This is a genomic window from Rhodanobacter thiooxydans LCS2 (assembly GCF_000264375.1).
GTDB lineage: Bacteria > Pseudomonadota > Gammaproteobacteria > Xanthomonadales > Rhodanobacteraceae > Rhodanobacter > Rhodanobacter thiooxydans.
This window is the reverse complement of record NZ_AJXW01000043.1, coordinates 108981-165594: the sequence shown is the minus strand read 5'-3', so window position 1 is coordinate 165594 and position 56614 is coordinate 108981. Positions and strand designations below refer to the sequence as shown.

Below are 56614 nucleotides of genomic sequence, written 5' to 3'. Positions count from 1 at the left end.
GGCGCCGCGGCCAGCTTTTCGGCCGGCTGTTGCTGACATGACTTCGTTGTCGGTGATCGTGCCGCTGGCGCCCGGCGAGACTGAATGGCCCGAGCTGCTGCGGCAGCTGGCGGGCTTGCCGGATGGCAGCGAGGTGATCGTGGTGTGCGCCGACGACGAGCCGCGACCGCCACCGACGACGTGGCCCGCATGTCTGCACTATCGGCAGTGCCGCAGCGAAGTCGGCCGTGCCCGCCAGCAGAATCTCGGCGCCGGCCTGGCCACGGGCGAGTGGTTGTGGTTCCTGCATGCCGACTCGCGTTTGCGTCCCGGCACCCTGCACCAACTACAGCGCTTCATCGCGCAGGGCGGCGAGGCGCTGGGATGGTTCACGCTCGCCTTTCGCGGCGACGGCCCGCGCTGGACGGCGCTGAACGCCGCCGGCGCCAACTGGCGCGCGCGCTGGCTGGGGTTGCCGTTCGGCGATCAGGGGCTGCTGTTGCCGCGACATAGTTTCGAGGCGCTGCATGGCTTCAACGAGCAGGCGCGTTGCGGCGAGGATCACCTGCTGGTATGGGCCGTGAGACATGCAGGGTTGCCATTGCGGCGCATTCCCGCCGTGCTGGAAACCAGCGCACGCAAGTATGCGCGACACGGCTGGCTGAGCACCACGCTCCGGCACTGGCGACTGACCGCGGCCCAGGCATGGTGCGCCACGCGGCGGACGAGGACATGACGACCGCGCTGGCCATCTTCGTCAAGACCCCGGGCCATTCACCGCTGAAGACGCGGCTGGCGGCGGCGATTGGCGAAGACGCTGCGCTCGATTTCCATCGGCTGGCCAGCGCTGCCGTGGCGGCGGTGGCCAAGGCGACCCGGCCGCTCATCACGCCTTACTGGGCAGTGGCCGAGGCCGACGACGCGGCGCATGCGGCGTGGCCGGACTTTCCCACGATCTGGCAGGGGGAGGGCGGCCTGGGTACGCGCATGCATCACGTTCTAGAAACCCTGCTGGGTCGGCACGACAGCGTGCTGCTGGTAGGTGCGGACGTGCCGCAGCTCACGTCGGGGCAACTGGCCCAGGCCGCACAGGCACTGGCCGAGCCCCCGGTGGCGTGCGTGCTCGGTCCCGCCACCGATGGCGGCTTCTGGCTGTTCGGCGCCAACACGCCGGTGCCGCTGGCGACCTGGCAGTCGGTGCGCTATTCGCGGGGCGACACCTGCCTGGCGCTGCGCAAAGCACTGCCAGCGACGGAAAACATCGTCGAGCTGCCCGTACTCACCGATGTCGACAACGCCGACGATTTGCCGCGGGTGCTGGATGCGCTTGGCCGGCTGCCGGAGGCCTTGCCGGCGCAGCGTGCGCTGGCGAAATGGATGCAGCGGCAACTTGCAGGATCTCCAACGGCCTGAATCGTTTTGCCACCCGGGTGACTCCATGACATGCGGCCTTGTACTTCGCCGCTTCGTCTTCGCGTGACGCTACCCCGGATGCCCGATGGAAACCCTGCTTGTACTGACCGTGCTGTTCCTCGCCGCCACCAACGGCGCCAATGACAACTTCAAGGGCGTGGCCGTGGTGTACGGCAGTCGCCGCGCCGGTTACTGGACCAGCCTGGGCTGGGCGAGCATCACCACCCTGGCCGGATCGTTGTCCTCGGTGTTCCTCGCGCGTGCGCTGCTGAAGGCGTTCACCGGTGCCGGCCTGGTGCCGGCCGAGGTCGCAGCACAGCTTCCGTTTGCGCTGGCGGTCGCTGGCGGCGCCGGCATTACCGTCGCGCTGGCCGCCTGGCGTGGGCAGCCGATCTCGACCACCCACGCACTGGTCGGCGCGATGAGCGGTGTCGGCCTGATGGCCGTCGGCCCGGCGGTGAAGTTCGGCACGCTGGGATACAGCTTCCTGCTGCCGCTGCTGGCGACTCCCGTCATTGCGGTCCTGCCGGCCTACCTGCTGGCACCGTGGCTGCGCAGGCTGACCGCCCGAGCAGAGCGCGAGCCGGAGTGCGAGTGCACGGTGAGTGCGGTGCAGGTTTCGGCGGACGGGCTGATGCTGCGCACGGGCATGCCGGTGGCCATCGCCGGTACCGTGGCCGAGTGCGAAAGCGTCGGGGCCCGGCGCGTGTGGCGGCCTGATGCCCGTGGCGTGGTGGATGGCCTGCTGTATCTGTCCGGCGGCGCGGTCAGCTTCGCCAGGGGCCTGAACGACACGCCCAAGATCGCGGCACTCCTGTTGCCGATCGCTGCGCTGGACGATAGCGCCTCGGCGCTGGCGGTCGGTCTGGCGATGCTCGTGGGCGGTTTGCTGGGGGCGGCGCGTGTTGCCCGCACCATGAGCGACAGGATCACGCGGCTCGATGCCGGCGGGGCGCTGGCCGCCGGCCTGACCACCAGCCTGCTGGTCGGCACGGCCTCATTCAGTGGGTTGCCGGTGTCCACGACCCATGTGTCGGTCGGCGCCCTCGCCGGCAGCGGCATCAGCAACGGTGCAGGCGTGGATCGACCCGTGATGACCGCCATCGTCCTTTCGTGGGTGATCACCGTGCCCGTCGGCGCGATGTTCGGCGCGCTGCTGTACTGGTGGTTGGGCTGACCGGTTGCCGCGCCGATTTCCTGAATCCTTTTGTTCGCCGGCGGCCTCTCTGTTGCCGAGACCGTATGTCTCTATCCGCAACTTTTCCTGTCACCTGCATTGGAGAAACCCATGAAAGCTTCCGTGAAACTCGCCTCGCTCGCCGCGCTGACCGCTGCCATCGTTGCCCTTCCCGCAGCTGCCGCGGATATGAGCGGCACCCAAGGCAAGTGCGGGTCGTCGACGAGCATGACCAAGTGCGGCGCCAAGTGCGCGGCGGGCAAGTGCGCCGCCAAGAAGCACACGCATCGGAACATGAAGGCGAAGTGCGGCGCCAGCAAGTGCGCACCCAGGTGTGGAGCGAAGTGCGCTCCCAAGTGCGCTGCCCAGCACTGATGGCACCGGCGTCTGGCCGGCGGCCTCGGGCCCCCGTTGGCGGCACCGACGCCGATGCCGCCGGCCAGCGCTTGCTGGAAACCTACGCCGCCCTGGCGGCGCGCGGCGAGCATTTGCTGCACGGCCTGCTTGCGGGCAAACCCCCGCGACAATGGCAGCACTATCCCGAAAACGATGCGATCGATCGGGTCAGTGGCTACCAGTGGTTCTACCACTCGCACTCACCCGAAGATCGATCCGGCGCCAGCGAACACGGTCACTTCCATCTGTTTGCCTGCCGTCCGCTGTGGGCAGGGCGGCTCCGGTCGGGCGCGGAAAAGGCCTTCGCCGCGTTGACCGGCGATCCGCAGGTGTCAGTCACCACCCGGCATTTGCTGGGCATGGGGATGAGCGCCAAGGGCGTGCCAACCAGTCTGTTCACCGTCAACAGCTGGGTTACCGGCGACTTGATGCTGAGCGCCGCGGGTACCGAACGATTGCTGGCCCGGATGCGCCTGGACACCGGCCACGCCAGCATCGACGCCGTACTGGAAAGCGTGGTCGCGCTGTGCGCCGGCGAGATTCACGAAGTCATGGCGGCGCGCGATGCCACCTTGTCCAGCAGGCCGGTGCATGGCGTACTGGCGGATCGGAACCTGGAGCTCCTGTCGGAAATGGTCATCGCGTTGTGAGCCAGTGCCCCAGATTCGTCCTTTGCCATCGTGCTGCTCAAGACCCGGGCGCGTCGCTCCCGCAGGAAGCCGGCTGATATGGTGCTGGAACGGTCTCTGCACGACCTGGCTTCCGCATAACCACCGCGAATGGCCAAAAAAACCTGTCCCTGAAATGTCCTGGACCCATGTCGGACGAAGTGATTGTGGAGCGTTGTCGAGAAACAGCGAGCACCTGATCGAGCGCATCGAGGACGAATCGCAGAAAGACATCAACCCCGGTCTTTATCCGCGCATGGCGTTATTGCCCGGCGAGCGCATCGAGGTCAAGTCGGGGCAGGTGGTGGTGCTGGATGCCAGTGCACGATCGGGCGTCCGCGCGCAGCGGGATGCTCCGGTGGACGAAGCGATGCCCTGATCCAGGGACATCGCCTGGTCCGTTGCCCAGATTTTTGAGTGCGGCGGTGGTTGTGATGCGCGGATGATTGTCCGCGCCAATTGAGTAGAGGTAGCGCGTCGGCTGGGGAGAAGTTGAAGCGTCCTCGTTGATTCGAGCCAATCGGAAGCAGAGTTTTCCCATGAAGGAGCTCTGCATGAAGAAGTCGAAGTTCAGCGAGGAACAGATCATCCGGATCCTCAAGGAGGTCGAGGCCGGCGTGAAGGTCGCCGAGACGTGCCGCAGGTACGGCATCAGCGAGCCGACGTACTACGTCTGGAAGGACAAGTACGCCGGGATGGAGGTGTCGCAACTGCGGCACCTGAAGGACGTCGAGGGCGACTTGGGCCCGCTCAAGCGCATGTATGCCGACCTGGCGCTGGGGCACCATGCATTGAAGGACGCGCTGTCGCAAAAAGACTGAGCCATGTGCGGCGATTGGAGCTGAGTCTGACGATGCAAACCCATTACGGCCTGAGAGCCTGGCGTGCCGACCGCGCGCAGGGCCTGTCGTGCTCGGCAAGGCACTACGCGCTGCGTCGCCGCGACGACTCGGCGCTGATCGAGGCGATCGAGCTCCACCTGAAGGACAACCCCGGCTATGGCTTTGGCCTGCTGTTCGACGAAGCCCTGCAGCCAAAGGGATGTGGGAAGACCCGCAGTTGGCGGGTCTACGTGGCCATGAGCCTGAACCGGCCACGCCGGGCAAGCGGCGCCTGCTCGACCGCGTCCGCGAGCCATTGGCGATCCCCCCGAACAGGCGAACCACACGCGTAGCGCGTAGCATGTGTGCCTTGGACACGTGTGCCGGCACATGAACCTCAAGGCAGACCGCACTCTCCGTCGAGGCCTGATGGCCTTGGTGGCCTTTGCATTACTGTTCGTAGCCACGCCCGCGTGCAGCGGGGCGAGCAGTCCGGGCAGCCGGTTGCCGCTGACCACGCTCGCGGAGGTGCCCTTGCCCGGCAGAGCCACGCGCTGGGACTACGCCAGCCTCGACGAACGAAGCCATCTTCTTTTCCTGGCGCACCTGGGCGACAGCGCCGTCGTCGTGTTCGACACCGCCCAGCGCAAGGTGGTGGCGACCATTCCCGACGTCAGCTCCGTCCACGGCGTGCTGTACGTGCCAGAGCTGGGTCGGGTGTATGCCTCGGCGACCGGCGCCGATGAAGTGGTCGCGATCGACGCCAAAACCTTCAAGATCATCGCGCGCATGCCGGCGGGGGATTATCCGGACGGCATGGCCTATGCTCCGGACGTGCACAAGCTGTATGTCTCCGACGAACACGGCGGCACCGATACCGTGATCGACGTACGGTCGAACGTGCGGGTGGCCACGATCCCGCTGGGCGGCGAGGTTGGCAACACCCAGTACGATCCGGTCACCCGACACATCTTCGCGAACGCGCAGACCCGCAAGCAGCTGGTGGAAATCGATCCAGCTACCGACAGGGTGATCAGCCGGATCAACCTTCCCGGAGCCGCCGGCAATCACGGCCTCTACATTGATGGCGCCTCACGTCTGGCCTTTATCGCGTGTGAGGACAACAGCAAGTTGCTGGTGCTGGATCTGACCAGTCGAAAGGTGCGGGCCACCTTCGACGTTGCCGATGATCCGGATGTCCTGGCCTTCGATGCCTCGCTCGGCTGGCTCTACGTGGCCGGTGAATCCGGCGAGGTGTCGATCCTCAAAGTCACCGGGCAGGCCGTTCGACCGCTCGCTACCGCGATGCTCGGCCCGAATGCCCACGTCGTCGCCGTGGATGGCGTCACGCACCAGGCCTATTTCCCGTTGAAGCCCATGTGGGGCAAGTCCAGGCTGCGAATCACCCGACCACAGCTATAGGCTGGTTCACCCCGGAGTCGGCGACTGAAAGCGCGTGAAACCCATGCTCCAAATGAGGCACATCGTTGGTCGGTCAGCGACTATGCGGCAGCTAGTTGGCTGCTGGGAGGCGGTTTCTTAGTTGCTGCGGGGGCAGTCGTTGTAGATAGCGGCCCAGAGGCCGGGTTCCGGCAGCTGTGGCCACCTCACCCGACACCTCCGGCACTTCGCATAATGTATATTATGTAAAGTTTCGCCGACGCATTGTCGGTGCTGGCATGCGCCCGTGTTGGTCGTCGCCATTCATCCGGTGCTCGCGGGCGACGCCTACGGCTGCAGTCCGCGGGCCTGGAACGCATTGTCAGCACCGACACCATCGCGCACGTATCCAATGCCATTCCCCTGGGCACTGCGGTCGCGGCAACGGCGTCGGGACTGATGGTGCAGGATTCTGTATCGGAGGTCCCATGAACCTGCGTGCTGCTTGCTGCACTGTAGACCATCTCGCCCGGCTGACCGCCAGCGCGACGCAGACCTATGGGACGCAGCGCGTGCGCGCCTGTCGAGTCGCCAATCCGGACGACGTACGTTCCAGGTCGGAAGGCACTACACCCAGGCAACGATCTTTACGCGGCCATGCCGGAGACACTCCCGATCTACAGCCGCGCGCGCCATACACAACTGTGGCAGATCGTGCTTGCCCGCAACGGCGTCCCCGGCGGCTATGTTGCCCTGCCCTGACAAACGCCGATGCGTGGTGGCTGCTCAGGGCACGCGTGCTTCGTGCGAGGTGAGCACCGCGGCGAATCCACCGTGCGTGGTACGCATGTTCGTGGTCTGCCCCTGGTAGAGGCGGGCCGCGAACAGCAGTGTGCCGGCCTCTGAAGCGAAGCAGCGCACATCGGCCTTGAGCGTGATGTCGGCGTGCGGGATACGCACGCTGGGCGGTGCGAAAGCCTGTGCCACGTAAGCCGCAGTGGCCATGGCTTCCCATGTGCGCCGGGTCACCTTGTCACCACGATAGCTGCCGCGACTGCCGTAGCCGGATGCGGGCTTGAAGAAGTAGTGGTCACGCGCGGCCCACAGGGCATCGCGGTTTCCCGCAGTCAACTCGACCGTCGACGGGATGGCCTTTGCCAACAGATTGGCCGTGGATGCATCGATTCCGTAGCTCTCGAGCAACTGTGGGGCATCGAGTACTGCGAGGTTGCGCTTGTCGGCGTACACCGCGTGTGCCCGGGGGTGCGGTGTCAGGGCAATTAAGCCCGCCAGGTATGCCGCGGCCAGCGGCTGACAGGCAGGTTCACGCAGGGCGAAATCGGTAAGACGGTTGTAGATGGCGTCGACCGGTCCGTCGGCGTCACGCAGACCATTGCGGTCGTGAATGAGTTCTTCGGGCGCCCGGATCACCGTGTCGATGCCCCGGGACTGGAATGCCTGCCTGTACAACTCGAATTCGGGATAAAGGAACTGCTCGCGCGGCGTGACATCGACTATGGCCATGCGCCTTGGCATCCGGCCGAGTTGGCGCTGCGCGTCCTCGATCCATGCCGAAACGCCTGCCTCCCGCGCCGCGGCACCGGTCGCCCATGGCGCCCAGGCTGCTGGCGCGCAGGATTGCACGGCATCGAGCAGGAACGCGTTGAGCAGCAGCCCACCGGGATTGGTGTTGATCTCGATCAGCCGCGGCCCTTCGACCGTGAGATGAAAATCCAGCCCCAGCACGCCGCCTGCGGAACCCGGATCATGTCGCGCGATCTCCGGGGCATGGCGCAGCACGTGCTCTACGTAGCGCGGATGCCTGGCGACCCGAAATACCGCTGCCGCAACGGAACCCATGGCGTCCAACGCACCCCGGTCCACGAACAGGGCATAGGGTGAAAACAGGTGCGCATGCCGCACCGGATCGATGGCATCCAGCCCGGGAAGCGCCGCCTCCAGGGTGTGGCGCAATTGGTTGATGTCGACTACGGCGCAGCCGCAACGCCGGTTCAGCGCTTCCGGGTCCGTATCAGCGCAGTCGATGTCGCATGTGGGTATCTGCATGAGGCCGAAGATCTTGCTTTCCGGATGGAGACTCAAGTTCCAACCGGGCGTGCCTGCATCACTCGGCGCCGCTCGGCAGTTGGACTATACATCTAGGTTTTTCGATCCGTGCATTGAGCCATGCGCGGCGAGGCTTCGACTCCCTGACGGAGTGTCGCGCCAGCGCCTCGATCGGCCGCCAGACTCGTCGTGAGATTGGATCACACGAAACCAAACAAACCCGAGGATTCGCCTGCCGCGTTCAGCCGGCGCAGCAGGACAGTTGCCTCACGTCCTTGCTGAAGGTCTGCGCCGCGAGCTTGAGCCCTTCGACCATGGTCAGATACGGGAACAGCTGGTCGGCCAGTTCCTCGACGGTCATGCGCGCACGGATCGCCAGCGCCGCCGCCTGGATCAGCTCGCCCGCCTCCGGTGCCACCGCCTGCACGCCGATCAGCCGATGCGAAGCGGCTTCGACCACCAGCTTGATGAAGCCGCGGCTGTCGAAGTTGACCAGCGCCCGCGGAACGTTGTCCAGCGTGAGCACGCGGCTGTCGGTCTCGATTCCCTCCAGGTGGGCTGCGCCTTCGGACAGCCCGACCGTGGCGACCTGCGGGTCGGTGAACACCACGGCCGGCATCACCGACAGTTCCAGCATCGCGTTGCCGCCGGTCATGTTGATCGCCGCACGGGTGCCGGCGGCGGCCGCGACGTAGACGAACTGCGGCTGGTCGGTGCAGTCGCCGGCGGCGTAGATATCCGGCGCGCTGGTGCGCATGGCCGCGTCGATCCGGATGGCGCCTTGCGCATGGGTTGCCACGCCTGCGGCATCGAGACCGAGCCCGCGCGTATTCGGATAACGGCCGGTGGCGACCAGCAGGCGGTCGGCATGCAGTTCGCCTTCGCCGGTGGCGAGCACGAATTCGCCGTTCCGATAGGCGACGTGGCTGGCCTGGGTGTATTCCCGCACCTCGATCCCTTCGGCGCGGAACGCGGCGGTCACTGCTTCGCCGATGGCCGGGTCTTCGCGGAAGAACAAAGTGCTGCGCGCCAGCAGCGTCACCCGGCTGCCCAGCCGCGCGAAAGCCTGCGCCAGTTCCGCGGCGACCACCGAGGAGCCGATGATCGCCAGCCGCGGCGGTATCGAATCGCTCGCCAAGGCCTCGGTGGAGGTCCAGTAGGGCGTCTCCTCCAGGCCGGGGATCGGCGGCAAGGCGGGACTCGCGCCAGTAGCGACCAGACAGCGGTCGAAGGTCATCTCGCGTTCCTCGCCGCCGTGCATCCGCACGAGGAGGTTGTGGCCGCCGCTGAAACGCGCATCACCGCGCAGCACGGTGATGGATGGCTTGCCCTCCAGGATGTTCTCGTATTTGGCGTGGCGCAGTTCCTCGACGCGCGCCTGCTGCTGCGCGATCAGCCGTCCGCGCGTGATCGTCGGCGTGGCGGCGCTGATGCCACCGTCGAACGGGCTGCTTGCCCGCAGGTGGGCGATGTGCGCGGCACGGATCATGATCTTGGACGGCACGCAGCCGGTGTTCACACAAGTGCCGCCGATGGTGCCGCGCTCGATCAGCGTCACCCGCGCGCCTCGTTCGACAGCCTTCAGCGCCGCGGCCATCGCCGCCCCGCCGCTGCCGATCACCGCGACGTGCAGCTTGCCGTCGCCGTGGCCGGCCTGTTCGCGCCCGCGCTTGAGCGGTTCGCCGTGCGGTGGCGCGGCCGGAGCATCGACCGGGGCGGCACGATAACCGAGGCCGGCCACCGCGGCGACCAGGGCATCGGTGGACGTTCCCGTCGCCACCTTGAGCGAGGCGCTGGCCGCGGGGTAAGACACCTCGGCCGCGAGCACGCCCGGCACCTCTCGCAGTGCCTCCTCGACGTGGCTTGCGCACGATCCGCAGGTCATGCCGGAGATCCGCAGAACGAGACCGCTCATTCCGCCCTCCCCGCGCGCCGTGGCGCCTCGTTGACTTGGCGGCACGCTGCCGCATGACGGCAGTACGCCGTATGGGTGATGCTCTGGTTGTTCACCGCCTAGTGCTCCAGCCTGGACGGATAACCGGCATCGGCCGTTGCCTTGCGCAAGGCTTCCACCGTGGTCTTCGCGTCATCGAACGCCACGACCGTTTCGCGTTTGTCCGCGTTCACCTCTACTCGATCGACACCTTCGACCCGGGCAAGCGCCTTTTTCACGGTGATCGGACAGGCCGGACAGGTCATGCCGGGCACGAATAGAGTGACCGTCTTGACGGCCGCCCAGGCGGGCGTCGCCAGCGTGGCGGCCAGGGCGGCAACAGTGGCAAGTTTCTTCATGGCGGGTTTCCTCTCAGTAGAACAGCGGCAGGACGTAGGGATAGGCAAGCGCAATCAGCACCAGGGCGGCGACGATCCAGAAGATCAGCTTGTAGGTCGCGCGCACCTGCGGGATCGCGCAGACCTCGCCCGGCTTGCAGGCGCGCGTCGGGCGGAAGATGCGCCGCGCGGCCAACGCCAGCGCGATCAGCGCGGCGGCGATGAACAGCGGCCGATACGGCTCAAGCACCGTGAGGTTGCCGATCCAGGCACCCGAGAAGCCGAGCGCGACCAGCACCAGCGGTCCCAGACAACAGGTCGAGGCGAGAATCGCGGCGAGGCCGCCAGCGGCCAGCAGTCCACGGTCATTGCCGGGCTCGGTCATGAATGTTCTCCCGTGTCTTCGTCGGATGGCGTAACGTTAGTTCCGTAGTCGACTACGGAATCAAGCACCATGTCGCGCCATCCGGAAAACCTGAGCATCGGCGCCTTCGCCAGGGCGGCCGGGGTGAATGTGGAGACGATCCGCTTCTATCAACTCAAGGGTTTGCTTGCCACGCCAGAGCGGGCTTATGGCAGCATCCGCCGCTACGGCAGCGCGGACGTGGCCCGGGTGAAATTCGTGAAGTCGGCGCAGCGGCTTGGCTTCACCCTGGGCGCGATCGGGCAACTGCTGAAGCTGGAGGACGGCACGCATTGCAGCGAAGCGGCGGAGCTCGCCGTGCAGCGGCTGGATGACGTGCGCGCCAGGCTCGCCGACCTGAACCGCATGGCGCATGCGCTCTCCACGCTGGTCGGCGAGTGCCACGCGGGGAACGGTCGGGTTTCGTGCCCCCTGATCGCGTCCTTGCATGGATCATGAGCCGCCTGACCCCAGTTTGGCCGGCGTGTCGAGGCTGTGTTCGACGGTGAGGTTCATTTCTGCTGCGGCGGACTGTGGGTCATGCAGATCTGCCGGGGGGCCGGGTCGTAACACGGATTCTGCAGGACAGCTCCCCACAGCGCGGCGGCGCGGGTGTTGACGGCCACCACCATGCCTTCCCGTTGCGGAGATAAGCGGGCGTCGGCATCGCCTCCAGCAGCATCCGCACCGAGCCGAGGTGGGCTGTCTGCTCGGCGACGGTAGCGCAGGAAGGCGCGGCATCGATCTCCGGGATAGCCATCTCGCCGCCCCATTGGAAGCATCTTCGCCAGGCGAATCGCGGAAACGGCACGCCGGCCCCACAGCCGTCTCACGATGCTCCATTTTCAAAGCCATTACGCGCCGCGCGCCGCGCGCTGCACAGTCATGCCGTTCGCTCCGCTGTGTGCCGGGTCCGGCTGGATCGCTGGATCCGGACGGCAGCCCGGCGACTTGGCGCACTCGACCGATACTTCACTCCACCTGCTCGTTTCGCGTCGCACAGTGGGCTTGCCTACTCCCGGTAATGCGCCAGCTGGCGTGGCGCACCGAACCGAACCGCAGGCGCGCATGCGCAGCCCGCGACGGCATGCGGAGGATCGATCATGGCGGGCCCCCCTCGCACAAAGTCGTCTACGTCGCACTCGGGCAATCTGATGATTGCGGTAGCGAAGTTCGTGGCGGCGGCAATCTCCGGCAGCTCGACGATGCTCAGCGAGGGCGTGCATTCGCTGGTCGACTCGGTCAACGAGGTGCTGCTGCTGTACGGATTGCACCGCGCCGACCTGCCGCCGGATCGCAGCCATCCGTTCGGTTATGGCCGCGAACTCTACTTCTAGAGTTTCATCGTGGCCCTGCTGGTATTGGCGATGGGCGCGGGCGTGTCCTTCTATGAAGGAGTGATGCACATCCGCGAGCCGGAGGCGATCGAGCACCCATTGATCAACTACGCAGTGCTGGCGGTCTCGTTCCTGTTCGATGGCACGTCATGGGTGGTGGCGGTGCGCGAGTTCCGTGCCCACAAGGGGCGGCTCGGCTATTTCGAGGCCTTCCGGCTGAGCAAGGACCCTTCCACCTTTACCGTCATGCGGGAGGACAGCGCGGCACCGCTGGGTCTGCTGATCGCGCTGGCCGGCGTGCTGAGCGTGTTCGCCATACTGCTGATGCGGGAAACCAAGAGGCTGTTGATCGGCGAGCCCGCCCACCCGGGGGCAGCGAGACGATCTTCGCGATCGCCGCCGCCGACCGTGGCGTGTATCGCGCCAATGGCGTGCTGACGGTGCAGATGGGGCCGAACCAGGTGGTGGCCAGCCTCAGCGCCGAGTTCGAGGACGCGCTGGCCACGCCGCAGATCGAGGCCTGCGTCAATCGCATCGAGAAGCTGGCGAAGGCGATCCACCCGGAGATCCTGTCGCTGTTCGTCAAGCCGCAGACCGCCGCGACCTGGCGTGCGCGACGCCAGCTGATCGAGCTGGATGACGAGAGCCCGGCCTCGTGAGCGGCGGTCCGGGCGCGGTGTGCGGTTCACTACCCGAGGTCCAGCGAGGAAACCCAGCCCATGGATGCCTTCCTGCAGTTGTCCGGGCCATGGTGGCATTCGCCTGCGTGGCGCCGGGGTCTACCTTATCCTGCTGTGCGGGTTGCGCCTGACCGGCAAGCGCTCGTTCGGCGAGATGTCGGCATTCGAGGTCGTCATGATGGCCCTCGTCGGTGGCGCTTTACGCATTTCGATCACCGGCGGGGACACTTCGTTCTTCGGCGGCATCATCCCGCATGATCCTCGCGCTCTGACGGCGCGGGCGCCGATGCTCACGGCTTGCGGAAACGGCCGGGTTGTTCCACGTTTTCGTTTCGACCGCGCCTGTGGGTGGAGCTGCCCCGGTTCTCCTCCTCCCGCGGATCGCGCAATTGACCGGGGATCCGTGCTGGCGCATTTTTCGGACGACCCGACGATGGCCCCACGTCGCCCTTGTCCTGTCGATCCAGTCGCGCTTTCTCCTGCTCCGTGGGCTGCTTTCGGCTGCTCGCACTACCTGCAGCACTGGCCTGCGGAAGGTTCGTGTTGCCCTTTGCCGTTCTCCTCGCAACTACACAAGACCAATAGCCGAAGTACTGCGCCATGGCCGTCGCCGCATCGTGCAAAGGGTGTTGCGCGATGCGGGCGTGCGTACTTGTGGCAAGCGATACGCACCATCCCCGGGCACATCCATGCCGTATCTCCCGCACGAGCCGACCTTCATCATCGTGGTTTCTTGACGACTCAAATGACAATGAGTAGCATTTACTCACCACGAGGAAACCTGCCGATGAATCGCTTTTTGATGCTGATCGGGACGGGGTTGAGCCGAGATACGTGTAATTTTGATAAGTAGAAGTCAAATTCTCTTTTTAAATTATAGAGATAGCTTACTTCTCCTTGCGCTCCCTGCCTGTTCCTGTCCCGTCCTCATTTTTGCTTGGATAGACGGCGTTTGTGGGCCACAGTCAACTGGTTCTCTGCGGCCACTGCGCGGGCTTCCGCTGACTGAAGTGCCGCCTTCAAGCCGCAGACTTGTCCCCGCGCGCCAGCCAGCTCCAAGGCAAGCTGATCGCGCTCGCCCGTGATGGTGGCTACCGCCGCCAAGCGCGCTTCGCCCTCCGCCAATTCCCGGCGAAGACGCGCCATGTCCAGTCGCAATTCCGTGAGGCTGGTCTGCTGGTCTTCGCTACGTTGCCGCAGCTTGGCCAATTGCTGCTCTGCATGCCGCTGTCCTTCCCGCGCAGCATCGGTTTCTTGCAGCATGCGGGCTTGAGCGGCCTCCACGCGCTCGTTGGCTTTGTCCCGTTCCACTTGATACGCAGCGTCGCGGGCGGCAATGGTCGCCTGGAATTCGGCGGTCAACCGGTCGTGGGCCTGCCGTGCGGCGTCGAGCTGCTGAGCCATGTCGGTACGAACGGCCGCCACCTCGTGCTGCAACGCTTGAACCTGGCCAAGGGCATCGCGCTTGGCCTCGGTTTCCTGGGTGAGCTGCTGCCGCACCTCCATGCCTTGCTCGCGTAGCTGGCTGATTTCGTGTTGCAACTGGTGGATTGTGGCCTGGGCCGCATCCCGTTCGACAGCAGCGTCATCGTACGCACGCTTCTGTGTTTCCAGATCGGACTCCAGCGCCTGGCGGTGCTCGTTGAAGACGTGCTCCCCCTGTTCGACGGCCGCCGCCCAGAGCGATCGCATCGCATCGGCGATCGCCGGAGGTAGATCGGCGCCGAGAGCATCGGCCTTGGCCCGCTCATCCTTCCACAGCTTCAGTTCATCGTTGATCGTGGTACGGCTGCCCTGCTGGATAGCGGCATAGATCAGGTCGACGGTGAGTTCGTGAGGCCGTCTACCGTCCGCTACCAAGGCCACGGCAGCTTCACGGGTACGTTGACGGGTATCGCTGACACGGCTCATGGAAGCTCCAGTCGCTCGGTGGGTCAATTTCGTGGAATGCTTGGTATGTATATCACAGTATTACGTTATATGTGTAATGTTAAGTCCAAGAAATTTACGATAACTCCCATAATCGAATGTTTATTGGCTGTACGCTACGCTTCCCGTGGCGTCAGACATCGGAAGCATGACGGAGCCTGCAGCGAACCTTCTAGCGTTGCCCCAAGCCTTGCCGCCCAACCTGTCGGGATGCGCTGGCACCAATCGCGCCTCGGCCAGCGTGGCGCGGCAGATCGCCGCCAACGACGACGTGGCTGCGATCGGCCTGTGGCTGGCGGAATATCACGACTCGCCGCATACCTTCCGCAGCTATCGCAAAGAGGCCGAACGCTTGCTGCTTTGGGCCACGCAAATCCGTGGCAAGCCGGTGTCGAGTCTCACCCGCGAGGATGTGATCGCTTATGAGGCGTTTCTTGCTCAGCCCCCTGCGACCTGGTGCGACGCCGGTCTCGCCCGTCGCGGCGAGCATCGGCGACTGTTGGTCGGTCCGTTGGCCGAGCGCAGCCGTCGCCAGGCCTTGGGCATTCTTGCGGGACTGTTCAATTACCTCGTGCGTGCCGGCTATCTCGCGGGCAGTCCGTTCGTCCTGCAGCGACAACGGGCACGCCGAGGCACTCGACGCACGATCGAACGCTACTTGGACCGTGCCATCTGGGAAGAGGTGTTACGCGCCGTCGACGATTGGCCGCAGGACTCCATGCGGGAACGGCAACGCTACGAACGCGCTCGCTGGGTGCTTCGCTTCCTCTATGAAACCGCACTACGAGCCGCCGAAGCCGCGGCCGCCAACGAAAGCGATTTCCAACCTATCCGTGGGCGGTGGTGGTTGCACACCGTGGGGAAAGGTGGGGTCGAAGGCACCGTCCCCCTGAGCGACGGTCTCATGGACGACTTCGCACGCTATCGGCGCTTCCACGGCTTGCACGCGTTGCCTTCGGGCGACGGCAAAATCCCGGCCATTCTTGGCATCGCCGGACGATCGTCCCCGCTGACGCCCACGGCGGTCTACCAGATCGTCAAGGACACCTTCCGGCGCGTAGCCGAGACATTGCAACAGCAGGATGAGGTCAAGGCCACACGAGTGCGCCGCGCCTCGACGCATTGGCTGCGGCATACGGCCGCCACGCACCAGGCCGAGGACGGCACTCCGATCCACCACATCCAGAAGAACCTGCGTCATAGCTCCATCGGCACGACGTCGATCTATGTTCATGCAGAAGAAGATGCACGACATGCCAGTACTACGAAAACACGCATCGGGACCTCGGTGCCTCGCGGAGATGTGCCATGACTGACCCCGGTGATCGCTTTGGCATGCCGGTGAGCGCATTGAAGTTCTCTCTCTGACACGACTGCCAGCTGCAATCGACCGCGCCGTTAGCCGAACGGCATCACCCAAATCTTCCCTTCCCGGGCAATGATTCTATCGCGGTGACACAAATATCGTTGACTTCAACGTCAAGGGCAATTAGCGTATGCGCGCCCGGCGGATCGCCCGCGGGCATCTATTTGCTGCATCCGAGACCCATGGACATCTATCCGAGTACCAACGCAGTGATCGCGCCATCGGCGCCGGTTGCTGCCGAGGTTCAGCCCAACGTGTATACATCCCGCGCACCGGTCGCGGGCGGGCACTCCTGACGTCCCGCTCGCCCCCCGGTCTGCGGACTGGAGGCGAGCCATGCTCCTGCTTACCCTTCTACTGCCATCCTCGCGCGCACCGCGCGCTGCGCCGGCTCGTCCGCCGCTTCACCCGGCGGGCGTGCCCTCGCGTCCGCTGCTCATCCAACACTGGCAGCGTCTGCCCGGCGAGACGCGTCTGCGCGCCCGCTGGCTGACCTCGCGCTGACATTCCCTTACCCCACACTGGCGCCCGCGGCCGTCGCTGCTGGCGCTCTTGCCGAAGATCGATCGCATGACGCGTTTGCCTACATCCAACTTGTTCGTACTTCTGCTCCTGGGCCTCGGCGCCCTGGCCACGCGCGCGCATGCCGACAGCGGAAGCGCGCCACCGCTGTTCGTGCCGCAGTTGCTAGATGCTCAGATCAGCTACGTAGCGCAGAAGCTCGACCGCATGCATTCTGCCTATACCGGCCCGCTCAGCCTGCCGACTGGCGGTGACCAAGCGCTATCGCGCACGTTCGGTGCCTATCTGGGCATGCGGCTGCCGGCGCATCTGGCCTTCTATCTGGATGGCGAGCTGTTCACCGGTGGCGGCATCAACAAGGGCACCGGCCTGGCCGGTTACGTCAACGGGGATGTGGTGCGCGCAGGTCCCGGCTCGGGCGGCAAGCAGCGACCGTACATTGCGCGCGCTTACCTCGATTGGAATCTGCCTTTGGGCACCAACAGCGCTCCGATGGCGCGGGCGCAGGATCAGCTTCCCGGCACGCTGGCCACCCAGCGGATCGAGCTCAAGCTGGGGCGGCTGGCGCTGGCCGATGACTTCGACAAAAACCGCTACGCCAACGATACCCGCCACCAGTTCATGAACTGGGATTTCATCAACGCGGCGTCCTATGACTATGCCGCCGATACCCGCGGCTACACCGACGGCTTCATCGTCGCGTGGGTCCAGCACCACTGGACGTTGCGTTACGGCGTGTACCAGATGCCGCTGCAGGCCAATGGTCAGGCGCTGGCCGGGCCACTGGACCGAGCCCGTGCCGAGCAGGTGCAGCTGTCGCTGCACCCGTTCGGTAGTGACGGCTTCGCGTTGCGCCTGCTGGCCTTCCGCAACATCGCCAAGATGGGCAACTACGCGCAGGCGCTGGCGCTCGCCGCCGCCAGTGGCGCCACGCCGGACATCGCCGCCGACGGCCGCTACGGCCGCCGCAAGCACGGCTACGTGATCAATGCCGAGCTGCCACTGGCCGACGACGGCGACACCGGGCTGTTCGCGCGTTGGGGCTGGAACGACGGCCACACTCAGTCGTTCGCCTACACGGAGGCCGAGCGCGCGCTGAGCGTGGGGGCGCAGCTGTCCGGCGCGCACTGGCGCCGCTCCGAGGACCGTATCGGCATCGCGTTCGACCTCAACGGCCTAGCCAGCGCGCATCGCGCCTACCTCGCCGCAGGCGGCTGCGGCTTCCTGCTGTGCGACGGCGCGTTGGACTACGGCCGCGAACGAGTGATCGAAGCCTACTACCGCCTACAACTCGGTCACTACTTGCAGCTGAGCCCGGACCTGCAGTGGATCGCCAACCCCGGCTACAACCGCGCGCGCGGCCCGGCGCGGGTGGTCGGCCTGCGCCTGCACCTGAGCCTCTGATACTTCTTCGATACCCACAGGAAGCCTGATCATGTCTGTGCCAGATATCTCCGTACCACACGCCAGCGCCGCGGCCCGCGCAGGCCTGCAGCAACGTATCCGCGACCGCCTGCACCTGGCGACACTGCGCCGGCGCCCTGCCACGCCGTGGAACCGGCTGGTACTGGCTTTCGCCCTGATCGGCCCCGGCCTGCTGGTGATGCTGGGCGACAACGACGCCGGTGGCGTGCTGACCTACGCGCAGACCGGCGCAGCCTATGGGCTGGGCCTGTTTCTGCCGCTGATGTTAGTGCTCGGCTTCGTCGCCTACGTGGTGCAGGAGATGACCATCCGCCTGGGCGCCGTGACGCGGCGCGGCCACGCCGAGCTGATCTGGAAGCGCTACGGCCCGTTCTGGGGCATCTTCTCGCTGGTCGACCTGGTACTGGCCAACGTCCTGACCTTGGTCACCGAGTTTCTTGGCATCCGCATCGGCGGCGAGGCGTTCGGCATTCCGTATGGGCTGAGCGTGCCGCTGACGCTGGGTTTCGTGGTGATGACGCTGGTGTTCCTGCGCTACTGGGCGTGGGAGCGCATCGCGCTGTTCATCGCCGCGCTCAACCTGGTGTTCGTTCCGCTGGTGCTCATGGCACACCCGCATTGGGATGCTGTGGCGCGTGCGTTCACAGGCTCGGGCTGGATGCTGCCCGGCGGCGTGCTGTCGGCGACCTTCCTAATCCTGTTGTCGGCCAACATCGGCACCAGCATCGCGCCGTGGCAGCTGTTCTTCCAACAGTCCTGCGTGGTCGACAAGGGTCTGCTGCCGAAGGACATCCCGGCCAGCCGACGCGACCTGATGCTCGGTGTGGGCGGCATGGTACTGGTGGCAATCGCGGTAATCGTGCTCGGTGCGGTGGCGCTGTCGGGACTTCCCGATGCGAAGAACCTTACGACCGAGGCAGTGCTGTCCGCGCTGCAGCAGCGCGTAGGCGAGACGGCTATGAAGCTGTTCGCGCTGGGCCTGATCGAAGCCGGGCTTATCGCCACCATCGTGATCACCGCCAGTACCGGCTGGGCGATCGGCGAGGCGCTGGATCTACCACGCTCGCTCAACGCTTCACCCGGCCAGGCGTGGCGCTTTTATGCCCCGGCGGTGATGGGCACGGTGGTCGCGGCCGGCGTGGTGCTGTTCCCGAACCTGCCGATCGGCTTCCTAAACCTCAGCGTGCAGGTGATCGCCACGGTGTTCATGCCGGCGGCGATGCTATTCCTGCTGATGCTGCTCAACGATCGTGAGCTGATGGGTGAGCATGCCAACGGGCCGGTGCGAAACGCACTTTCGGTAGCGATCATGATCGCCCTGATTGCCTGCAACGTCCTATATGGCCTGGTCACCGTATTTCCGCATATCTTTGGAGGCAACCCATGAAAGACCTTAACGAGTACACGCCCGAGCAGGTGCAGGCGCTGCTGGCCGAGGAAGGTTGGCATGACGAGCTTCCGCCGGTGCATCGCTTGCAGTTGACGCCGTGGCAGCAGTGGGTGTTCTGGGGGTTGCGCATCTACGTGGTGGTGATGTGCGTCATTGTGTTGTGGGCTTTCAGCACCGGCGTGCATGCCTAAGATGTGGGCGGCATGCCAGTACGACGCGGGCATGCGCTTCGTTGACCCCGCCTGACAATCACTCATGATGCCCTAGCCTGATGATCATCTGCGACCACATCGGCTCGATATTTTCCTTGCCGCTAACCGTGCAGAAGGTGGGCTGGGCCCGCCCTTGTACGCAACACTCCGCAGAAGGAAGCCTCGATGCCGGCTCGACGATGTAGACCGCGCGGATCGGTAGATTGGCGACTAGCGCAGCAGAACACGGATCCGAACATGCCCGGCATGCAGGCATGCAACCGACCAACGATGCCCATGACCTGCAAAGTCAATCCGTCGGCGCTGCTGGCGACGGTGGAGGTCGGTGAGAAGGTGCGGTTCATCCTGCACCTTGCCAGCATGGCCAGCACCGTGACGGCGATTGCGCCGCTACAGCCCTGGACAGGCCGTGCCGTGGCTCAACATGGGCCTGGTCTATGATCGTGCCTTCATGGCGTGACGAAACGAGCGTTCAGCCCGCAAACAGCGAGTCGACGCTAGCTACGGGTCGTTGCCGCACGCCGCGCCCTTCCCATCGGTTCCGAGGCACGGCATGGCTTCGATTGATCGGACTGCATACCCGCAATTCAAACGTAACCCTGTGGTTCGCGAACTCGTCGCGCTGTACACCGTCGACGAGTCCGAGACGGCCTTCATCGTCAAGCATGCACGACAGCCGTCCAGTCGATTAGCCCTGGCCATCCTGCTGAAGAGCTTTCAGCGATTGCGCTATTTCCCGGCACTGGATGAGGTGCCCGCAGCCGTACTGAGGCATATCAGGGCGTCCCTGAAGTTTCGGATCCAGGTGAAGCCTGCCCAGCCTAGCGCGGTCACGCTGTATCGCTATCACGCATTAATCCGGAAGCACCTGGATTTCCGGCCGTTCGAGGAAGGCGGTCTCGATGTGGCGGCCAGAGCCATGCGAGATGCTGCGGCCATCATGGATCACCCGCCGGATCTGATTAATGTGGGCATCGAGCAGTTGGTCACCGACCGCATCGGACTGCCAGCCTTCAGTACCCTCGATCGCCTGGCACGACGCGTCCGTGCGTTGGTCAACGGCCAGCTCTTCGCAACGATTGCCCAGCGTTTGACAGCGGACGAGAAAGCACGCCTGGATGGATTGCTTCAATCCGGTGGAAAAGCCGGCAAAAGCCCGCTGCACGAGGTCAAACGCCTGCCCAAGCGTTCGTCCCTGAGGCACTTTCAGGAATTGATCGACCACATGGAGCGGCTTGACGCGCTGGTGGGCACGGACGCGCCGCTGACTGGGATACCCGAACTCAAGCGCAAGCATTTTGCGGCTGAGGCGCGTGCACTCGATGCCGCCGAACTCAAAGAGTTTCGTCCCACCAAGCGACATGCCGTACTGCTTTGCCTGATCCACCGGGCCCGGGTACAAGTGCGCGACGATCTGGCGGCAATGTTCATCAAGCGCATGAGCAAGATCCATGTACACGGCAAGGAACATCTCGACCGCCTACGCAGCCAGTACCGGGAGAAAGCCGAGGTGCTGGTAGCAACGATGTCCGATGTCATTCGGGTACTTGCCGAACAACGCAGCGACACAGCCGCCGGCCGCGAGATTCGGCGCCTGGTCGGGCAACGCGGCAGCATCGATGCATTGCAGGAGGACTGCAACGCGATCGCCGCCCACAGCGGGGACAATTACTTGCCCTTTCTCTGGCCATACTACAAGAGCCACCGACCCACGCTGCTGCGCATGGTGCGCATCCTCAATCTGAAAAGCACGACGGAGGATCGTTCGTTGATCGATGCCCTGGAGTTGATTCTCGCGCAGGAGCGGCAGCGCGGTGATTGGCTGGATGGGCCCATGGACCTGTCTTTCACAACACACTTGTGGCGAAAGACCCTGACCCAGCGCACCGAGGATGGCGAGGAGCGCATTCACCGTCGGCATTTCGAGGTATGCGTGTTCTCGGCGTTGGCGAACGAACTCAAATCCGGTGATGTGGCCGTACCGGGATCGGAGGACTATGCCGACCAGAGCGAGCAGCTGTTGAGCTGGGAAGAATGCGAACCGCAAGTGGCCGCCTACTGCGCAGAGTTTGGCCTGCCGGCTGACCCGATCACGTTCGTCAACACACTGCAGTCGCGCCTGATGCAGGTCGCCGAGCAAACAGACCAGGAGTACGTCGACAACGGCCAGGTCGTGATCGATGACCAAGGCATGCCGGTTCTTAAGCGCAGCAAGGCCAAAGAGATGAGTAGCCAGGCCAAAGCCCTCGAAACGGCCATTCATGAGCGCTTGCGCGAGCGCAGCGTGATCGATGTGCTATGCGACGTCGGGCACTGGACCAACTGGCATCGCCATTTCGGCCCGCTGTCCGGATCGGACCCGAAGATTGATCAGGCACGCGAGCGATACGTACTCACGGCCTTCACCTACGGATGCAACCTGGGCCCCAATCAGGCGGCACGTCATTTCCGTGGGGCCGTCACGGCGCACATGCTGTCGTTCGTCAATCGTCGCCACATCGACGCGAACAAACTGGCCGCCGCGTGCCGCGACATCATCAATAGCTACGCCGGCCTCCAATTGCCCAAGCACTGGGGCGACAGCAAGCGCGCCGCGGCGGATGGCACCAAGTACGAGATGTACATCCAGAATAGCCTGGCCTCGTACCATATCCGGTACGGTGGTTACGGCGGCATTGCGTACCATCATGTCTCCGATACCTACGTCGCGCTGTTCAGCCACTTCATCCCATGCGGGGTCTGGGAGGCGGTGTACATCATCGACGGCTTGCTCAAGAACACGTCCGACATCCAGCCGGACATCGTGCATGCCGATACCCAGGGGCAGTCGCTTCCCGTCTTCGGGCTCTCGTACTTGCTGGGCATCCAGCTGATGCCGCGCATCCGAAATTGGCAGGATTACCGGTTCTTCCGGCCCGATACGGATGCCACCTATGAGCACATCGATGCGCTGTTCCGCGACAGCGTCGATTGGGACCTGATCGAGACCCATTGGAAGGACCTGATGCGTGTCGTTCTGTCGATCAAGGCCGGCAAGGTGGCCGCTTCGACTTTGTTGCGGCGCCTGGGCAACAACAGCCGCAAGAACCGGCTTTACCACTCATTCCGCGCCTTGGGCTCCGCCGTGCGTACGCTCTTCCTGCTGCAGTACATTTCCGACCAAGACCTGCGCGAACAAATCACCGCTTCCACCAACAAGGTCGAGGCCTATAACGGATTCTCGAAATACTTCTTCTTTGGTGGGGAGGGCGTCATTGCCGACAACGACCCGGTGGAGCAGGAGAAGGCCGTCAAGTACAACGACCTGGTCGCCAACGCCGTGATCTTCCATAACGTCGTGGAGCAAACCCGCATCATTCGATCGCTCATGCGGGAGGGCTGGAAGATCACCGCCGAAGACGTCGCGGCGCTCAGCCCCTACATGACGAGCCACATCAAACGCTTTGGGGACTACCTGATCGATGCCGAGGCCGTCCCTGAGCCCTACGAAGCCGAACTGGCGCTGGCCGCTTGAGCGTCCATGACGAAGGGCGAGGGGTGGTGATTCTGCGCAACCCATCTTGGCCGGTGGCCGTTCAACCCATGAGACCCGTGCTCGCTATGCTTCAAGCGGCGTGGCGGCGGCGCGGCAGGAGGTACCGTGGAGCTCTCGGATTTTCATATTGGCCTGGAATTCGTGGCCAGCGCTGGGTTCCGGTGGCGGTGCACCGATGTGGGCACCCGGACCGTCTTGGCCATCCAGATCGATCGGCGGGACCCCAACTGGTACCAAGGGCCGCCGTACATCGCCAAAGAAGTCGTGTTCGATGAGCACGAGATCGCGCACTGCCACCTGACAAATGCCGATGCAGTGTCAGCCGCTTTGAAAGACCACCAGACGATGACACACCCGGGTTATCCCTCAGCGGTCGTGACGCGCATGCTGGAGGCGCGGCACGCTCAGCCTTACCCACACTCGGGCGTGTTGCGCTTCGACCGGTGTCGGCCGGACGGGGAAATCCTCCATCCCTTTGCAGGGCGGCAGGAGGAAGGGGAGTGGGTCGTCGAGCTTTACCTGCCGTTCCAAGAGGACTACGAGGTCATGCCGGAACGGAACTTCATCGCGTTGCCTCGGGTGACGCCCGCCGACCTACGGGCTCGCGCGGCCAAGAAAAACGGCTAACTCGTTGCTTCGACGGTGGAATTTCGATTCTAGTTGTCAAAATTACACGTATCTCGGCTCAATCCCGGGACCGCCCTGCTGCTGGCTGCCGGGAATGTGGCGGCAAGCGAACCGCCGGAATACACGCTGGTCATCAAGAACCATCGCTATCAACCGAGCGAGATCAGGATGCCGGCCAATACCAAGGTGCGCATCGTGGTGAACAACCAGGATCCGACGCCCGAGGAATTCGAGAGCACGGATTTCAACCGCGAAAAACTGGTGCTGCCCAACGGCAGTGCCACGGTTTACGTCGGCCCATTACGTGCCGGCACCTATGCCTTTTTTGGCGACTTCCACCAGGACACGGCCCAGGGGCGCCTGATCGTGGAATAACCGCTAGCTCCATGCCCGGCTTACTGCTGCCCCAGGCATTGATCCCTTCCCATCCGTTTCGACTGCGCATTCGCCGTCGGCGCCAGCCCGACGGCAGGAGGACTGCGTGGCTCGATATTCCCAAGGACTTCCCATGCAAGCGAACCGCTCGTTTCCCCGGCGCACCCGGCGCGTTATCCCCGCGGGCCTCGGCCTCGCCCTGATCGCAGGCGCCGGTCTGGTACACGCGGATGACTTCATCGTCTATTCGCCGCACGTGATTGCCACCCAGACCGAGTTCGAACTGCGCGGCTACGGCTACAGCGACGGCCGCGCGGATATCAACGGCGAGCGCGCGGCCGAACTCTCAATTGCGCACGCATTCACCAGTTGGTGGAAACCCGAGCTCTACGTGGCCGAGTACGAGAAGGAGCCAGGCGGGCGGGGAAAGCTGGTGGGCTACGAGTTCGAGAACACGTTCCAGTTCACCGAGCCGGGGCGCTATTGGGCCGACTTCGGCCTGCTCGCCTCCTACGGTCACCCCAAGGGTAGCGGCCCTGGCGAGCTCGAGTTTGGTCCACTGATCGAGAAGACCGCTGGCCGTTTCGATCATCGCGTCAACTTGATCTGGGAACGCCAGATTGGCGGCGGCGCATCGCACCACACCGAATTCCGCTATAGCTATGCAGGCACCTATGCGCTGACTCCCGCTTTCCGGCCCGGCATCGAGGCGTATGGCCGGCCCGATGACGACTCCTATCAGGCAGGTCCCGTGGTCACCGGTGAATGGCATGTGCCGGGCACGCGTGGCAATGTCGAATACCGCGTCGGCCTGCTGCTGGGCATCAATTCCGCTGCTCCGCAGCGCACCTTGCTGGCGCAGGTGGAGTATGAGTTCTTTTGAGCGCTGGGCAGCGGTGAAGCAGCAGGCTACCGCCCCGCCCGCTGCGCCGCGCGGATCGGTTTGATCCGGCGCAACCAGTCGTAGCCGTCCTCGGGACGCAGGTTGGTGCCGACGGCGGCGTTCCCGGCGGGAACGCTGCGCGCAGTGGCGTCCGACTGGCTGAACCGGCGTCGCAGATGGAGCGGCTGGCGGCTGAAGCTAATCTTCATTTCCGGGGTTCCTCACAAGGTGGATGGATCGGCACGATCCGTGGGATCGTGCGGACAGCCGCAAGAATCGGGGTCTCTGGATGATGGATCAATGATCCGAGCGGGATCGCACCGTTTCCGCACTGGAACGATGCCGTGCTCAGCGGATTGTCCATCCACGGAAACTCGCCGATCGCCTGCGGGGCGTTTCATCGGCTGCGGCCGGCGCCATATCGTTGCGCAGTAGCGCATCGAGACGTCGGATCATGGGCAAATCACTATTTTGGCGGCTGTTTCTTGTGCTCGGCATAATGGTCGGCGCGCTGCCTGCGGGTGCGGCCACGTTGTATGGCGACGACTACGCCAGGGTCGGTGTGCCGGACCTGCCACAAGCCGTGGCCTTTTTTACCGGCGTGCTGGATTGTCGCCCGATCGAGTCGACTGCCGGCAGAGCCGTCAACGACAGCTTGCGGCCATCGCGCCTGCTGATCTGTGACACAGGTTCGATCGTCGAATTGTTCGATCAGCGGAACGTCGCCCCTGCCCCGGAACAGGCAGGCCAGACGGTGCGATTCGTGACGGACGACCTGGTACACGACGGTCAATGGCTGCGCCACCAGGGCGTCGACGTCAGCGGCGCGCCGCATCGGCTGACTTCCGGCCCCCTGGCCGGTCGGCTCGCGCTGGATTTCGTGTCGCCCTGGGGGTTGCACCTGCAATTGCTGGGCAGCAGGGCAGATGGCCCCGCCGGCGGCACCCTGGCGACGACCGACATCCCTTCCGGCGGCAACTGAGCCTCAACGTCGGGCGCGGAAAAACTCGCGCAGCATCGCGGCGGATTCCTCGGCCAGCAGGCCTCCAGCCACCTCAATGCGATGGTTGTGGCGCGCGTCCACCAGGGTGTCGAACATGCTGCCGGCCGCGCCGGTCTTGGGGTCGGCGGCGGCGTAGACCACGCGGCCGAGGCGGGCGTGGATCATGGCCATCGCGCACATCGAGCACGGCTCCAGCGTGACGTACAGCGTGGTACCGGACAGGCGATGGTTGGCCACTTTCTCGCCGGCGGCGCGCATGGCCATGATCTCGGCGTGGGCGGTCGGATCATGCAGGGTGATGTTGCGGTTCCAGCCTAGCCCGACAATTTCCCCACCCTGCACCAGCACGGCACCCACCGGCACCTCGTTCTCGGCATCGCGGGCGTGTGCCGCCAGTTGCAGCGCCCGGCGCATGAACTGCTCGTCGGCAGCCGAGAATTCACTTGAACCTGGGGGCGTTTCTTCAGTCATTTCATGGCACTGCGATCATCATATGAGAAAGCCGGCATATCGCCGGCCTCCTCGTCCTGCACGTAACCGATTGATTTGCCTACTCCCACTCGATCGTCGCGGGTGGCTTGCCGCTGATATCGTAAACTACGCGAGAAACACATCGCAACTCATTGATTATCCTGTTTGAGACCTTGCCAAGGAACTCGTAGGGCAAGTGTGCCCAATGCGCGGTCATGAAGTCGATGGTTTCGACCGCACGCAGCGCGATCACCCATTCGTAGGCGCGCGCATCGCCGACCACGCCGACCGATTTCACCGGCAGGAATACCGCGAACGCCTGGCTGGTCTGGTCGTACAGGTCGGCCTTGCGCAGCTCGTCGATGAAGATCGCATCGGCCTGGGCGAGCAGTTCGGCGTATTCGCGCTTCACCTCGCCCAGGATGCGCACGCCCAGGCCGGGACCGGGGAAAGGGTGGCGATAGACCATTTCGCGCGGCAGGCCGAGTTCGACACCGATGCGGCGCACCTCATCCTTGAATAGCTCGCGCAGCGGCTCCACCAGTTTCAGCTTCATGTGCGCTGGCAGGCCGCCGACGTTGTGGTGGCTCTTGATGACGTGGGCCTTGCCGGTCTTGCTGCCGGCCGATTCGATCACGTCGGGGTAGATCGTGCCTTGCGCCAGCCACTTCACCTTGCCGCCGGCGACAATCAGCTTCTCCGACTCCTCGTCGAAGATCTCCACGAACAGGCCGCCAATAATCTTGCGCTTGGCCTCCGGGTCGGCCACGCCGGCGAGCGCCTTGAAATAGCGGTCGGCCGCGTTCACGCGGATCACCTTGACGCCCATGTGCTCGGCCATGGTGGCCATCACCTGGTCGCCTTCCTGCCAGCGCAGCAGGCCGGTGTCGACGAACACGCAGGTCAGGCGGTCGCCGATCGCCTTGTGCAGCAAGGCGGCGACCACCGAGGAATCGACGCCGCCGGAGAGGCCCAGCAGCACGTGGTCGTCGCCAACCTGCTCGCGCACGCGGGCAATCTGGTCGTCGATGATGTTGGCCGGAGTCCACAGCGTGGCGCAGCCGCAGATTTCGGTGATGAAGCGCTTGAGCAGGGCCCCGCCCTGCTTCGTGTGCGTCACTTCCGGGTGGAATTGCACGCCGTACCAGCGCCTGGTCTGGTTCTCCATCACGGCGACCGGAATGCGGTCGGTGCTGCCGGTGACGACGAAGTCCGGCGGCGTACGCGACACGTGGTCGCCGTGGCTCATCCACACGTCGAGCCGGTGCGCATCGGTATGGTCGGTGAGGCCAGCGAACAGGCGGCTGCTGCCGGCGATGTCCACCGTGGCATGGCCGAACTCGCGCTGGTCCGCCGCTTCGGTGGCGCCACCCAACTGCGCGGCCAACGTCTGCATGCCGTAGCAGATGCCGAGGATCGGCACGCCCGCATCGAACACCTGTTGCGGTGCTTTGGGCGCACCCGGGAGCGTGGTCGATTCCGGGCCACCGGACAGGATGATGCCTTTCGCGCCGAACGCGGCGATCTCGGCCGGGTCGTGGTCCCATGCCCAGATCTCGCAGTACACGCCCAGCTCGCGCACGCGCCGCGCGATCAGCTGGGTGTATTGCGCGCCGAAGTCGAGGATCAGGATCTTGTCGGAGTGGATGCCTTGCATCTTTCGGACTCTTGGGATGTACAAAACAACTACGGCGTCATTCCCGCGAACGCGGGAATGACGCCACTAAGGTTTGGAAGCCCGGATTCCGACATGATTCCCGGCTCCGATCATCACGAGTTGAGCCGGTAATTCGGCGCTTCCTTGGTGATCTGGATGTCGTGCGGGTGCGCCTCGGTGACGCCGGCGGAAGTCACCTTGACGAACTGCGCCTTGTGCCGCACGTCGTCGACGGTGGCCGCACCCAGGTACCCCATCGAGGCGCGCAGGCCACCGATCAGCTGATGGATGATGTTGCGCAGCGGGCCACGGTACGGTACGCGGCCTTCGATGCCCTCGGGCACCAGCTTGTCGGCGTCCGCCTCCTCCTGGAAGTAGCGGTCCTTGGAGCCGAGCTGCATCGCGCCGATCGAGCCCATGCCGCGGTAGCTCTTGTACGAGCGGCCCTGGAAGAGTTCCACCTCGCCCGGCGATTCCTCGGTGCCGGCGAACATCGAGCCGAGCATCACGCTGGACGCGCCTGCCGCGAGCGCCTTGGGGATATCGCCGGAGTAGCGGATGCCGCCATCGGCGATCAGCGGGATCTCGTCCTTCAGCGCGGTGGCGACCAGGTCGATCGCGGTGATCTGCGGCACGCCGACGCCGGCGACCACGCGGGTGGTGCAGATCGAGCCGGGGCCCACGCCCACCTTGACCGCGTCCACCCCCACGTCGAGCAGCGCGCGCGCCGCCTCGCCGGTGACGATGTTGCCGGCGATCACCTGCACCTGCGGGTAGTGCTTCTTGACCCAGCCGGCGCGTTCGATCACGCCCTGCGAATGGCCGTGCGCGGTGTCCACCACCAGCACGTCGACGCCGGCGTCGACCAGCGCGGCCACGCGCTGCTCGGTGTCGCCGCCCACGCCGACCGCGGCGCCCACCAGCAGCGCCTCGTGGCTGTCCTTGGCCGCATACGGATTGTCGCGGGCCTTCTGGATGTCCTTCACGGTGATCAGCCCGCGCAACTGGAACGCGTCGTTGACCACCAGCACCTTCTCGATGCGGTGCCGGTGCAGCAACTGCAGCACCTCATCCTGGCTGGCGCCCTCCTTCACCGTGACCAGCTTGTCCTGGCGAGTCATGATGTTGCGCACCGGGTCGTCGGGCTTGCGCTCGAAGCGCATGTCGCGACTGGTGACGATGCCGACCAGCTTGCTGCCCTCGACCACCGGCACACCGGAGATGTTGTGCGCATGGGTCAGCCGCAGCACCTCGCGGATCGAGGTGTCCGGACCCACGGTGATCGGGCTGCGGATCACCCCGGCCTCGAACTTCTTGACCAGACGCACTTCGGCAGCCTGCTGCTCGGCGGTCATGTTCTTGTGGATGATGCCGATGCCGCCCTGCTGCGCCATGGTGATGGCCAGCCGCGCCTCGGTGACCGTGTCCATCGCGGCGGACACGATCGGAATGTTCAGGCGCAGGTTGCGGGTAAAGCGGGTGGAAGTGTCGACGTCGCGGGGAAGCACGACGGAATGGCCCGGAACGAGGTAGATGTCGTCGTAGGTCAGGGCCTCGGCGAGGATGCGCATGCGAAAAGTCCCGCTGCAAAGAGGGAATTATACGCGCCCTGCCGGCATGCTCGCCAGACGGCGGCTGAATTCGGCGGCAGCCGCAGGTCAAGCCACCCGGCGCAGTGTGGCTTGCGCCTCGGCGGCTTCCAGCGTGTTCTCCATCAGCGTGGCCACCGTCATCGGGCCGACGCCGCCGGGTACCGGGGTGATCCAGCTGGCGCGCTCGGCGGCCGGGGCGAATTCCACGTCGCCAACCAGGCGGCCGTCGTCGAGCCGGTTGATGCCCACGTCGATCACTACCGCGCCGGGCTTGATCCACTCGCCCTTCACCAGCCCCGGCTTGCCGGCAGCGACGATCATGATGTCGGCCTGGCGCACGTGGCATTCCAGGTCGCGGGTGAACTTGTGGCAGCAGGTGGTGGTGCAGCCGGCGATCAGCAGCTCCAGCACCAGCGGGCGGCCGACGTGGTTGGACACGCCGATCACCACCGCGTGCTGGCCGCGCACCGGGCGATCGGTGTGGCCGAGCAGGGTCATCACGCCCTTCGGCGTGCATGGGCGCAGGCCGAAACGGCGCAAGGCCAGCCGCCCCACGTTGATCGCCTGGAAGCCGTCGACGTCCTTGTTGGGGTCGATGCGGTCGACCAATGCGTCCTCGTCGATATGTGCCGGCAGCGGCGACTGCACCAGGATGCCGTGCACGTCCGGGTCGGCGTTGAGCCGGTCGATCAGGGCGAACAGTGCTTCCTGGCTGGTGCTGGCCGGCAGGTCGTAGCCGAACGAACGGAAGCCCACCTGCTGGCAGGCCTTGCGCTTGTTGCGCACGTAGACCGCCGATGCCGCATCGTTGCCCACCAGCACCACTGCCAGCCCCGGTGCGGGAAGCCCCTGCGCCACCCTGGCGGCGACGCGCACACCGACACGCTCCAGCAGTTCCTGTGCGATGCGCTTGCCGTCGAGGATGCGTGCGTTCATGGGAAAGGCCTGGCTGCGGGATTCGCCATTATCCGGGCTGCACCCGATGCACACAAACCGCGCCTGCATCCGGAAGTCGCGAACAGGCTCAGCGCGTGCGCTTGATCAGCTCGCTGCGCCGGCGCCTTGCCTTGTGCTGCTGTTCCTTGGTCAGCACCTTCTTGCGTCCGGCGTACGGGTTCTCGCCTTCGCGGAACACGATCCGGATCGGCGTACCCTCCAGCTTGTAGCGCTTGCGAAAGAAGTTTTCGAGGTAACGCTGGTACGCCGGTGCGATGTGCTTGGTGCGGCTGCCGTGGATGACGATGGTCGGCGGATTGGTGCCCCCGGGATGCGCGAAGCGCAGCTTTGGCGCGTGGCCGTTCACCAGCGGCGGCTGATAGCTCTCGTAGGCTTTTTCCAGCGCCTTGGTAAGGTCGGAGGACACCAGTTCCCTGGTCGCCGACGCATGCGCGCGCACCACCGCACGCATCAGCTCGCGCAGGCCCGAGCCATGCAGCGCGGAAATCTGCACTTGCTTGGCCCAGTCGACGAATACCAGCCGGCGATCCAGCGCGCGGCGGCATTCGTCGCGCTGGTACGCATCCATGTCGTCCCACTTGTTGATCGCGATGACCAGCGCCCTGCCCTCGTCAATCGCGTAGCCGATCAGGGTGAGATCCTGGTCGGCGAGATTCTCGCGGGCATCGATCATCACCACCGCCACCTGGGCGGCGGCGATCGACTGCAGCGTCTTGATGACGCTGAACTTCTCCACCGCCTCCTCGACCCGCGCCTTGCGCCGGATGCCGGCGGTGTCGATCAGCGTGTAGCGCTTGCCGTCACGTTCGAGTGGTACCCGGATCGGATCGCGGGTGGTGCCGGCGACGTCGGAGACGATCAGCCTCTCCTCGCCCAGCAGGCGGTTGATCAGCGTCGACTTGCCGGCGTTCGGACGCCCGACGATGGCCACGCGGATGCTGCCGTCCTCGTCCCCGGTTTCCGTGGCCGGTTCCCGATCGGCCGGCAGCAGCGGCAACAGCACGCGCAGAAAATCGTCGGTGCCGCGGTTGTGCGCCGCCGACAACGGCAAGGTGGCACCGATGCCGAAGGCGAAAAACTCGGCCATCACGGCCTGCTCGTCGAGGCCGTCGGTCTTGTTGACCACCGCCACGATCGGTTTGCCGCTGCGCCGCAGTTCGGCCAGGATCGCGTCGTCCTGCGGCAACAGGCCGTCGCGCGCGTCGACCACGAACACCAGCACATCCGCTTCCGCGATTGCCAGGCGCACCTGCTTCGCGGTCAGCACGTCCATGGCGTCTTCGGTGCCGGACAGGCCGCCGGTATCGACCACCACGAATGGCCTCTCGCCGATGCGGCAGATGCCGTAGTGGCGATCACGGGTGACGCCCGGCATGTCGGCCACCAGGGCGTCACGGCTGCGCGTCAGCACGTTGAAAAGGGTCGACTTGCCGACATTCGGACGACCAACCAGTGCAACGACGGGCAGCATGGAAAGTACTTTTTCCGGCGATCAGTGCGCGGACAGACGGTAGGCGCCGATGCGGCCCTCGACGTCCTCGACGTACACGGTGTCGCCCACCACCAGCGGCTGCGCGCGGATCGCCTTCTTCGACAGCCGCTCGCGGGCGGCCAGCGCGCCGTCGCCGGTCTGCAACCAATGCACGTAGCCTTCCAGGTCGCCGACCACGACGTAGTTGCCCTGCACGGCCGGGCCGGTGAGCCAGCGGTACTTCAGCGCGTCGTTCTTCCACATGTCGGCGCCGCCATTCTTGTCGAATGCCCATACCACCGAGGCGTCGTTGACACCGTAGACCGCATGGTCGTTCACCGCCGGTGACTCGAAGCTGGAAAACGGGTGCGCCCACAACGGTCGGCCGCTGGGGCCGTCGACCGCCACGAGGTTGCCGTGATAGGCGGTGCCGTAGAGCGTGCTGCCATCCAGCAGGATCGCGCCATCGGCGTCGTTCAGGCGATCGATTTCAGTACGGCCTTCGCCGCTGGCCAGTTTCTGTTCCCACAGTTTTGCACCATTGTCCTGGCGCAGGGCGACCAGCTTGCCGTCGTCGCTGCCGAAGAACAGCACGCCGTTGGCCGCCAGCAGCGGGCCGTTGCCGCGCAGGCTGAGCAGTGGCACGGTGCCCTGGTCGTAGACCCAGCGGCGCTGGCCGGTCGCGGCATCCAGCGCGTAGATGCGGCCATCGCCGGTACGCACCACGACCATGTCGCCGACGATCACCGGCGGGGCCAGCACCTGGCTGCTCACCGCCACGTCCCAGCGGGGGCTGCCGTCCTTCGCATTCACGGCGTAGACGTGGCCGTCCAGCGTGCCGACGGCAAGCAGATCGCCGCTCACCGCCGGGCCGCCGGCGTACGTGGCGTCCTTGCGCTTCTTGTCGCCCCAGCCGAACCAGCCGTGGGTGCGCGAACTCTTCGACCACAGGCTCTTGCCGCTGGCGGCATCAAGCGCCACCAGCTTGCCGTCCGTGCTGGCGGCATAGAGCACGCCGTCGACCACGGTCGGGCGCAGCCGCACGCCGCTGGCGCCCGCACCGTCGCCCACACTGGTGCGCCACAGGCGGGTAACCTGCACCGTCGGTTTGAAGTCCTTGGCCAGCGCCGTCGGCGGCTGGACATTTTCCTTCTTGAACGAATGGCACCCGGTGAGTGTCACCAACGAAGCCAGCGTGATCAGCAAGGCACGTTTGATCATTTCAGGTTTCATGCACCCTGCTTCCCGGCCATGGCCAGATCATCGAGTTTCATCTGCAAGGCACCGCGTTGCGGCGCTTCCTCGCCCAGGGCAGTCAGGGCCGTCTGGTAGGCCTTGCGTGCTTCATCGGAGCGTCCAAGCTTGACCAGTACATCGCCGCGGAGTTCCTGCACCAACCCCTGGTAGCTGTCGGCCGGGATGCGATCCAGCGTGGCCAGCGCCTGCGGGCCGTGGTCGCGCGCCAGTTCCACCTGCGCGATACGCAGCAAGGTCAGCGACTTCAGCGGCGGCGCGCCGGCATGGGCCTCGGCCCATTCCAGCGACGCCTCGGCCTTGTCCAGCTGGCCCGCCTGCACCTGTTGCCTGGCGCGCTCGCTGACGGCGAACACGGCAAACGGCGACTTGGCGTAATCCTTCATCAACTGGTCCGTCAGCTGCGAGGCGGTATCCGGTTTGCCGGATGCCTGCGCGACCTGGATCTGCTGGTAGATCTGCGAGGCCGCGCCTTCGTTGCGGGCCTGATGGTTGCGCCACTGTTGCCAACCGAAGATGCCGACCAGGCCGATCGCGATGCCGACGACGATCGACATGCCATTGTCGCGCAGCCATTTCTGCACCAGCTCGCTTTGTTCGTACTTGTCGTATTCTTCAAATGCCATGCAATCACCATTCAAGAGGCCACTCGCGCGGACGCGGACACAGGCCAGTGTGGTAACCAGAGTAAAAGCCGCTTGCGTCCGCTCGTTGCCGAGCGAACCAAGTGGGCAAGCATAACCGATATGGGCCGCACGCAGCGGCCCGCGGTGGCGATCAGAGGCTGGCTGCGGAGGCCTTGCCGTCCTGCATCTGCAGGCGGAAGTGAGCCACGTTGGCGTGCCGGAAATCGTCGAGGCCGATCGCGCTGCCGTCGATGCTGACCTGGGCGCCGCTGGCGTTGCCGATGCGCACATCCAGCGGCTGGTCGCTGCGATAGGACTTGTTGCTGCCGGCCGGAAGCAGGCCGTATTCCAGCCGCGTGCCGTCGGCCCGGGTCACTTCGACCCAGCTCGATGCGGAAAGGCTGAGGCTCAGGCTGTGGCTGCCCGCTTCGCTGCTCGCGGCAGGGGCGACCGGCTTGACCGGCGGCAGGCTGGCGTTATCCAGGTTCGGAAACGGCGCCATCGAGGCCAGTAGCGGCTGCTCCTGTGCCTGCGGAGCTTCTGCCTTGGGCGGGTTTTGCGGAGCCGCGGCCGCCACGCGCGCGTCGGGCGCGGCAACATGGGTGGCGGGGGCTTCCGACTGGGCAACCGGAGCGGCATCCAGCGGCGCAAGGTGGCTGAGGTCGCGATCCAGCGTGCCGCGCACGCCCAGCCAGATCATCGGTACCACGATCACTGCGGTCAACACGACGTAGGTGGCGGCAGTGGCGTAGCGATCGAGCAGGAAGCGCGAATGCGAGATACCGCCGGTGGCCACCAGCGGCGGCTCGATCTGCTTGATGCGATCGAGCTCGACCTGGAGTGACGCCTCGTTGATGCCCAGATGGTGGCCGTACTTGCGGATGTAGCTGGCCAGATAGATCTTGGAGTCGATGCCGTCGTACTGGTCGTGCTCGAGCTGACGCAGCACCCGGACAGGCAGCCTCAATGCATGGGCGCAGGCTTCCAGATCCAGGCCATGGGCTTCACGCGCCGCATGCAGGCGACTGCCGAAACTCACCGTGTGAGGGTTTGCCGGCGCTACATTCAAGTCAGGCAAATGGATACCGAACAACCCTGGCTCACTTGAGCCCTGCTCGGGCGGTTGAGGCTGCTGCATGGAGGTCATGGGCTGGCAGTGGTGTCTACGGTGTGCGCCTGTTCCGAATCCGGGAACTGGCTGAGCAATCGCTTGCTGTAGGAACGGGCACCTTCCAGGTTGCCCAGTCGGGTTTCGATGTCGTGGCCTAGCTTGAGCGACGCGGCAGTCGGCTTGCCCAGCGCATCGTACCGCTGGAGGAAAGCCCTGGCGCGAAATGCATCCTTGTGCAGATAAAGCGTGTTGGCAAGCTGGAAGAGTGCCTCTGCATTATTGGGATTTCTTGCGATGGCGTCACGAAAACTCGCTTCGGCCCCGGCGACGTCGTTGGCGCGCAGCTGGCAGACGCCGGCGTTGGCCAGCGCCACGTCGGGGGTCTGGTAGAACGGATCGGCGACGGCTTTCTGGAAATACTGGTTCGCCTCGGCGATCTTGCCGGTGTGGCAAAGGAACACGCCGAGGTTGTTGTTCGGCGCGCCCTTGGCCGGTTCCAGCGCCACTGCCTTGCGGTAATGCTGCTCGGCTTCAGGCAGCTTGTTGATACGCTCGTACAGCACCGCGATCACGGTATGCGCCGGCGCGTAGTTGGGGTCGAACTGCAGTGCCTTGGTCAGTTTTTCCAGCGCGGTCTGCAGGTCGCCGTTGGCCATGTAGCGCTGGCCCAGCTCGGTATGGATCCGCGCGGCGTCTTCCGCCTGATCCGCCTTGCTGCTCTGCGGCATGCTCTTGCCCAGCGAGCTGCTGTCGGTGTGCGTGGTGACGCAGCCGGCCAGCGGCAACAGCAGGCTGAAGATCACGGCCCGGTCAAATCGCATGCGTTGCCCCCTCGTCCTGCCGTTTGCGGATATCGGCGCTGCGCCGGGTGCGGTCGGTGACCTGCCCGGCCAGTTGGCCGCAGGCAGCATCGATGTCGTCGCCGCGGGTGCGCCGCAACATGGTCAGCACGCCGGCATTCAACAGCTGTGTCTGGAACTGGTGGATGTCTTCCGGGGCCGAGCGCTTGAACTGGGTACCCGGAAAAGGGTTGAACGGGATCAGGTTGACCTTGCAGGTCGGCAGCTTGCGCATCAGCTTGATCAGCTGGCGGGCATGCTCGGGCTGGTCGTTGACGCCCTGCATCAAGGTGTACTCGAAGGTGATCGAGGTGCGCGGCTTGCGTGCAATCCAGCGCTGGCAGGCCGCCAGCAGCTCGGCGAGCGGATAGCGCTTGTTGATGGGCATCAGCTCGGTGCGCAGCTCGTCGTTGGCCGCGTGCAGCGACACCGCCAGCGACACATCGATCGCATCCGACAACTGGTCGATCAGCGGCACCAGACCGGCGGTGGACAGCGTGACACGCTTCGCCGCCAGGCCGAAGCCAAGGTCGTCGCGCATCAGCTTCATCGCCTTCAGCACGTTGTCGAAATTGGCCAGCGGCTCGCCCATGCCCATCATCACCACGTTGGTGATGCGGCGATTCTGGTGGGTGACGTTGCCCAGGTACTTCGCCGCCACCCACACCTGGCCGATGATCTCGGCGGTGGACAGGTTGCGGTTGAAGCCCTGCGCACCGGTGGAGCAGAATTGGCAGTTCAGCGCGCAGCCGATCTGTGAGGAGACGCACAAGGTGCCGCGGGTCGGCTCGGGGATGTAAACCGTCTCGATCGCGTTGCCGCTGTCCATGCCGAGCAGCCACTTGTGCGTGCCGTCGGTGGCCACCTTGTCCAGCAGCGTCTTCGGCGCGCCGATGTAGCAGGCCTCGGTGAGCTTGGCGCGCAGCGCCTTGCCCACGTCGGTCATGTTCTCGAAGTTGTCTTCCAGGTCGTGGTAGATCCACTTCATCACCTGCTCGGCGCGATACGGCTTCTCGCCGATCTGCGTGAAGAAATCACGCAGACCCTGGCGATCGAAGTCGAGCAGGTTGACCTTGTTCGAGCTGGCAACAACTTGGTTCAAGTAAACGCTCTTATTTGAATAGTGCGGCCACGGATGGCCGCTTTTTGATCTTCGCGTTCAAGGATGAACGCACTTGTTTCAACTGTGCGGCCACGGATAGCCGCTATTTGGTTTTCGCGTTCACGAATGAACGCACCAATTAACGCGACAGGACATCCGTTGCCGCGAAAAAATATGCGATCTCCACCTTGGCGGTGTCAGTGGCGTCGGAGCCATGCACGGCATTGGCGTCAATCGACTCGGCGAAGTCGGCGCGAATCGTGCCCGGCGCGGCTTCCTTCGGATTGGTGGCGCCCATCAGGTCGCGGTGGGCCAGCACGGCGTTCTCGCCTTCCAGCACGCTGATCATTACTGGACCGGAGATCATGAACTCGACCAGCGCCTTGAAAAACGGGCGCTCGCGGTGTACCGCATAGAAACCTTCCGCCTCGGCGCGTGACAGCTGCTTCATGCGCGCGGCGACAATCTTCAGGCCGGCTTTTTCAAAGCGAGCATAGATTTCACCAATGACGTTCTTGGCAACGGCATCGGGTTTGATGATGGAAAGAGTGCGCTCCAGCGCCATACGGGTCTGCTCCGGGAAAACGGATGGATGGGAAAAGAGGTAGGCCGGCAGGCCGGCGAGTGGCCAATTCCGACTTGGATTGCGGGTTTAGCCCACGAAAGTCTGACAGATTCTAACTCATACGCAAGTCGCCGGCGGCTGGCGACAAACGCCCGTTTGACGGCCGACAAGCTGTCCGCGTATGCTCAAACGATCGTTTGAACGGCCTCTGGCCGATGGATGGTTCCGCCCGTGAACAGCTCCGGCTCGACCAAGGAACGGATACTCGGCGCCGCCGAACTCCTGTTCGCCCAGCGCGGCTTCGATGGCGCCTCGCTGCGCCAGCTCACTGCCGCGGCCGGGGTCAATCTGGCTGCCGTCAACTACCACTTCGGCTCCAAGGACAAGCTGGTCGAGGAAGTGTTCCGGCGCCGGCTGGATGCCTTGAACGAACGCCGCCTGACCGCCCTGTCCTGCCTCGCCGGAGCGCCGCAGACTACCCTCGAGGAGGTGCTGGAGGCGTTCATCCGCCCTGCCCTGGACCTCTCGCACGATGACAGCGGCGCCTTGTTCATGCGCGTGCTGGCCCGTGCGTTCGCCGAACACGACGATACCCTGCGCCAGTTCCTGTCGGCGAACTACGGCCACGTGATGCGCCAGTTCACCGCCGAATTCGCGCGCCTGCTGCCGCAGTTGAGCAAGGAAGAGCTGTACTGGCGCATCGACCTGGTCACCGGCGCGCTGACCCATGCGATGTCCGGCTTCGGCATGATCCAGCGCAAGAGCGACGTCAGCGAGCACGCGCACCGCGAGCAGACCGCGCAGCACCTGATCCGTTTCGCCGTCGCCGGGCTCGGCCATCCCTGATCCATCTGTCCCACCCTTTGCACATCCGGAGAAGCCAATGACCGCTGCATACTCACCCACATCAGCGCTGCGCATCCGCAAGGCTGCCGTGCTGGGCGCCGGTGTCATGGGCGCGCAGATCGCCGCGCACCTGACCAACGCCGGCGTCGAAACCGTGCTGTTCGACCTGCCCGCGAAGGAAGGTCCGAAGAGCGGCATTGCGCTGAAGGCCATCGCCAACCTGGCCAGGCTGTCGCCCGCGCCGCTGGCCGACAAGAACCTCGCCACCGCGATCATCCCGGCCAACTATGACGAGGACATGGCGCACTTGAAGGATGTCGACCTGGTGATCGAGGCGATCGCCGAGCGCATGGACTGGAAGCTGGACCTGTACCGGAAGATCGCCCCGCACCTGTCGGCGACCGCGATCATCGCCTCCAACACCTCCGGCCTGTCGATCAACACGCTGGCCGAAGCGCTGCCGGAGGAGATGCGCCACCGCTTCTCGGGCGTGCACTTCTTCAACCCGCCGCGCTACATGCACCTGGTCGAGCTGATCCCCACCAAGCTCACCGACCAGAAGGTGGTCGACGGCCTTGAAGCTTTCCTCGTCACCACCGTCGGCAAGGGCGTGGTGATCGCCCGTGACACGCCCAACTTCATCGGCAATCGCATCGGCGTGTTCTCGATGCTGGCCACCATGCACCACACCGAACAGTTCGGACTGGGCTTCGACGTGGTGGACGCGCTCACCGGCCCGGCCGTGGGCCGCCCCAAGAGCGCCACCTACCGCACCGCCGACGTGGTCGGCCTGGATACCATGGCCCACGTCATCAAGACCATGGCCGACACCCTGCCCGACGATCCGTGGCACCAGTATTTCAAGGCGCCGGTGTGGCTGGCCGGCCTGATCGAAAAAGGCGCGCTGGGCCAGAAGACTGGCGCGGGCTTCTACCGCAAGGCCGGCAAGGACATCGTCGTGCTTGACGTGGCCAAGCAGGATTACCGCGTTTCCGAGCAGAAGGCCTCGGACGAAGTGGCCGCCATCCTCGCCATCAAGGATCCCGCCGAGAAATTCGCCAAGCTGCGTGCCAGCAGCGACAGGCAGGCGCAGTTCCTGTGGGCCACCTTCCGCGACCTGTTCCACTACACCGCCTATCACCTGGCCGACATCGCCGACACCGCGCGCGACGTGGATTTCGCGATCCGCTGGGGCTACGGCTGGAAGCTCGGCCCGTTCGAGACCTGGCAGGCTGCCGGCTGGCAGCAGGTGGCGCAGTGGATCGCCGAAGACATCGCCGCCGGCAAGGCAATGAGCAAGGCGCCGCTGCCCGCGTGGGTCACCGACGGCCGCAGCGGCGTGCATGGCAAGGCCGGTTCGTACTCGGCCAGCGCCAGGACCGACAAGCCGCGCTCGCAGCAACCGGTCTACCAGCGCCAGTTGTTCCCCGATCCGATCCTGGGTGAGAAGTTCGACCAGGGCAGCACCGTGTGGGAGAACGAGGGCATCCGCCTGTGGACGCTGGGCGACGATGGCATCGGCATCATCTCGTTCAAGACCAAGATGCACACGGTCAACGACCACGTGCTCGACGGCATCCAGCACGCCATCGGCATCGCCGAGGAGAAGCTCAAGGCGGTGGTGATCTGGCAGACCGGCGAGCCGTTCTCCGCCGGCGCCGACCTCAAGGGCGCGCTGGGCCTGCTGCAGGCCGGCAAGTTCGACGACTTCGAGAAGATGGTCGCCAACTTCCAGCGCACCAGCATGCGCATCAAGCACTCGCTGGTGCCGGTGGTCTCCGCCGTGCGCGGCCTGGCGCTCGGCGGCGGCTGCGAGTTCCAGATGCACTCCGCCCGGACTGTTGCGGCACTCGAAAGCTACATCGGCCTGGTTGAGGCCGGCGTGGGCCTGCTGCCGGCCGGCGGCGGCCTGCACGAGCTGGCCGTACGCGCTGGCAAGGCCAACCCGGCCGATCCATTCGAGGAACTGAAGAAGGTGTTCGAGACCCTGGCGATGGCCAAGGTCTCGCCCAGCGCGATCGAGGCCAAGGCCATGGGCCTGCTGCGTGACAGCGACGTGGTGGTGTTCAACGCCTACGAGCTGCTCTACGTGGCCAAGCAGGTGGCGAACTCGCTGGCTGAATCCGGCTGGCGCCCGCCGCTGTACCAGCGCGCCATCCCGGTCGCCGGCGACGTGGGCACCGCCACCTTCCGCGCCTCGCTGGCCAATCTGCAGGCCGGTTACTTCGCCTCCGAGCACGACGTGGAAATCGCCCGGCGCATCGCTGACACCCTGTGCGGCGGCGTGATCGAACGTGGCTCGCAGGTAGACGAGGAATGGCTGCTGGCACTGGAGCGCAAGCATTTCGTGGAACTGGCGAAAACCGAAAAGACCCAGGCACGTATCGCGCACACCATGACCACCGGCAAGCCACTCAGGAACTGACCGACCGCCACACCCATGCCGTCATCCCAGCGCAAGCTGGGATCCAGCGACTTCAAGGCACCAAGCCAAGACACTGGATTCCGGCTTTCACCGGAATGACGATCAAAACAAAAGCGCGTCGCCGCGGTTCGCGCGACGCCACGGAGCAAATCCCATGACCAAGCAAGTGCAAGACGCCTACATCGTCGCCGCCACCCGCACCCCGGTCGGCAAGGCGCCGCGCGGCGTGTTTCGCAACACCCGTCCGGACGACATGCTCGCCCACGTGATCCGCGCCGTGATGGCGCAATACCCCGGCATCGATCCGCACCAGATCGGCGACGTCATCATCGGCTGCGCCATGCCCGAGGCCGAGCAAGGCATGAACGTGGCGCGTATCGGCCTGCTGCTCGCCGGCCTGCCCGACACCGTGCCCGGCGTCACCGTCAACCGCTTCTGCTCCTCCGGCCTGCAATCGGTGGCAATGGCCGCCGACCGCATCCGCCTGGGCCTGGACGACCTGATGCTCGCCGGCGGTACCGAGAGCATGAGCATGGTGCCGATGATGGGCCACAAGGTGGCGATGAACCCGGCCATCTTCGACAACGAACACATCGGCATCGCCTACGGCATGGGCATCACCGCCGAGAACGTGGCGAAAAAGTGGAAGGTCAGCCGCGAGCAGCAGGACGCGTTCTCGGTGGAAAGCCACCGCCGTGCGCTGGCCGCCCAGGCCGCCGGCGAATTCAAGGACGAGATCACCCCGTTCCAGCTCGCCGACCACTACCCCGACCTCGCCACCCGCGGCATCGTCACCGACAGTCGCCTGATCGGCAACGACGAGGGCCCGCGCGCGGGCACCACGCTGGAAGTGCTGGCCAAGCTCAAGACCGTGTTCCGCAACGGCCAGTTCGGCGGCACCGTCACCGCCGGCAACTCCAGCCAGATGTCCGACGGCGCCGGCGCCGTGCTGCTGGCCAGCGAAAAGGCGATCAAGCAATACAACCTGCAACCGCTGGCCCGCTTCGTCGGCTTCTCCGTCGCCGGCGTGCCGCCCGAGGTGATGGGCATCGGCCCGAAGGAAGCAATCCCCAAGGCGCTCGCACAAACCGGCATCAAGCAGGACCAGCTCGACTGGATCGAACTCAACGAAGCCTTCGCCGCCCAGGCGCTGGCCGTGATGGGCGATCTCAAGCTCGACCCGGCCAAGGTCAACCCGCTCGGCGGCGCGATCGCGCTCGGCCATCCGCTCGGCGCCACTGGTGCCGTACGCATCGCTACGCTGGTGCACGGCATGCGCCGGCGCAAGCAGAAGTACGGCATGGTCACCATGTGCATCGGCACCGGCATGGGTGCGGCGGGGATTTTCGAGGCGCTCTAAAGTTCGTCATTCCGGCGAAGGCCGGAATCGCACTGCCCTACGCCTTCAGGCCACCGGATCAAGTGCGATCCCGGCCTTCGCCGGGATGACGGCCGGGAGGGTTACAGGAATGATCACCGTGAAACGCACGGCGTGGATTTATCCCGGACAACAGTGGGCGAAGGCCGGAATCCAAAACAGGAACGGCGCCGTTGAGAAGCGGTGCCGTTCTTTATTTTCGGGGACTCCGCCAAAACGGTAGTCCAGTCCACCGTGCAGGTCAGCTCTTGCCGCCGAACTCTTCCCATGCGCGCAACGCATCAGCCGCATACATCAGCGACGGCCCGCCGCCCATGTACACCGCCACCGCCAGCGTCTCGGTGAGCTGCTCATGGCTGGCGCCCAGGCGCACCAGCGCCTTTACGTGAAAACCGATGCAGCCATCGCAATGGCTCGCGACACCGATCGACAACGCCATCAGTTCCTTGTCGATCGCCGACAGCACGCCCGGCTCCAGCGCCGCCTTCGACATCGCCGAAAACCCGTTCATCGTGCCTGGCTGCGCCGCGCGCAAGGTACCGATCGCCCTGCTTATATCCTGGGTGATTTCCTTGTAGGACTTGCTGGACATGAGTTCGCTCCGGGTGAGGGTGATGAGTCCAATCTAGGCCCAATTCAGGAGCATGGAAGCGGTTGCGACAGCGTGCCGCAAGTTCAATTTTCTCGGTCCCGGTTTCGCGGCCCCAACGGCGCTTCCGTCTCGGTCACGAAAGCGCGCCTGGCCCCATGCTGCAGGCAGTCAAGGCCCAATGTGAAGGGCAGTAGCCGCTCGTCGGCAAGAGATTTTCGATGTCCCGATGCCGTAACTCGCTCGGCCATGGCTGCGCCAGTCGAAGACGCGGATCAGCCCGGCCAGTTCGCAGTCGTCAGGGAGAAGGGCCAGCGTGCCGGAACCGCTAGGTTGTGCAGTCATGCAGGCCAGCCGTGGAAAGTGGCGATCGGTGCGGGGCACGAACCCTACCCTGATTGGCGCGACGACCGCAGCGGAGTTGCCTGGCGCCGTCCGGCGCCAGGCAACTATTCACCAGCACGGGTGCAAGCCGGTAGACGGCCGCGGCAACGGTTCGCTCATTCCTCCGGGCGGGCGCCCGGACTTGCTGCCGGTGTCGGCCCGATTGTCATCACGTCACGGCTTGCTTGCGAGCGGCGCACAGTTCTGGATGCAGTGAAAGTCGACCTTGATGCCGCGGTCCACCACGACTGGCACGTTCAGGTGTTTGACTATGGGCCGGCCGTTCTCTTCCAGGGTCACCGTGTAATTGCCCACCGGCAGTGGTCCGATGTAGTAGCGGCCCTTGGCATCCACCTGGCCCCGGCGCAACAACCCCGACGTGGTGCTTTGCGCCGAGACGGTGTCGCCGGCCGGTGCCTTGCCGAAGATATTGCCCATGGTGGCCTGCGCGAAGGCTGTGGCGGATCCCGCCGCACATGCGCCGATGAGCGTGATCATCGCAAGACACCGAAGCGGAAAGCCGCGGAGGCGCCGGGGAGGATGGCTCGGGAGGGAGTGCTTGTTCATGGAATTTTCCTGATTTCGTTGAAACGACAGGGACATGAGCCCGCCAGCTTGCCTGGCCATCCGCTCATGGAAATTCCGGACGGCCGCCTGCTGGGCCTGGGGATGGCCACCGTGGCAGGCATCGATTTCACTCTCCGTCCGCGGCCATCGGGAGCCGCGCGGCCACACGCGATGGTTGCGCGCAGCCTATGCCGCGTCAGGCCGGCGCCGAAGGGTCAGAGGTCATTGAAGGTCGGAAGTCATGCATCCGTGAAGTTGCAGCGGTGCGCACCCGTTTTTGCGGCAACCGCTCGACCCGCGGGTTCAGCCGTTCTTTTCCTGTGCCTGTTTGACTGGCCACGGCGCGACGCGCCAGCAGGCGTTGTAGAAATCCTTGATGGCCTGCCGGGCCGGATAGAGCACGAAGGTGGCACCGTAGCGGAACGCGCTGCGCCGACCGCCGACCCATGCGCCGATGGAGCTCGACGAAAGCAACCGCCCCAGCTCGCCAGGCGGCCACGGCCGGCTGATCACCACGGCGCTATCGACGACGCGCGCGGCACCGCGCGGTTCGACCAGCACAGGCTGGCGATCGACCTCGAAATACGATCGCGTTTCGTGCGCCACGATCTGCGCGGCGCGGGTGGCACCCACCTGGTCATAGGCGGTGAGCGTCACGCTGCCCGGCTGACATTGCAGGACGAGCCGATAGGTGCCGCGCCGGTTCTCCTGATGCAGTTCCAGTGAAGGCGCCGGCGGCAACAGCCAGCTTTTCGTCTTCAAGGGTAGCCGGCCGTTGTTGGCCACGCCGGCGACGGTCATCTGGTCCGCGTCCAACCAGATCGGCGAATCGACAGCGGGCGCCGGCGGCGCAGCGAGAGCATCGAGGTCGATGCCCATCGCCTTGAGGTAGGCGTCCGCCTCCCCCTGCATCGGCTGGGCCGGCGCGGTAACAGCGGACCGGTGACGGATCAAACCGATGCGATCGCCGCCCGTGGGAGCCCAGCGGTAAAGGCCGCCAAAGTAGGCATAGGCGCATGCACCGCTGCAGACGGCGGCCTTCGCGCCCCGGTAGCCGCCACGCTTGCGCCGCGGCGTGCCCAGATGCGTCGTCATCGAGCTGGCGCGGAACAGGCGCCCCAGCGCCATGCCGGCGGCCAGCTCGCCCTGCGAGGAGTTCAGGTAGACGTCGGCCCCGGCGGGAACCTTGCCCGACTTCAGCAAAGCCTCGAACCGCTGCGGTGCATCGGCGTCGATCACGCCGTACAGATAAATCTGCGGCGCCCCGGCCAGCGTCACCGTCATGCGATCGTCGTTGACCTGGATGGCCATGCGCGGCGGCGTGGCATCCGCGTTGCTGCGCACTGCAACGCCTTCGGCGCGCGCCGCACTGACCAAGCCTGCATAGACGAGTAGCCACGAAGCGCAACCGACGAAGCGCGAGCAGCGTCGGCGTGCAGCGTTCTCGGATGGGCCGTATCGCACTGCTGCTCCCACGGTTCAAACGATGGAGTTTCGAAGCTGCAGGATGTCCCGCAGGTGAACGCGGGAGCGTGCCATGGGAACGTGATCGGCAGCAACGAGAAGCGCGCCTTCCACACGACAGACCCGGTCGATCGTCGCCATACTGCAGTGGACGCCGCAGCCGACCACCACCAGCAGATTGTCCCGGTCGATCCACGCGGTGGACTGCACGCCGGCCAGCGGGCGTACGGCAGCGCGGGCAGCCTCGGGGTTGATGCGGCGGGACCGATCGGCAACGCGCATGTCGCGCATCAGGTTCTGGTGCATCGCCTCGACATGCGCCTGCATGGCGCACTGGTTGCCGCTCAGGCCGGCCTGCTCGGCACCTGATGACACACGCTTCGCCTGTGCTGGCTGCACGCCCGGCGCGAACGTCCTGCTGCTGGAAGCTCCCGCCGCTGGCTGCGGCGCTGACCCGGGCCGCGCATGCTGCCGCCAGCCTGTTACCGCTGGCCGCTGTGGCGCAGGGCACGGGGCCGGCCACTGACGCGGCTGTGACACCATCGCCGCGCCACGGACGCATCCTGCGCATGCGTTTCAATGTGGCGCAGTCATTCTCGACGCGGGCGCGAGTCGAGGATGCCAGCGTCTACGGTACCCCGGAGGGCTTTCGCGGATACGCTCGGCCGGGGCGTTCGTTCTACGTCAACGCCGCCTGGGAATACAGCCTCAGCCGGCGCTGGGTGCTGGCGCTCGACCTCACCTGTTGGCGCAGTCATGGTGCCCGCGTACGCTGCGATGGGGCTGCGGGTTCGCCTGCCCTGCGCCTGGACGGGCGCTACAGCGAGGCGTTCGGCTTTGCGCCGGCGATCGAGTACAGCTGGAGTCCCACGCTGGGCGTGCTGTTTGGTACCCGTGTCATCACCGGCGGACGCAACACGCCAACCAGGATCACGCCCGCGCTGGCGATCAGCTACATGCACTGAGTTGCGCCGCGCCAGCCTGGGGCGCGAGGTGCTCAGCCGAAGGTGACGTGCGTCGGCTCCGGACGCACACCAGGACGCCGTCCGTCCACGAACGTGTGCAGGCGGCCGCCGACCACCGCGACCAGCGCACGGCCGGACAGCTGCATCGCCGGGAACGCCGCCGGCGACTTGGCCAGGCCAAGCTGATGCTCGGCGCGCATCCGCGCGCTCTTGGCGGCAAACCAGGCCTTCGGGCCGGCCAGCAGGGCGCCCGAATCGGACTCCGCCCGACGCGAGTCCTCGATGCTCCGGCGCAGGTGGGCCAGGTGGTGTTCGTTGAAGACCTCGCTCAGGGCAGCGATCTTGAACGGCGAGGCGGCGTACTCGTCGAGCAGGCTGCCCAGCGCGGCAACCACGCGCAATACGATCCGTCGGTTCACGCACTCCACGTGCGAGCTGCCGGTCGACACCTGCCAGATGCCGTCGAGGGCTTCGGCCAGCACAAGGTATTCGGCCTGGTTGAGCGGGCGGCGCGCCAGCGGGGTGCTGCGACGGTCGATCAGCCAGGCCTGGTCGGCGGCCGGCAGCGCGCGCGAGCGGCCTGCGACGCGGGCACGCGCCTCCTTCATCGACAGGTTCTCGTTGGCAGCCAGTCGCAGCGAGAGCGCCTCGCGGGTCAGCGGCTGCGTGCGCGTGGTGCCGTCGGCGCGGTACCAGCGGCGGTACTCCAGCGTGGCCGGGTGGAACATGTCGTGCGGCGGCCGCAGCGCGACGCACGCCTCGGCGGCGTAATCGAGTGCCGGCGCCATCGGCCGCAGGCCGGCGGCGTGGGCGGCAAGCACCCGCCCAAGCAGGATCTCGGCCACGACCAGGTGCCGATGACAGTCGGCCCGATGATCGGCCCCGCTTCGCGCGAAGTAGACGAAATGCACGCGAGCCGCGGGCCTGGTGTTGCCAGGCCGGAGGAGCGCCTTGGTGCCATGGCAACCTTGCCCGGCGATCCGGTGGCCGATCGGTAGCGCGCGGTGCGCGGTGGGCAGGTCGCCCAGCAGGGTATCGATGGAGGCAATAACAGCAGCAGTTCTGGCCTTGGCGGCCTCTTTCAGGGGCACACTTGCGGGGGTCGACACACTCACAAAAAACCTTCGCTGCTGAAAGGCAGCCACGATGCTCGACTCTGTCGCACCGCGCCGCCCGGGTACCGCTCATGCCGTCCCGCCTGGACAGCCACGACGCCACTTTTGCATTAGCCGTGCCACGAAAATGTGCACTGCTGCGCAATAATCGAACTTCGACTCTGCTTGAGCCGCGCCAGCGCTTTCCGGACCAGCACGGAAAACAGGCAAAATGGGCGGCTGGCGAGGCACCTGCCCGCCCCTACGACGATGGATCACCTCTTGACGACCGTGCCCGCCCCCACCTCCCTGCCCGATCATGCGGGCGCCGACCTGCTGGAGCGCCTGCGCGACGCCGCGGCACTGCTGGAATCGGCGGCAGCCGACCGGCAGTTGCTGGACCGGCTTCCGGCCGAGGATCGCCAACGCCTGCACCAGGCCGTGGCGCAGCTCTACCATCCCGACCCGGCGGCGCGCCGGATCAGGCTGAAGGCCGCCGAGAAGGCGCGCCACGCCTCGAAGGTGGAGGCCGAAGACACCGTGCTGAACCAGACCGGCATCCGCACTCTGCGCCGCAAGCCGGTGTTCACCACACCCAACGTGTTCGCGCCGGAAGGCTTCCTCCCGCACGACGTGCCGCCGGCGGCCGACGCCGCGCAACCGCGCGAGTCGGTCGAGCCGAAGCACTGCTATGTGTGCAAGCAGAAATACACGGCCATCCACTTCTTCTACGACCAGCTGTGCCCGGAGTGCGCCGCGTTCAACTACGCCAAGCGCGGCGAGCTGGCCGACCTGCGCGGCCGGGTGGCGCTGCTCACCGGCGGCCGCGTGAAAATCGGCTACCAGGCTGGGCTCAAGCTGCTGCGCGCCGGCGCCGAGCTGATCGTCACCACCCGCTTCCCGCGCGACTCGGCGGCGCGTTACGCGGAAGAACCCGACTTTGCCGAATGGGGCCACCGCCTGCAGGTCTACGGCCTGGACCTGCGCCACACGCCCAGCGTGGAGGCGTTCTGCCAGGAGCTGGTGGCGACGCGGCCACGGCTGGATTTCATCATCAACAACGCCTGCCAGACCGTGCGCCGCCCGCCGGAGTTCTACGCGCACATGATGGAAGGCGAGACCGCCGCGCTGCATGAACTGCCCGAGCATGTGCGCCGGCTGGTAGGCCACTACGAGGGCCTGCGCGGCGCGGAGATCCTGCCCGGCAGCACCGCGCTGGCCAGCCGAGCTCCGGAACTGGCCGGCCTGACCCGCGCCGCCGAGCTGTCGCAAGTGCCGCTGCTGCCGGAAGAGCTGCTGGCGCAGAGCCACCTGTTCCCCGAAGGTCGGCTGGACCAGGACCTGCAGCAGGTCGATCTGCGCCAGCGCAATTCGTGGCGGCTGCTGATGGCCGAGGTGCCATCGGTGGAGTTGCTGGAGGTGCAGCTGGTGAACGCAATCGCGCCGTTCATCATCAACGCGCGGCTGAAGCCGCTGATGCTGCGCACCGGCGAGCGCGACAAGCACATCGTCAACGTGTCGGCGATGGAAGGCCAGTTCTACCGCAGCTTCAAGACCACCCGCCACCCGCACACCAACATGGCCAAGGCCGCGCTGAACATGATGACGCGCACCTCGGCCACCGATTACCACAACGACGGCATCCACATGAACAGCGTCGACACCGGCTGGGTGACCGACGAGGACCCGGCCGAGCTGGCCGCGAAAAAGGTGCTGCAGGAACGCTTCCACCCGCCACTGGACATCGTCGATGGCGCCGCCCGCATCGTCGACCCGATCATCCACGGCATCAACACCGGCGAGCACGTGTGGGGCCAGTTCCTGAAGGACTACCGGCCGACGGACTGGTGAGTCCACTGGCGCCGAAACGACGACGGTCCGTTTCCTTCGCGCCGGTTTCAGATGCCGCTGCGTAGCCTTATGTTGGAAACGGGCGCCATCCGGCGCGATCAAGCATGAGGGGTACCGCTGTGATTGAACGCAGACCTTTCGACCGCCTGGGCGGAGCCGACCACGGCTGGCTCAAGGCGAAACACCACTTCTCGTTCGCCGGCTACCACGACGCGAGCCGCATGGGCTGGGGCGCGCTGCGCGTATGGAACGACGACACCATCGCACCGCAGACCGGCTTTCCGCCGCATCCGCATGCGGACATGGAGATCATCACCTATGTGCGCGAAGGCGCGATCAGCCATCAGGACAGCCTTGGCAACGCCGGCCGCACCGAAGCCGGCGACGTGCAGGTGATGAGCGCCGGCACCGGCATCACCCATAGCGAGTACAACCGCGAGAACGTGACCACGCGCATCTTCCAGATCTGGATCATCCCCGACGAGAACGGCAAGCCGCCGTCATGGGGCGCGCGGCCGTTCCCCAAGGGTGACCGCTCGGGCCGCTTCGTGGCACTGGCCAGCGGCTTCAAGGAAGACACCGAGGCGTTGCCGCTGCGTACCAATGCGCGCGTGCTGGGCGCCACGCTCAAGGCCGGCGAAAGCGTCGCGTACGCGCTGGAGCGTGGCCGCTACGCCTACCTGGTGCCGGCCACCGGCAAGGTGGACGTCAACGGTGTGAAGCTGGATGCCCGCGACGGCGCGGCGATCCGCGACGAGGCCACGCTGCACATCACCGCGATCGAGGATGCCGAGCTGGTGCTGGTGGACACCGCACCCTGAGCTTCGCATGGCGGTCGACGCCATGCCGGCACCAGCCGGCATGGCAGCACTTCGATTCGACCGCAAGACCCGGAGTGCCGCGGCGGCTGCCAGTCCGTAGATTGCGCCTTGAGCGATAATCCGACGGAAGGAACAGCCATGCATACCTTCGACAAACAGGCGGCACGCGCCGCCACCCTGGCCGACCCACGCTGGGTTGCAGTACAAGCGCGCGATGCGCACGCCGATGGAAGCTTCTTCTATTCGGTGCGCAGCACCGGCGTGTACTGCCGCCCGTCCTGCGCCGCACGAGCGGCCCGGCCGGAGAACGTCGCCTTCCACGCCACCGCTGCCGAGGCGGAGCGCGCCGGCTTTCGCCCCTGCAGGCGCTGCCGGCCCCACCAGCCGTCACTGGCGCAGCGGCAGGCGGCGCTGGTCACCGCCGCCTGCCGCGCGATCGAGCATGCCGAGGCCGCGCCGACGCTGGAGCAGTTGGCCCAACCAAGCGGTCTCAGCCCGTTCCATTTCCACCGCGTGTTCAAGGCGGTCACCGGGGTGACTCCGAAGCAGTACGCGACGGCGCATCGCAGCCGTCGCGTGCGCAACGAGCTGGAGCGCAGCCACAGCGTGACCGAGGCGATCTTCGATGCCGGCTACAACGCCAGCAGCCGCTTCTACGAAACTGCCGACCAGGTACTGGGCATGACGCCTTCCAGCTATCGCGCCGGCGGCGTCGACAGCGAGATCCGTTTCGCCATCGGCGCCTGTTCGCTGGGCGCGATCCTGGTGGCGCAGAGCGAACGCGGTGTGTGCGCGATCCTGCTCGGCGACGACCCGGACGCGCTCGCGCGCGAGCTGCAGGATCGCTTCCCCAGGGCCCGGCTGATCGGCGGCGACCGCGATTACGAACGCCTGGTGGCGCAGGTGGTCGGCTTCGTCGAGGCGCCCGCGATCGGGCTGGACCTGCCGCTGGATGTGCGCGGCACCGCGTTCCAGCAACGCGTGTGGCAAGCGCTGCGCGAGATCCCGGCGGGAAGCACCGCCAGCTACGGCGAGATCGCGCGGCGCATCGGCGCACCCACGGCAGCGCGCGCGGTGGCCCAGGCGTGCGCCAGCAACCTGCTGGCGGTGGCGATCCCGTGCCATCGCGTGGTGCGCAACGACGGCGGCCTGTCCGGCTACCGCTGGGGCGTGCCGCGCAAACGCGCATTGCTGGAGCGCGAGGCGCAGGCATGAATGCGCAGCTGCAAGCGTCCACCGACACCGGGGCACGGCTGCACGGGTACGACTGGGCCGGTATCGCCGACGAACTCGATACGCACGGGAGCGCGATGCTGGAAGCCCTCCTGTCGCCGCAAGAGTGCATCGTGTTGGCCGGCATGTACGCGGACGACCAACGCTTCCGCAGCCGCGTGGTGATGGGCCAGCACGGTTTCGGCCGTGGCGAGTACCGCTATTTCGATTACCCCCTGCCCGAACTGGTGGCCGCGCTGCGCGGCGGGATTTATCCACTGCTGGCGCCCATCGCCAACCGCTGGAACGCGGCGATGGGATTGGCCACGCGCTACCCGGCCACGCATGCCGAGTTCATCGCCCGTTGCCATGCCGCCGGCCAGCAACGCCCCACCCCGCTGCTGCTGCAGTACGGTGCCGGCGACTACAACTGCCTGCATCAGGACCTGTACGGCGAGCTGGTGTTTCCGCTGCAGCTGGCGGTCCTGCTGTCCGAGCCGGGACGGGACTTCAACGGTGGCGAATTCGTGCTGACCGAGCAGCGCCCGCGCGTGCAGTCGCGCGCCGAAGTGGTGCCGCTGCGCCAGGGCGACGCGGTGCTGTTTGCGGTGCACCAGCGCCCGGTGCAGGGTACGCGCGGCAGCTACCGGGTGAACCTGCGCCACGGCGTCAGTCGCCTGCGCGGTGGCCGCCGCCACACGCTCGGCATCATCTTCCACGACGCCGCATGATCACCACCGACTTGTTCGGCGCCAACCACGATCCCGTCCGTCGGGACGAGCGGCTGTGCGACGGCGCAGTGGTGCTGCGCGGCTTCGCCCTGGCGGAAGAATCGGCATTGCTGCAGGCGGTGGCGGCGATCACGGCGCAGGCACCGTTTCGCCACCAGCTCACGCCCGGCGGCCTGCGCATGTCGGTGGCGATGACCAATGCCGGGCCGCTGGGCTGGACCAGCGACCGCCGCGGCTACCGCTATGCCCCACGCGATCCGGACAGCGGCGAGCCGTGGCCGCCGCTGCCGCCGGCGTTCATGCGGCTGGCGGTGGCCGCCGCCGCGCACGCCGGCTTTCCCGGCTTCGTGCCGGATGCCTGCCTGCTCAACCGCTACGAACCTGGCACCCGACTCAGCCTGCACCAGGACCGCGACGAACGCGACCTCGGGCTGCCGATCGTATCGGCGTCGCTGGGCATTCCGGCGGTGTTCCTGTTCGGCGGCCTGCAGCGCACCGACCCCGTGCAGCGCGTGCCGCTGGCGCATGGCGACGTGGTGGTGTGGGGTGGCGCGGCGCGATTGCGCTTCCACGGCGTGCTGCCGCTGAAGCCGAACCATCACCCGGCGCTGGGCGAGTGCCGCATCAACCTGAGTTTTCGCCGTGCAGACTGATGCCGCGAAGTTCCTGGCCGCGCTCGATGCCGACTGGGCAGGCCTGATCGCGCAGGTCGGCCCCTGCGGCCACGAACCGAAACCGGCGCGCGAGCCGTACGAGGCGCTGGTGCGCGCGGTGGCCTATCAGCAACTGCACGTGAAGGCCGGCGACGCGATCCTGGCGCGGCTGCTGGCCCTCCATCTGCAGCAGGCGTTTCCGTCACCGGCGCAATTGCTGGATGCCGATGTCGACAGCCTGCGTCGCTGCGGTTTTTCGGCGCGCAAGATCGAGACAATCCGCGGCATCGCTGCGGCCACGGTCGACGGCATCGTTCCCGATCTGGCCACCGCATTGGCGCTGCCGGACGAGGAACTGGTCGCCCGGCTCTGCGTGTTGAAAGGCATCGGCCGCTGGACGGTGGAGATGTTCCTGATCTACAGCCTGGACCGCCCGGACATCCTGCCAGTGGACGATTTCGGCGTGCGCGAGGGCTATCGCCTGCTGAAGTCGCTGGACACGGCGCCCGCGCCGAAGGCGTTGGCCGCGATCGGTGCGGAGTGGAGCCCGCACCGCACCGCTGCAGCCTGGTACCTGTGGCGCGTGCCGCGGCCGTCGAAGGTCAGGCAGATGGCGGGTTGACGCCGAGCCGGTGCCCGTACACCAGCTTGCCGCCCAGCCAGCCGGCCACGCCCAGGCACAGGAAATCCAGCACGCTCAGCCCGATCGCCAGCAGGCCCGGTACGATGAACTGCGGGTGGTGCAGGCGCAGGAACAAACTGGTCCCGGCTGGCCGGAACTCGACCATGGTCCGGGTGCCTGCGTCGCGGCGGCTTGCTACCCTCGACGGATCGTCCGGTTCACGAGGCAGGCATGGCACATACCCACGGCATCCACACCATCGACACCGGCTTCGTGCGTCCGCAGTTCGATGCGGCCTACCTGGTGGTCGAGCACGGTCGCGGCGCCTTCATCGACTGCGGCACGAATTTCGCTGTGCCGCGCATGCTGGCGGCGCTCGACGAAGCCGGGATTTCCGCTGCCGCGGTGGACTGGCTGATTCTCACCCATGTGCACCTGGACCACGCCGGTGGCGCCGGCGAATTGATCGCACGGCTGCCGAACGCGCAGCTGGTGGTGCACCCGCGCGGCGCCCGGCACATGATCGACCCGTCGGTGCTGTGGGCCGGCGCCAGCGCGGTGTACGGCGAGTCGGTGATGGAGCAGACCTACGGGCGGCTGCGCCCGATCCCGGCCGAGCGGGTGACCGCGGCGCCGGACGGATACGTGGTGGACCTGGCCGGTCGTCCGCTGCGCTGCCTTGACACCCCCGGCCACGCGAAGCACCACCTCACCGTATACGACGAGTGCGCCGCCGTGTGCTTCACCGGTGACGTATTCGGCCTCTCCTACCGCGATTTCGATACCGCGAACGGCCCGTTCATCCTGCCCACCACGTCGCCGGTGCAGTTCGACCCGCCGGCGCTGCTTGTGTCGATCGAGCGGTTGCTCGCGCTGAAGCCCAAGGCGATGTACCTCACCCACTACGGCCGGGTGGAAGATGTCGAACGGCTGGCGGCCGACCTGCACGTGCAGGTCGACGCGATGGTCGCGCTGGCCCGCGCCGCGCATGGTCGGCCCGACCGGCACGCCGCGCTGATGGAATCGCTCACCGATCTCTACGCCGCCCGCGCCGAAGCCCATGGCTGGCAGCAGGGCCGCGACATGCTGCGCCAGCTGCTGGGCATGGACATCGAACTGAATGCGCAGGGGCTGGAGGTGTGGCTGGACCGGTGATCGGCAGCGGCTCACTCGCCTGTTGTGCGTGCTTCTTGCCGCTCCTTCCTCAGTCGTTCCTCGAAGCGCGGCTCCGCCGCTGCGGCGTAGCTGCGGCAGGCACCGGTGTCGACCAAGGCGACGGACGAATGCTCGCGATCGCGTGCGGCAACCTTCTGCATGAAACCGCTGGCCTCCGGATGCGGAGTGATCAGGATGTCGCAAGGCAGACCGGCGACGGTCGCGAAGGAGTGGCGGAAAGCCGCGACCCGGGCCGGCTCGTCGCTGTAGCGGAAGCCCTCGCGGCTGAGCGCAGTGAGGCTGTCGACATAGGCCAGCGACAGACAGCGCCCCGCTTCGCACGAGCGCCAGGTCCACGAGGTGCTGCCCGTGGTGTGGCCCGGCGTGTAATGCGCCGTGACGGCAATAGGCCCTGCCTGCGCCGTCGCGCCGTCGGCCACCACCTCGACCGGCGTGACCGCCGGGTAGCGCGGCGCCATGCCGTACTGGGGATCGTCCGGGTCGTCGCCGCCCAGGCGCAGCGCTTTCACACTGGCTGCGCTGGCCGCCACCGTGGCGCCGCTGTCGCGCGCCAGCCGGGCGATGGCCCCGGCGTGGTCGGAATGGGCGTGCGAGTTGAGGATCAGCCTGACGTCGCGCAGGTGGAAGCCGAGCGCGTGGATGTTCGCCTCGATCTGCGCCGCGTTGCCTTCCAGCGTGCCGTCGATCAGTACGTGGCCCTGTGGCGAGGTGATCAGGATCGCGCTCAGCCCTTGCGTGCCCACGTACCAGCTGTTGCCGTAGATGTGGAAGGGCTGCTGCGGCTGGCTCCAGCTCGCCTGCTGCGCCTGCGCCAGGCTGGCCAGGCAAAGACTGGCGCCGATCCACAGGGTGCGGTTGATGCGGTTCATGCGTGAGCTCCATGACGGGACGGGACCGTCATGGTGGATGGCAGTGGCGAACAGGCGCTGGCGCGTTGCGGGCAAATCGCGGGCAACCCGCGGCGATCGGCTCAGGCCAGCCGGGTGCCGTTCGGTACCGGGCGTTCGATCGCGGTGAGCACCACGCCCGCGTCGGTGGGAAAGCCGGTCAGCAGGAATTGCGAACGGAACGGGCCGATCTGCTTTTCGGGGAAGTTGATCACGCCCACGACTTGCCGGCCCAGCAGATCCTTGGCCTGGTACAGCGCGGCAATCTGCGCGCTGGTCTTCTTCTCGCCGTAGGGGCCGAAATCCACCCACACTTTCCACGCCGGCTTGCGCGCCTCGGGGAACGGTTCCACCTTCGTCACCGTGCCGGCGATGACCAGCACCTTTTCGAAATCGGCCCAGCTGATCTCGGGGTGATTCGCTTCGCTCATCCTTCCAGCCTCGTCTTCAGACAATCGCGGCTTTGCTGCCACCAGTAGCTGGCCTGTGCCGCAAGATAACCGAACGGGCGATGGGTGCTGCCCAGGCCGTAGTCGGCGAACTGTTGCCAGCGGTCGTCGCCTTCGGCGATCGCCGCGGCCAGCAGCTCGCCGGCAGCGCAGGTCGGCGCCAGCCCGTGCCCGCCGAAGGCCTGGGCCCACCACAGGCCCTGGCCGTCGCCGCCGATCTGCGGCATCTGGTGTCGCGCGTAACTCATCAGGCCCGACCAGGCGTGGTCGACTCGCACGCCATCCAGTTGCGGGAACACCCGCAGCAGGTCTTTCGTCAGCAGCCGCTGCACTCCGCGCGGCGAGCGGTTGAGCACCGAGATGCGCCCGCCCCACAGCAGGCGGGTATCCGGCAGCGCGCGGTAGTAGTCGAAGGCGAAGCGGCTGTCGTAGATCGCCGCACGGGTGTGCAGGCAGTCGTCCAGCCGCGCGCCGAGCGGCTCGGTCACCATCACGTAGGTGGCGATCGGCAGGATCGCGCGGTCGATCGTTTTCTGCAGGCCGGCCAGGTAGCCGCCGCAAGCCAGTACCACCTGATCGGCCAGCAGGTCGCCTTGCGCCGTGCGCAGGCGCCACTGCAGGCCCTCGCGCACGAGGCTGCGCACACCGCTTTGCTCGTGGATGCGCACGCCCTTCCCGGCTGCCGCAGCGGCCAGGCCGATCGCATAGTTGAGCGGGTGCAGGTGCAGCGCATCGCGCTCATACAGGCCGTCGTGGTAACGCTCGCTGCGGATGCGTGCGCGCAATTCGGTTTCGGGCAGCCATTGCCAATGCACGCCGTAATGGTCGGCCAGCAACTGCTGGCGCTGGCGCAACACAGCCGGATCGCGGAACCAGTTGGCCCAGATGACCCCTTCGTCGACCATGTCGCAGGCAATCGAATGATCGGCGACGCGCTGGCGGATGCGCCCGACCGCCTCGGTGGTGAGTTTGAACAGCGCCTGCGCGCGCGCCTCG

Annotated in this window: 57 protein-coding genes and 1 pseudogene (2 of these 58 only partly in view); 32 read left to right on the top strand and 26 right to left on the bottom strand. The window is 65.9% G+C overall.

Annotation, left to right across the window (positions count from 1 at the left end; all coding sequences use genetic code 11):
* The 9 genes from UUA_RS09625 to UUA_RS09580 all read left to right on the top strand — a co-directional run.
* On the top strand, positions 1–36 hold the final stretch of the coding sequence (locus tag UUA_RS09625) for a methyltransferase domain-containing protein (protein ID WP_008436345.1). The gene continues 1044 nt to the left of window position 1, outside the view; only the last 36 of its 1080 coding nucleotides appear in the window; the start codon falls outside the window, past its left edge; its stop codon occupies positions 34–36.
* Position 37: 1 nt separating this feature from the next.
* Entirely contained in the window at positions 38–715 is a 678-nt protein-coding gene (locus UUA_RS09620) for a TIGR04283 family arsenosugar biosynthesis glycosyltransferase (RefSeq protein ID WP_008436343.1), read from the top strand.
* Positions 712–1392 (top strand): TIGR04282 family arsenosugar biosynthesis glycosyltransferase, encoded by a 681-nt coding sequence (locus UUA_RS09615; RefSeq protein WP_235605948.1) that lies wholly within the window; start codon positions 712–714, stop codon positions 1390–1392. Before UUA_RS09620 ends, UUA_RS09615 begins: the two co-directional genes overlap by 4 nt.
* Before the next feature lie 85 nt (positions 1393–1477).
* Complete coding sequence (locus UUA_RS09610; RefSeq protein WP_008436339.1) at positions 1478–2569, top strand: inorganic phosphate transporter; 1092 nt, start codon at positions 1478–1480, stop codon at positions 2567–2569.
* Positions 2570–2778: 209 nt separating this feature from the next.
* Positions 2779–3615: a DUF6969 family protein gene (locus UUA_RS09600; protein WP_235605947.1), complete on the top strand. Its 837-nt coding sequence runs from the start codon at positions 2779–2781 to the stop codon at positions 3613–3615.
* Positions 3616–3769: 154 nt separating this feature from the next.
* Positions 3770–4012 carry a hypothetical protein gene (locus UUA_RS09595; protein ID WP_153022930.1) on the top strand — a complete coding sequence of 81 codons (243 nt, stop codon included), beginning with the start codon at positions 3770–3772 and terminating at the stop codon, positions 4010–4012.
* A 175-nt stretch (positions 4013–4187) separates the two neighbouring features.
* Positions 4188–4454, top strand: a complete 267-nt coding sequence (locus UUA_RS09590; RefSeq protein ID WP_008436318.1) for a transposase — start codon at positions 4188–4190, stop codon at positions 4452–4454.
* 32 nt (positions 4455–4486) lie between these two features.
* Positions 4487–4807 (top strand): hypothetical protein, encoded by a 321-nt coding sequence (locus tag UUA_RS09585; protein WP_008436316.1) that lies wholly within the window; start codon positions 4487–4489, stop codon positions 4805–4807.
* Positions 4808–4844: 37 nt separating this feature from the next.
* Entirely contained in the window at positions 4845–5876 is a 1032-nt protein-coding gene (locus UUA_RS09580) for a YncE family protein (RefSeq protein ID WP_039953761.1), read from the top strand.
* 744 nt (positions 5877–6620) lie between these two features.
* Here UUA_RS09580 and UUA_RS09575 read toward each other — a convergent pair.
* The 4 genes from UUA_RS09575 to merT all read right to left on the bottom strand — a co-directional run bounded on the left by UUA_RS09575 (position 6621) and on the right by merT (position 10557).
* Entirely contained in the window at positions 6621–7937 is a 1317-nt protein-coding gene (locus UUA_RS09575) for a hypothetical protein (RefSeq protein ID WP_238533014.1), read from the bottom strand.
* 205 nt (positions 7938–8142) lie between these two features.
* The gene (merA, locus tag UUA_RS09570; RefSeq protein WP_039953760.1) at positions 8143–9816 is read right to left on the bottom strand and encodes a mercury(II) reductase; all 1674 of its coding nucleotides are present in this window, start codon (positions 9814–9816) and stop codon (positions 8143–8145) included.
* A gap of 98 nt (positions 9817–9914) precedes the next feature.
* The gene (gene merP, locus UUA_RS09565) at positions 9915–10193 is read right to left on the bottom strand and encodes a mercury resistance system periplasmic binding protein MerP (RefSeq protein ID WP_008436309.1); all 279 of its coding nucleotides are present in this window, start codon (positions 10191–10193) and stop codon (positions 9915–9917) included.
* A 13-nt stretch (positions 10194–10206) separates the two neighbouring features.
* Positions 10207–10557 (bottom strand): mercuric ion transporter MerT, encoded by a 351-nt coding sequence (merT, locus tag UUA_RS09560; protein ID WP_008436308.1) that lies wholly within the window; start codon positions 10555–10557, stop codon positions 10207–10209.
* 69 nt (positions 10558–10626) lie between these two features.
* On the opposite strand from merT, the gene merR reads away from it, so the two are divergent.
* A complete protein-coding gene (gene merR, locus UUA_RS09555) occupies positions 10627–11034 on the top strand; it encodes a mercury resistance transcriptional regulator MerR (RefSeq protein WP_008436307.1) in 408 nt (135 codons plus the stop codon).
* 628 nt (positions 11035–11662) lie between these two features.
* A pseudogene (locus UUA_RS09550) lies at positions 11663–12571 on the top strand (cation diffusion facilitator family transporter).
* Between the two features lie 948 nt (positions 12572–13519).
* Here the strand turns inward: UUA_RS09550 and UUA_RS09545 are convergent.
* Positions 13520–14503 carry a DNA-binding protein gene (locus UUA_RS09545; protein WP_039953759.1) on the bottom strand — a complete coding sequence of 328 codons (984 nt, stop codon included), beginning with the start codon at positions 14501–14503 and terminating at the stop codon, positions 13520–13522.
* A gap of 166 nt (positions 14504–14669) precedes the next feature.
* Here UUA_RS09545 and UUA_RS09540 point away from each other — a divergent pair, with 166 nt between their 5' ends.
* The 9 genes from UUA_RS09540 (at position 14670) to UUA_RS09500 (ending at position 24856) form a co-directional block, all read left to right on the top strand.
* Positions 14670–15833, top strand: coding sequence for a tyrosine-type recombinase/integrase (locus tag UUA_RS09540; RefSeq protein ID WP_008436302.1), 1164 nt, complete (start codon positions 14670–14672; stop codon positions 15831–15833).
* Between the two features lie 624 nt (positions 15834–16457).
* On the top strand, positions 16458–17813 hold the full coding sequence (locus tag UUA_RS09535) for a carbohydrate porin (RefSeq protein WP_153022924.1): 1356 nt from the start codon (positions 16458–16460) through the stop codon (positions 17811–17813).
* Positions 17814–17844: 31 nt separating this feature from the next.
* Positions 17845–19221, top strand: a complete 1377-nt coding sequence (locus tag UUA_RS09530; protein ID WP_008436299.1) for an NRAMP family divalent metal transporter — start codon at positions 17845–17847, stop codon at positions 19219–19221.
* A complete protein-coding gene (locus UUA_RS09525) occupies positions 19218–19415 on the top strand; it encodes a hypothetical protein (protein ID WP_008436298.1) in 198 nt (65 codons plus the stop codon). Before UUA_RS09530 ends, UUA_RS09525 begins: the two co-directional genes overlap by 4 nt.
* Positions 19416–19673: 258 nt before the next feature.
* Entirely contained in the window at positions 19674–19877 is a 204-nt protein-coding gene (locus UUA_RS19340) for a copper-binding protein (RefSeq protein ID WP_235605940.1), read from the top strand.
* A gap of 112 nt (positions 19878–19989) precedes the next feature.
* Positions 19990–22950, top strand: a complete 2961-nt coding sequence (locus UUA_RS09515; protein ID WP_039953758.1) for a Tn3 family transposase — start codon at positions 19990–19992, stop codon at positions 22948–22950.
* Between the two features lie 126 nt (positions 22951–23076).
* Entirely contained in the window at positions 23077–23598 is a 522-nt protein-coding gene (locus UUA_RS09510; protein WP_008436294.1) for a hypothetical protein, read from the top strand.
* A gap of 33 nt (positions 23599–23631) precedes the next feature.
* The gene (locus UUA_RS09505; RefSeq protein WP_425476894.1) at positions 23632–23973 is read left to right on the top strand and encodes a cupredoxin domain-containing protein; all 342 of its coding nucleotides are present in this window, start codon (positions 23632–23634) and stop codon (positions 23971–23973) included.
* Positions 23974–24106: 133 nt separating this feature from the next.
* Entirely contained in the window at positions 24107–24856 is a 750-nt protein-coding gene (locus tag UUA_RS09500; protein ID WP_008436278.1) for a hypothetical protein, read from the top strand.
* 26 nt (positions 24857–24882) lie between these two features.
* Here the strand turns inward: UUA_RS09500 and UUA_RS09495 are convergent, their stop codons facing one another.
* Positions 24883–25065 (bottom strand): hypothetical protein, encoded by a 183-nt coding sequence (locus UUA_RS09495; protein WP_008436277.1) that lies wholly within the window; start codon positions 25063–25065, stop codon positions 24883–24885.
* A 245-nt stretch (positions 25066–25310) separates the two neighbouring features.
* Here UUA_RS09495 and UUA_RS09490 point away from each other — a divergent pair, with 245 nt between their 5' ends.
* A complete protein-coding gene (locus tag UUA_RS09490) occupies positions 25311–25838 on the top strand; it encodes a VOC family protein (protein WP_039953757.1) in 528 nt (175 codons plus the stop codon).
* Between the two features lie 3 nt (positions 25839–25841).
* Here the strand turns inward: UUA_RS09490 and tadA are convergent, their stop codons facing one another.
* The 11 genes from tadA to ndk all read right to left on the bottom strand — a co-directional run bounded on the left by tadA (position 25842) and on the right by ndk (position 37504).
* Positions 25842–26330, bottom strand: coding sequence for a tRNA adenosine(34) deaminase TadA (tadA, locus tag UUA_RS09485; RefSeq protein ID WP_039953756.1), 489 nt, complete (start codon positions 26328–26330; stop codon positions 25842–25844).
* 79 nt (positions 26331–26409) lie between these two features.
* Positions 26410–27987: a glutamine-hydrolyzing GMP synthase gene (guaA, locus tag UUA_RS09480; protein WP_008436274.1), complete on the bottom strand. Its 1578-nt coding sequence runs from the start codon at positions 27985–27987 to the stop codon at positions 26410–26412.
* A gap of 113 nt (positions 27988–28100) precedes the next feature.
* A complete protein-coding gene (gene guaB / locus UUA_RS09475) occupies positions 28101–29558 on the bottom strand; it encodes an IMP dehydrogenase (protein WP_008436272.1) in 1458 nt (485 codons plus the stop codon).
* 87 nt (positions 29559–29645) lie between these two features.
* Positions 29646–30515 carry a bifunctional methylenetetrahydrofolate dehydrogenase/methenyltetrahydrofolate cyclohydrolase FolD gene (folD, locus tag UUA_RS09470; protein WP_008436268.1) on the bottom strand — a complete coding sequence of 290 codons (870 nt, stop codon included), beginning with the start codon at positions 30513–30515 and terminating at the stop codon, positions 29646–29648.
* Positions 30516–30603: 88 nt separating this feature from the next.
* Positions 30604–32007, bottom strand: a complete 1404-nt coding sequence (der, locus tag UUA_RS09465) for a ribosome biogenesis GTPase Der (protein ID WP_008436267.1) — start codon at positions 32005–32007, stop codon at positions 30604–30606.
* Between the two features lie 21 nt (positions 32008–32028).
* On the bottom strand, positions 32029–33228 hold the full coding sequence (gene bamB, locus UUA_RS09460) for an outer membrane protein assembly factor BamB (RefSeq protein WP_008436266.1): 1200 nt from the start codon (positions 33226–33228) through the stop codon (positions 32029–32031).
* 8 nt (positions 33229–33236) lie between these two features.
* A complete protein-coding gene (locus UUA_RS09455) occupies positions 33237–33887 on the bottom strand; it encodes a YfgM family protein (RefSeq protein ID WP_008436265.1) in 651 nt (216 codons plus the stop codon).
* A gap of 151 nt (positions 33888–34038) precedes the next feature.
* Complete coding sequence (locus UUA_RS09450) at positions 34039–34926, bottom strand: helix-turn-helix domain-containing protein (RefSeq protein WP_081491526.1); 888 nt, start codon at positions 34924–34926, stop codon at positions 34039–34041.
* A gap of 104 nt (positions 34927–35030) precedes the next feature.
* Positions 35031–35819, bottom strand: coding sequence for a type IV pilus biogenesis/stability protein PilW (gene pilW / locus UUA_RS09440; protein ID WP_008436263.1), 789 nt, complete (start codon positions 35817–35819; stop codon positions 35031–35033).
* The gene (rlmN, locus tag UUA_RS09435; protein ID WP_008436262.1) at positions 35809–36939 is read right to left on the bottom strand and encodes a dual-specificity RNA methyltransferase RlmN; all 1131 of its coding nucleotides are present in this window, start codon (positions 36937–36939) and stop codon (positions 35809–35811) included. Before rlmN ends, pilW begins: the two co-directional genes overlap by 11 nt.
* Positions 36940–37078: 139 nt before the next feature.
* Positions 37079–37504: a nucleoside-diphosphate kinase gene (gene ndk / locus UUA_RS09430; RefSeq protein WP_008436261.1), complete on the bottom strand. Its 426-nt coding sequence runs from the start codon at positions 37502–37504 to the stop codon at positions 37079–37081.
* Positions 37505–37723: 219 nt separating this feature from the next.
* Here ndk and UUA_RS09425 point away from each other — a divergent pair, with 219 nt between their 5' ends.
* From UUA_RS09425 to UUA_RS09415, 3 genes are all read left to right on the top strand, one after another.
* Positions 37724–38350, top strand: a complete 627-nt coding sequence (locus tag UUA_RS09425; RefSeq protein ID WP_039953754.1) for a TetR/AcrR family transcriptional regulator — start codon at positions 37724–37726, stop codon at positions 38348–38350.
* A gap of 37 nt (positions 38351–38387) precedes the next feature.
* Positions 38388–40775: a 3-hydroxyacyl-CoA dehydrogenase/enoyl-CoA hydratase family protein gene (locus tag UUA_RS09420; RefSeq protein WP_008436259.1), complete on the top strand. Its 2388-nt coding sequence runs from the start codon at positions 38388–38390 to the stop codon at positions 40773–40775.
* A gap of 154 nt (positions 40776–40929) precedes the next feature.
* Positions 40930–42135: an acetyl-CoA C-acyltransferase gene (locus UUA_RS09415; RefSeq protein WP_008436258.1), complete on the top strand. Its 1206-nt coding sequence runs from the start codon at positions 40930–40932 to the stop codon at positions 42133–42135.
* A gap of 259 nt (positions 42136–42394) precedes the next feature.
* On the opposite strand, the gene UUA_RS09410 is transcribed toward UUA_RS09415, so the two are convergent.
* From UUA_RS09410 to UUA_RS19335, 4 genes are all read right to left on the bottom strand, one after another.
* The gene (locus UUA_RS09410) at positions 42395–42745 is read right to left on the bottom strand and encodes a carboxymuconolactone decarboxylase family protein (protein ID WP_008436257.1); all 351 of its coding nucleotides are present in this window, start codon (positions 42743–42745) and stop codon (positions 42395–42397) included.
* Between the two features lie 555 nt (positions 42746–43300).
* A complete protein-coding gene (locus tag UUA_RS09405) occupies positions 43301–43693 on the bottom strand; it encodes a carboxypeptidase-like regulatory domain-containing protein (RefSeq protein WP_238533012.1) in 393 nt (130 codons plus the stop codon).
* Between the two features lie 303 nt (positions 43694–43996).
* Positions 43997–45037, bottom strand: coding sequence for a hypothetical protein (locus tag UUA_RS09400; RefSeq protein WP_238533011.1), 1041 nt, complete (start codon positions 45035–45037; stop codon positions 43997–43999).
* A 135-nt stretch (positions 45038–45172) separates the two neighbouring features.
* Entirely contained in the window at positions 45173–45556 is a 384-nt protein-coding gene (locus UUA_RS19335; RefSeq protein WP_153022926.1) for a hypothetical protein, read from the bottom strand.
* 170 nt (positions 45557–45726) lie between these two features.
* Here UUA_RS19335 and UUA_RS09390 point away from each other — a divergent pair, with 170 nt between their 5' ends.
* On the top strand, positions 45727–46122 hold the full coding sequence (locus UUA_RS09390) for a hypothetical protein (protein WP_008436253.1): 396 nt from the start codon (positions 45727–45729) through the stop codon (positions 46120–46122).
* Positions 46123–46154: 32 nt separating this feature from the next.
* On the opposite strand, the gene UUA_RS09385 is transcribed toward UUA_RS09390, so the two are convergent.
* Positions 46155–47213, bottom strand: coding sequence for a hypothetical protein (locus tag UUA_RS09385; RefSeq protein WP_238533010.1), 1059 nt, complete (start codon positions 47211–47213; stop codon positions 46155–46157).
* Between the two features lie 273 nt (positions 47214–47486).
* Here UUA_RS09385 and UUA_RS09380 point away from each other — a divergent pair, with 273 nt between their 5' ends.
* The 6 genes from UUA_RS09380 (at position 47487) to UUA_RS09355 (ending at position 53106) form a co-directional block, all read left to right on the top strand.
* A complete protein-coding gene (locus UUA_RS09380; RefSeq protein WP_425476893.1) occupies positions 47487–49067 on the top strand; it encodes an SDR family NAD(P)-dependent oxidoreductase in 1581 nt (526 codons plus the stop codon).
* Positions 49068–49171: 104 nt separating this feature from the next.
* The gene (locus UUA_RS09375) at positions 49172–49888 is read left to right on the top strand and encodes a pirin family protein (protein WP_235605942.1); all 717 of its coding nucleotides are present in this window, start codon (positions 49172–49174) and stop codon (positions 49886–49888) included.
* Positions 49889–50026: 138 nt separating this feature from the next.
* Positions 50027–51103 carry a bifunctional DNA-binding transcriptional regulator/O6-methylguanine-DNA methyltransferase Ada gene (ada, locus tag UUA_RS09370; protein ID WP_008436246.1) on the top strand — a complete coding sequence of 359 codons (1077 nt, stop codon included), beginning with the start codon at positions 50027–50029 and terminating at the stop codon, positions 51101–51103.
* Positions 51100–51831 (top strand): 2OG-Fe(II) oxygenase, encoded by a 732-nt coding sequence (locus tag UUA_RS09365; RefSeq protein ID WP_008436245.1) that lies wholly within the window; start codon positions 51100–51102, stop codon positions 51829–51831. Before ada ends, UUA_RS09365 begins: the two co-directional genes overlap by 4 nt.
* Positions 51828–52484: a DNA oxidative demethylase AlkB gene (gene alkB / locus UUA_RS09360; RefSeq protein ID WP_008436244.1), complete on the top strand. Its 657-nt coding sequence runs from the start codon at positions 51828–51830 to the stop codon at positions 52482–52484. The genes UUA_RS09365 and alkB overlap by 4 nt, the downstream gene beginning before the upstream one ends.
* Positions 52474–53106 carry a DNA-3-methyladenine glycosylase family protein gene (locus tag UUA_RS09355; RefSeq protein WP_008436243.1) on the top strand — a complete coding sequence of 211 codons (633 nt, stop codon included), beginning with the start codon at positions 52474–52476 and terminating at the stop codon, positions 53104–53106. Before alkB ends, UUA_RS09355 begins: the two co-directional genes overlap by 11 nt.
* On the opposite strand, the gene UUA_RS09350 is transcribed toward UUA_RS09355, so the two are convergent.
* On the bottom strand, positions 53087–53272 hold the full coding sequence (locus UUA_RS09350; protein WP_008436241.1) for a DUF2231 domain-containing protein: 186 nt from the start codon (positions 53270–53272) through the stop codon (positions 53087–53089). The genes UUA_RS09355 and UUA_RS09350 overlap by 20 nt on opposite strands.
* Before the next feature lie 65 nt (positions 53273–53337).
* Here UUA_RS09350 and UUA_RS09345 point away from each other — a divergent pair, with 65 nt between their 5' ends.
* Positions 53338–54261 carry an MBL fold metallo-hydrolase gene (locus UUA_RS09345; protein WP_008436238.1) on the top strand — a complete coding sequence of 308 codons (924 nt, stop codon included), beginning with the start codon at positions 53338–53340 and terminating at the stop codon, positions 54259–54261.
* 11 nt (positions 54262–54272) lie between these two features.
* Here the strand turns inward: UUA_RS09345 and bla are convergent, their stop codons facing one another.
* The 3 genes from bla to UUA_RS09330 all read right to left on the bottom strand — a co-directional run.
* Positions 54273–55151 carry a subclass B3 metallo-beta-lactamase gene (bla, locus tag UUA_RS09340; RefSeq protein ID WP_008436235.1) on the bottom strand — a complete coding sequence of 293 codons (879 nt, stop codon included), beginning with the start codon at positions 55149–55151 and terminating at the stop codon, positions 54273–54275.
* Positions 55152–55252: 101 nt separating this feature from the next.
* On the bottom strand, positions 55253–55600 hold the full coding sequence (locus UUA_RS09335; RefSeq protein ID WP_008436233.1) for a tRNA-binding protein: 348 nt from the start codon (positions 55598–55600) through the stop codon (positions 55253–55255).
* A protein-coding gene (locus UUA_RS09330) for an NAD(P)/FAD-dependent oxidoreductase (RefSeq protein WP_008436231.1) crosses the window boundary here: on the bottom strand, positions 55597–56614 show its 3' portion. Its footprint extends 272 nt past the window's final position; 1018 of the gene's 1290 nt are visible here — the last part of the coding sequence; the start codon falls outside the window, past its right edge; its stop codon occupies positions 55597–55599. The genes UUA_RS09335 and UUA_RS09330 overlap by 4 nt, the downstream gene beginning before the upstream one ends.

Coding starts and splice junctions, on each gene's coding strand:
- UUA_RS09620 (WP_008436343.1), top strand. CDS start 38: ATGACTTCGTTGTCGGTGATCGTGCCGCTGGCGCCCGGCGAGACTGAA.
- UUA_RS09595 (WP_153022930.1), top strand. CDS start 3,770: ATGTCCTGGACCCATGTCGGACGAAGTGATTGTGGAGCGTTGTCGAGA.
- UUA_RS09410 (WP_008436257.1), bottom strand. CDS start 42,745: ATGTCCAGCAAGTCCTACAAGGAAATCACCCAGGATATAAGCAGGGCG.
- pilW (WP_008436263.1), bottom strand. CDS start 35,819: ATGCGATTTGACCGGGCCGTGATCTTCAGCCTGCTGTTGCCGCTGGCC.
- UUA_RS09585 (WP_008436316.1), top strand. CDS start 4,487: ATGCAAACCCATTACGGCCTGAGAGCCTGGCGTGCCGACCGCGCGCAG.
- UUA_RS09345 (WP_008436238.1), top strand. CDS start 53,338: ATGGCACATACCCACGGCATCCACACCATCGACACCGGCTTCGTGCGT.
- ada (WP_008436246.1), top strand. CDS start 50,027: ATGCATACCTTCGACAAACAGGCGGCACGCGCCGCCACCCTGGCCGAC.
- UUA_RS09590 (WP_008436318.1), top strand. CDS start 4,188: ATGAAGAAGTCGAAGTTCAGCGAGGAACAGATCATCCGGATCCTCAAG.
- UUA_RS09365 (WP_008436245.1), top strand. CDS start 51,100: ATGAATGCGCAGCTGCAAGCGTCCACCGACACCGGGGCACGGCTGCAC.
- UUA_RS09580 (WP_039953761.1), top strand. CDS start 4,845: ATGAACCTCAAGGCAGACCGCACTCTCCGTCGAGGCCTGATGGCCTTG.
- UUA_RS09490 (WP_039953757.1), top strand. CDS start 25,311: ATGGGCAAATCACTATTTTGGCGGCTGTTTCTTGTGCTCGGCATAATG.
- UUA_RS09540 (WP_008436302.1), top strand. CDS start 14,670: ATGACGGAGCCTGCAGCGAACCTTCTAGCGTTGCCCCAAGCCTTGCCG.
- alkB (WP_008436244.1), top strand. CDS start 51,828: ATGATCACCACCGACTTGTTCGGCGCCAACCACGATCCCGTCCGTCGG.
- UUA_RS09390 (WP_008436253.1), top strand. CDS start 45,727: ATGCGTTTCAATGTGGCGCAGTCATTCTCGACGCGGGCGCGAGTCGAG.
- UUA_RS09495 (WP_008436277.1), bottom strand. CDS start 25,065: ATGAAGATTAGCTTCAGCCGCCAGCCGCTCCATCTGCGACGCCGGTTC.
- folD (WP_008436268.1), bottom strand. CDS start 30,515: ATGAACGCACGCATCCTCGACGGCAAGCGCATCGCACAGGAACTGCTG.
- UUA_RS09425 (WP_039953754.1), top strand. CDS start 37,724: ATGGTTCCGCCCGTGAACAGCTCCGGCTCGACCAAGGAACGGATACTC.
- merA (WP_039953760.1), bottom strand. CDS start 9,816: ATGAGCGGTCTCGTTCTGCGGATCTCCGGCATGACCTGCGGATCGTGC.
- guaA (WP_008436274.1), bottom strand. CDS start 27,987: ATGCAAGGCATCCACTCCGACAAGATCCTGATCCTCGACTTCGGCGCG.
- UUA_RS09375 (WP_235605942.1), top strand. CDS start 49,172: ATGAGGGGTACCGCTGTGATTGAACGCAGACCTTTCGACCGCCTGGGC.
- UUA_RS09615 (WP_235605948.1), top strand. CDS start 712: ATGACGACCGCGCTGGCCATCTTCGTCAAGACCCCGGGCCATTCACCG.
- merT (WP_008436308.1), bottom strand. CDS start 10,557: ATGACCGAGCCCGGCAATGACCGTGGACTGCTGGCCGCTGGCGGCCTC.
- UUA_RS09535 (WP_153022924.1), top strand. CDS start 16,458: ATGACGCGTTTGCCTACATCCAACTTGTTCGTACTTCTGCTCCTGGGC.
- UUA_RS09545 (WP_039953759.1), bottom strand. CDS start 14,503: ATGAGCCGTGTCAGCGATACCCGTCAACGTACCCGTGAAGCTGCCGTG.
- merR (WP_008436307.1), top strand. CDS start 10,627: ATGTCGCGCCATCCGGAAAACCTGAGCATCGGCGCCTTCGCCAGGGCG.
- merP (WP_008436309.1), bottom strand. CDS start 10,193: ATGAAGAAACTTGCCACTGTTGCCGCCCTGGCCGCCACGCTGGCGACG.
- UUA_RS09405 (WP_238533012.1), bottom strand. CDS start 43,693: ATGAACAAGCACTCCCTCCCGAGCCATCCTCCCCGGCGCCTCCGCGGC.
- guaB (WP_008436272.1), bottom strand. CDS start 29,558: ATGCGCATCCTCGCCGAGGCCCTGACCTACGACGACATCTACCTCGTT.
- UUA_RS09525 (WP_008436298.1), top strand. CDS start 19,218: ATGAAAGACCTTAACGAGTACACGCCCGAGCAGGTGCAGGCGCTGCTG.
- bamB (WP_008436266.1), bottom strand. CDS start 33,228: ATGATCAAACGTGCCTTGCTGATCACGCTGGCTTCGTTGGTGACACTC.
- UUA_RS09350 (WP_008436241.1), bottom strand. CDS start 53,272: ATGGTCGAGTTCCGGCCAGCCGGGACCAGTTTGTTCCTGCGCCTGCAC.
- UUA_RS09335 (WP_008436233.1), bottom strand. CDS start 55,600: ATGAGCGAAGCGAATCACCCCGAGATCAGCTGGGCCGATTTCGAAAAG.
- UUA_RS09415 (WP_008436258.1), top strand. CDS start 40,930: ATGACCAAGCAAGTGCAAGACGCCTACATCGTCGCCGCCACCCGCACC.
- bla (WP_008436235.1), bottom strand. CDS start 55,151: ATGAACCGCATCAACCGCACCCTGTGGATCGGCGCCAGTCTTTGCCTG.
- UUA_RS09530 (WP_008436299.1), top strand. CDS start 17,845: ATGTCTGTGCCAGATATCTCCGTACCACACGCCAGCGCCGCGGCCCGC.
- UUA_RS09380 (WP_425476893.1), top strand. CDS start 47,487: ATGGATCACCTCTTGACGACCGTGCCCGCCCCCACCTCCCTGCCCGAT.
- tadA (WP_039953756.1), bottom strand. CDS start 26,330: ATGACTGAAGAAACGCCCCCAGGTTCAAGTGAATTCTCGGCTGCCGAC.
- UUA_RS09420 (WP_008436259.1), top strand. CDS start 38,388: ATGACCGCTGCATACTCACCCACATCAGCGCTGCGCATCCGCAAGGCT.
- UUA_RS09500 (WP_008436278.1), top strand. CDS start 24,107: ATGCAAGCGAACCGCTCGTTTCCCCGGCGCACCCGGCGCGTTATCCCC.
- UUA_RS19340 (WP_235605940.1), top strand. CDS start 19,674: ATGCCCGGCATGCAGGCATGCAACCGACCAACGATGCCCATGACCTGC.
- UUA_RS09515 (WP_039953758.1), top strand. CDS start 19,990: ATGGCTTCGATTGATCGGACTGCATACCCGCAATTCAAACGTAACCCT.
- der (WP_008436267.1), bottom strand. CDS start 32,007: ATGCTGCCCGTCGTTGCACTGGTTGGTCGTCCGAATGTCGGCAAGTCG.
- ndk (WP_008436261.1), bottom strand. CDS start 37,504: ATGGCGCTGGAGCGCACTCTTTCCATCATCAAACCCGATGCCGTTGCC.
- UUA_RS09455 (WP_008436265.1), bottom strand. CDS start 33,887: ATGGCATTTGAAGAATACGACAAGTACGAACAAAGCGAGCTGGTGCAG.
- UUA_RS09610 (WP_008436339.1), top strand. CDS start 1,478: ATGGAAACCCTGCTTGTACTGACCGTGCTGTTCCTCGCCGCCACCAAC.